Source organism: Streptomyces sp. NPDC088197, assembly GCF_044741185.1.
Taxonomy (GTDB): Bacteria; Actinomycetota; Actinomycetes; order Streptomycetales; family Streptomycetaceae; genus Actinacidiphila.
The window spans coordinates 114,105-170,342 of sequence record NZ_JBIUSD010000002.1; the positions used below are offsets into that span (position 1 = coordinate 114,105).

Consider the following 56,238-nt stretch of genomic DNA (forward strand, 5'->3'; position numbering starts at 1 on the left):
CAGCACCGCCGCGCGGTGGGCTTCGGCGTCTGCGGGCCTGGGCTCTCGAATGGAAACGCGCATGCGCCCATCATCGCCTCCCGTACGGCGTGCGCGCCTCCGGGATGCGCACGCCGCCGGGTCCCGTCGCCGGGCTCAGCCCATGAACTTCTTGAACTCGTCGGGCAGTTCGAAGTTCTCGCCGCCCGGGGGCAGACCGAACGGGCTGTCGCCCTCCTGCCCCTGGCCCTGCTGCTCGCGGCGGGCGGCGGCGGCCGCGGCCTCCGCCTTGCGCTTCATCGGGTTGCCCGACTGCCGCTTGCCCTTGGCCTGCTTCTGCTGCTTCTTCTGCCGGCCCGGACCGCCGCCCATGCCCGGCATCCCCGGCATTCCGGGCATGCCGCCGCCCTGGGCCATCCGCGACATCATCTTGCGCGCCTCGAAGAACCGCTCCACCAGGCCCTTGACCGCGCTGACCTCGACGCCGGAGCCCTTGGCGATACGGGCGCGGCGCGAGCCGTTGATGATGTGCGGGTCCTGCCGCTCGCCGGGCGTCATCGACTTGATGATCGCGGCGGTGCGGTCGACGTCCTTCTCGTCCAGATTGTTGATCTGGTCCTTGATCTGGCCCATGCCCGGCAGCATGCCGAGCAGCTTGGAGATGGAGCCCATCTTGCGGACCTGCTCCATCTGGGCCAGGAAGTCGTCGAGCGTGAAGTCCTTGCCGCCCTTGCTGCTCTGCAGCTTGGCGGCCATCTTCTCGGCCTCGGCCTGGCTGAAGGTCTGCTCGGCCTTCTCAATCAGCGACAGCATGTCGCCCATGCCCAGGATCCGGGAGGCCATCCGGTCCGGGTGGAACGCGTCGAAGTCGTCCAGCTTCTCGCCGTTCGACGCGAACATGATCTGCTTGCCGGTAACGTGCGCGATCGACAGCGCGGCGCCGCCTCGGGCGTCGCCGTCCAGCTTGGACAGCACCACGCCGTCGAAGCCGACGCCGTCGCGGAACGCCTCCGCGGTGTTGACCGCGTCCTGGCCGATCATCGCGTCGACGACGAAGAGGATCTCGTCGGGGCGTACGGCGTCGCGGATGTCCGCGGCCTGCCGCATCAGCTCCTCGTCGACACCGAGGCGGCCCGCGGTGTCGATCACGACGATGTCGTACTGCTGGGTCTTCGCGAACTCGATGGAGTCCCCGGCGACCTTGACGGGGTCGCCCACCCCGTTGCCCGGCTCGGGCGCGTAGACGGCGACGCCCGCGCGCTCGGCGACGACGCTGAGCTGGTTGACGGCGTTGGGGCGCTGGAGGTCGCAGGCGACCAGCAGCGGGGTGTGTCCCTGGCCCTGGAGCCACTTGCCGAGCTTTCCTGCGAGCGTCGTCTTACCGGCGCCCTGGAGGCCCGCGAGCATGATCACGGTCGGCGGCTGCTTGGCGAACCTCAGGCGGCGGGTCTCGCCGCCGAGGATGCCGACCAGTTCCTCGTTGACGATCTTGACGATCTGCTGCGCGGGATTGAGCGCCTTGGAGACCTCCGCGCCCAGGGCGCGCTCCTTGACGTTCGCGATGAAGGAGCGCACCGCGGGGAGGGCGACGTCGGCTTCGAGCAGCGCGATCCGGATCTCGCGCGCGGTGGCATCGATATCCGCCTCGGACAGACGGCCTTTGCCCCGGAGGTTTTTGAAGGTTGCTGCAAGGCGGTCGGAGAGGGTATCGAACACGTCGGTCGTGGATCCTCGCGTCGGGGGTGGGCGGTGGTCGTCCTCAAGGGTACTTGGCCGACCCCCGTTCGGTTCGCCCCGGATTCATTGTCGCCGCCGCGACCGCGATTCATCGCCGCCGCCGCGACCGCCCCCTCACCGCAGCGCCTTCTCGACCTGGCGGGCCACCTCGGCCGCGCGGGAGGGCGGCAGCGGCTCGCCGTCCTTGCCGACGACGTAGAAGGCGTCGACCGCGTTGGCGCCCAGGGTGGAGATGCGCGCGGAGCGGACGGTGACGGCGGTGGCGGTCAGGGCCAGGCCGATGCGGTGCAGCAGGCCGGGGGCGTCGTGGGCGCGGACTTCGAGGACCGTGGCGGTCTGCGAGGTGCCGCCGGGGGCGACGCTGACGCGGGGCGGCGGCGGGGTGATGCCGCGCCGCCGCGGATAGGCGGCCTCCCGCTCGGCGAGCCTGGCCTCGATGTCCAGGGTGCCCTCGACGGCGCGGGCGAGGTCGGCGCGGAGCCTGGCGGCCTCGGGCAGCGCGCCGTACTCGGCGGAGACCCGCCAGGTCAGCAGCGCGATCGGGCCCTCGCCGAGGGGGTCGACGGCGCGCAGGTCGGCGGCCCTGACGGTGAGCCGGTGCAGGGCGAGGACGCCCGCGGCCTGGGCGACCAGGCCGGGCCGGTCGGGGACGGCGAGGACGAGTTCCACGCCCAGCGCCTCGTCCTGGGCGTCGCCCTCGGCCTCGGGCTCGGTGTGGGCGTGCAGCGCCAGCACCGGGCCGCCGGTGCGGGCGGCCTCGATGACCAGGCGTTCCTCCTCGGCGGTGGGCTCGCGGTCGGCGACCTGCGGCAGCGCTCCGCTGTCGAGCGCCCCGGCGACCCGGTCGACCAGGTCGGCCAGGAGCGAGGCCCGCCAGGTGCTCCAGGCGGCGGGCCCGGTGGCCAGCGCGTCGGCCTCGGTGAGGGCGGCGAGCAGTTCCAGCGTGGAGGTGTCCCGTACGGTCTCGGCGACCGACCGGATGGTCTCGGGGTCGTCGAGGTCGCGGCGGGTCGCGGTGTCGATGAGCAGCAGGTGGTGGCGGACCAGCAGGGCGAGGGTGTCGACGTCGGCCTCGTGGAAGCCGATCCGGGTGGCGACGTCGCGGGCGATGACCTCGCCCGCCTCGCTGTGGTCGCCGGGCCAGCCCTTGCCGATGTCGTGCAGCAGCGCGGCGGTCAGCAGCAGGTCGGGGCGGCCGACGCGGCGGGTCAGCTCGGCGGCCTGCACGGCAGTCTCCACCAGGTGCCGGTCGACGGTGAAGCGGTGCACGGCGTTGCGCTGCGGGCGGCAGCGGACCCGCTCCCAGTCGGGCAGGAGCCGGGTGATCAGCCCTTCGGCCTCCAGCGCCTCCCAGACCTGGACGGTGGACTCACCGGCGCCCAGCAGCGTCACGAGCTGTTCGCGGGCCTCCCCCGGCCACGGCACGGGCAGCGGCTTGGCCGACGCGGCGAGCCTGCGGACGGCGTGCAGCGACAGCGGCAGCCCGGCCTGGGCCGCGGCCGCCGCGGCGCGCAGCGCCAGGACGGGGTCGCGGTCGGGTCTGGCGGCCAGCGCCAGCACGGCCTCGCCCTCCTGCTCCACGACGCCGTCGGCCAGCGGTACGCGCTCGGGGGTGTGGACGGCGGCGGGGGTCGTACGGCCGCGGCCGAGCAGTCCGCGGCGGCGGGGGCGCTGCTGGCGTGAGCGCAGGACGCGGCCGACCTCGCGCCAGGTGACGTCGGAGGCGTACGCGATCCGCCGGGCGGCCTCGTAGACCTGGCGCAGCAGCGCGTCGGCGTCGAGCAGGCCGAGCGCGTCGGCGACCTGGTCCTGCTCCTGGAGGGCGAGCCGGTCGGTGGCGCGGCCGGTGGCCAGGTGCAGGGCGTCGCGGGCGTCCAGCAGGGTGGTGCGGGCCTCTTCGAGGCCCTCGCGGGGCGCGTCGGCGAGCCAGGAGGCGGCGACGGCCCGCAGGGCGGTGGCGTCGCGCAGGCCGCCGCGGGCCTCCTTGAGGTCGGGTTCCAGCAGGTAGGACAGCTCGCCCTGGCGTTCGGCGCGCTCCTGGCACATCTCGTGCAGCGCGGGCAGCCGCTTGGGTGCCTGATTGCGCCAGTCGGCCAGGACGCTGCTGCGCAGGGCCGCGGTGAGCGCGGAGTCGCCCGCGATGTGCCGGGCGTCGAGCAGGCCGAGCTGGACCTTGAGGTCCTCCCCCGCGGTCTGCCGGGCCTCCGCCGGGGTGCGTACCGAGTGGTCCAGGGCCAGGCCGAGGTCCCAGACCGGGTACCAGATGCGGTCGGCGAGGGCCGCGACGGTCTTCTGCGAGTCGTGCAGCAGCACCAGGTCGAGGTCGCTGCGCGGTGACAGCTCGCCGCGCCCGTAGCCGCCGACGGCCAGCAGGGCGAAGCCCGTGGTGCCGGTGGCCGCCGCGGCCTCGGTGGCGAGCTGCGCGAGCCACTGGTCGGTGAGGGCGGCCAGGGCCGCACGGCGCGGCGGCCCGGACCGCGCCTCCTCGTTGAGGAGACGCAGCCGGGCCGCCGCGTAACTGCTGTCCTGCGCTTCGACGCTGTCGGTCACTCGTTCTCCACGCTGGGGGCCAATGGTGTGGTCCTGATGCCCCTCCCGGCGAACACCGCCGGTCACGGCACTAAAGCGCGTCGGGGCCGCGCTCGCCGGTGCGGACCCTGACGGCCGTGTCGACCGGCAGACTCCACACCTTGCCGTCACCGATCTTGCCGGTTCTGGCCGCTTTCACGATCACTTCGATGAGCTGTTCGGCGTCCGCGTCCTCCGCCAGTACCTCTATGCGGATCTTCGGCACCAGGTCGACGGTGTACTCCGCGCCCCGGTAGACCTCGGTGTGTCCACGCTGCCGACCGTAGCCGCTGGCCTCGGTGACCGTGAGGCCGTGGACGCCGAACGCCTGGAGTGCTTCCTTGATCTCGTCGAGCCGGTGGGGCTTCACGACGGCGGTGATGAGCTTCACGCGTCCACCTTCTTGTTGGAGGCGTCCGCCTCGCTGTTCGCACCGGGCACGGGGACGGAGGACCGGCCGCCGACACCCGCGAAGTCGTACGCGGTCTCGGCGTGCAGGACCTGGTCGACGCCGGTGACCTCTTCGTCGTCGGTGACCCGGAAGCCCATGGTGACATCGATGAGCTTGGCGAGGATCGCGGCGCACACCAGGGAGTAGCCGAGGACCGCGCCGACGCCGATGAACTGGAGGCCGAGCTGGTGCCAGCCGCCCCCGTAGAAGACGCCCTTGGCGGTCTGGCCGACGCCGCCGGTGGCGAAGAAGCCGATGAGCAGGGAGCCGACGATGCCGCCGACCATGTGAACGCCGACGACGTCGAGCGAGTCGTCGTAGTTGAAGCGGTACTTCAGGCCAACGGCCGCGGCGCAGGCGACACCGGCGATCAGACCGACGGCGATGGCGCCGAGCGGGGAAACCGAGCCGCAGGCCGGGGTGATGGCGACCAGACCGGAGACCGCGCCGGACGCGGCGCCCAGGGTGGTGAAGGAGCCGTGCCTGATCCGCTCGTAGATCAGCCAGCCGAGCATCGCGGCGGCGGTGGCGACCTGGGTGTTGGTGAAGGCCACGGCGGCGACGCCGTCGGAGCCGAGCCAGGAGCCCGCGTTGAAGCCGAACCAGCCGAACCACAGCAGGCCGCAGCCGAGCATGACCAGCGGGAGGCTGTGCGGGCGCATCGGGTCCTTCTTGAACCCGTTGCGCTTGCCGATCACGAGGATGACTCCGAGGGCCGCGGCGCCGGCGTTGATGTGCACCGCGGTACCACCGGCGAAGTCGATGACACCCTTCTTGAACAGCCAGCCGTCGGAGGCCCACACCCAGTGCGCGACCGGGAAGTAGACGACCGTGGCCCACAGGGTGATGAACAGCGCCCAGGCGGTGAACTTGACGCGGTCGGCGAGGGCGCCGCTGATCAGCGCCGGGGTGATGATCGCGAACATGAGCTGGAAGACGGCGAAGACATAGACCGGGATGCCGTATCCGGGCCAGAGCTCCGAGATACCGATACCGCGCATGCCCAGCCAGTCGGTGCCGCCCATGAAGCCGCTACCGCTGTCGAAGGCGAAACTGAATCCGTACAGCGTCCAGAGAATGGTGATGATGCCCAGACTGATAAAACTCATCATCAACATGTTCAGGGCGCTCTTGACGCGCACCATGCCGCCGTAGAAGAAGGCGAGACCTGGGGTCATCACCATCACTAGGGCGGCGCTGATCAGCATGAACGCCGTACTTCCGGTATCGAGCTTGGGCGCATCCGCGGCCAGCGTGATGATGGCTGGTGCCATCGGCGTCTCCTCGTCATCCGAACGGCCCGTGCGGGCGGTGCAAGGGTTGGGCCGGTTTTCGCCAAGAGATTCGCTCAGGCGGGTTTCCGACGATGCCGCACGGTGTTTCGGCGCCGTGACGAAGAAGTCGCGCGTGTTACGTGAAGGTGAACCGGCCGTACGTGACCGGAAGGCTGTATACGCGTGTGACGTGGGATGGGATACGAAGCGGATACGGACCGGCCACGAGTCGGGGAAGCCGGTCGGATACCCGTCGGTATACGGGACGGCCGGGACAGGCGTGACAGTAATGCCGCGTTACGCGGAGGGCCGAGCCTCAGCGGACGCCTCGACGTTCACGCGGGCGCGTTGACGTGTACGGACGCGGCGACGTTCACGCGGACGCGGCGACTTCCGGGAGTTCCGCCGAGAGCCGGTCGGAGAGCGCGACGACCTCGGCGACATCGCCGTAGTCGCGTACCGCGGACTGGGTGGTCTTGCGGATACGGGTGTTGACGCGCTCGGAGCGGACCCGCTTGGCGACGGTGATGGCGTGCTCGGTGAAGTGCGCGGCCTGCTCGGGGTTCTGTTGGAGCAGGTGCACGGTGGCCATGCCCACCAGATTGAGCGCGTACGCGCGTTGGTGCACCGGGTCGTCGCTGAACAGCTCGACGGCGCGCTCCATGACGGGGTGCGCGAGGGAGGCGTACGTGGGGCTGCGGCCCGCGATGTAGGCGAGGTCGCGGTAGGAGTGCGCGTTCTCCGCGTTCAGTTCGGCCTCGTTGAAGAAGCTGATCCAGGACGGGTCCTCGGCCGGGCGGGAGTCGCTCCAGGTGTCCTCGGCCATCCGGACGGCGCGGTGGCACTTGTTGACCTGGCCCATGTTGGCGTACGCGCGGGCCTCCAGCGAGTGCAGCATCGCCTGGGTGGTGGCGGTGGCCGAATCCCGACTGCCGTACTGCGCGAGGTGGATGAGCTCCAGGGCGTCGTCCGGCCGGTCCAGGTGGATCATCTGACGGCTCATCGAGGACAGGATGAAGGCGCCGAGCGGCCGGTCGCCCGCTTCCTTGGCCGCGTGCAGCGCGAGGACCAGGTACTTCTGGGCGGTGGGCTGGAGTCCGACGTCGTAGCTCATCCATCCGGCGAGCGCGGCGAGGTCGGCGGTGATCCGGTACAGCCTGCGGGCCACGGCCTCGGGCTGCGGTTCCTGGAGCAGGTCGGTGACCTCGTGGAGCTGGCCGACGACGGCTTTGCGGCGCAGGCCGCCACCGCACTGATTGTCCCACTCGCGGAACATCACGGTGGTGGACTCCAGGAGCTGCAACTCCTGTTCCGACAGCCTTGAGGGGCGTCCCGCGGTGTCGCGGGGCGCGGTGAGCAGCGGTCCGTCGGCCCCCGATGGGCCCTGCGGGCCGCCCGCGGCGGAGCCGGTGGGCACCAGCCAGCGCTGCATGGGCTCGATGAGCGCGGGGCCCGCGGACAGCGCGAGCGAGGCGCCGAGGAAGCCGCGGCGGCCGAGCATCAGGTCGCTGCGGGAGAACTCGTTGATCAACTGGACGGTCTGCGGGCCCGCCCACGGCAGGTCGACGTCGCCGCCCGCGGCGGGCTGGTGCGCGGAGCGCAGTCCCAGGTCCTCGACGGGCACCACGCAGCCGAAGCGCTCGGAGAACAGCTCGGACAGGATGCGCGGGATGGGCTCGCGGGGCTGCTCGCCGTCGAGCCAGCGGCGCACGCGTGAGGTGTCGGTGCTGACGTGGTGGGCGCCCAACTGGCGTGCCCTGCGGTTCACCTGACGGGCCAGCTCGCCCTTGGACCAGCCGCTGCGCACGAACCAGGAGGTCAACTGCGCGTTGGGCTGCTTCTCTTGTGTGCCGCCCACGGTCAAGCCCCCATCCGAACTAGCTCAACCCTTTGGATACCAGGGCTGGTTGAGTCCTGTCGACACCGCACGCACCGCCGTAGGCATGCCTGCGGCACAACCGAGCAGGCGTGCGGACGGCCCTCGTCGGCCTACGAACCGAAAGTAATCCTACGATCACCCGTCCGCGACCGTTGTTGCGGAAACGCCACCATTCGCCACCCCTTCGAATGAACTCGACTATGGCGACAGGCGATTCACTTGACACATGCCGGTCGGACGAGGTCAGGCGGGTGCGTAACCATCGGGCGCGGCGATCCGTTGGAGGTGTCATGGTGTTCACGATCGGCAGCATGCGGGAGATCCGGCAGCAGCGGACCGGAGGGCGGTCCGGGGTTCGGCCCGGCGCGCGCCGGCGAACGCGCGCCGCCGTGTGCACCACTGTCGCGGAGTACACGGGGTTGTGCGGCTGGGCCGTGGTGCCCGGCGCGCGGGCCGCGCGCGGCGGCGGTTCGTGCTCGTGCGGCGCGGACGACTGCAAGGAGCCGGGCGCGCATCCGCTGCCCTTCGCCGACGAGATCCCTGCGGGCACCACGCTTGAGCGGGCCGCCCATGCCTGGTCACAGGTGCCGGGGGCCGCGGTGCTGCTGCCCGCGGGGCGGACCTTCGACGTGCTCGACGTGGCCGAGGCGTCCGGGCGCCGGGCGCTGGTACGGCTGGAGCGGATGGGACTGCGGCTCGGTCCGGTCCTGCTGACGCCGACGGGGCGCGCGCAGTTCTTCGTCGCGCCGGGCGCCGCCGCCGAGCTGCCGCACCTGCTCTACCGGATGGGCTGGGACGACGCGCGCCTCGACCTGCGCTGCCTGGGCCCCGGCGACCACGTGACGGCTCCCCCGTCCGACCTCGGCGGCCACGGCCCGGTCCGCTGGCTGCGCGAGCCGGTCCTCGACTCGGCCGCCCAGCCCCCCGAGGCCCGCCTCCTGCTCGGCACTCTGGCGTACGTCAGCCACCGCGACAGCGCCTTCGCCTGAGCCCTGCCGTCCCGCTCGGCGCTTGCCGCTCGCTCCTCACCGCCTGCCGCCCGCCGCCTGCCGTACACAACCAGGTACGAGTAAGGGACGCCCACCTGGGTGAGCGCCCCTTACCGCAGCCGTACGACGGGCCCTAGTCCCCGATGAGCGCGTCCACGAAGGCGCCCGGCTCGAACGGGGCAAGGTCGTCGGCGCCCTCGCCGAGGCCGATGAGCTTGACCGGGACGCCCAGCTCGCGCTGGACGGCGACGACGATGCCGCCCTTGGCGGTGCCGTCGAGCTTGGTGAGGACGATGCCGGTGATGTCGACGACCTCGGCGAAGACGCGGGCCTGGACGAGGCCGTTCTGGCCGGTGGTGGCGTCGAGGACGAGCAGCACCTCGTCGACCGGGCCGTGCTTCTCCACGACGCGCTTGACCTTGCCCAGCTCGTCCATCAGGCCGGTCTTGGTGTGCAGGCGGCCCGCGGTGTCGATGAGCACCGCGTCGGCGCCCTCGGCGATGCCTTCCTTGACCGCGTCGAAGGCGATGGAGGCGGGGTCGCCGCCCTCGGGGCCGCGTACCGTACGCGCCCCGACGCGCTCGCCCCAGGTCTGGAGCTGGTCGGCGGCGGCGGCGCGGAAGGTGTCGGCCGCGCCGAGCACGACGCTGTGGCCGTCGGCGACCAGCACGCGGGCGAGCTTGCCCGTGGTGGTGGTCTTGCCGGTGCCGTTGACGCCGACGACCATCAGGACGGCCGGGGACGTCTCGTGGCTCTCGGTGTGCAGGGTGCGGTCCAGTTCCGGGTCGAGGAGCGTGATCAGCTCTTCGCGGAGCAGCCCGCGCAGCTCGTCCGGGGTTCGGGTGCCCAGCACCCGCACGCGGGTGCGCAGCCGCTCCACCAGTTCCTGGGTGGGCGCGACGCCGACGTCCGCGGTGAGCAGGATCTCCTCGATCTCCTCCCACGTGTCCTCGTCGAGGCGTTCACGGGAGAGCAGCGTGAGCAGGCCCTTGCCCAGCGAGTTCTGCGAGCGCGACAGACGTGAGCGCAGCCGGACGAGGCGTCCCGCCGTGGGCTCCGGCTGTTCGAGCACCGGCGCCTGGGGGACCTGCACCTCCTCCACCGCGTCGGGCGCGGCGGTCGCGCCGGGCAGGGCGACCTCTTCGATGGTCCTGCGGGGCTCCTCCCGCGGGGCCTCGGCCTCGTCACCGACGTGCGGTTCCGCGGGAGGCGCGGTGACGGACGGGCTGCTCGGCGGCGTCGGCGGGAGCTGCCGCTTCTTGCGGCGGCTGCCGACGACCAGTCCACCGGCGCCGAGGATCACGACCAGGGCGATGACTACGGCAAGGACGACGATTTCCATGGTTTCTTTCGGAGCCTTTCACCAGGTCAGGGCGTGTGCATGCTAGCCCACCGACGCTCGGGACCACCGAGGCGTCACGGCTCGGTCAGGCACACGCGCACGTCAACCGTACGGGAAACCCCTCGCCCGCCCAGGATCCGCGCCCGTATCCGCGCCGCGCGGGCGGCGCGCGGGCGGCGAGCGAGCGGCGGACCGCGGCCTTCCCGGCCCGCCCCAGCCGTCCCCGGACCGTCGCGACCCTGTGAATCTGACGCCGCGTCAGCTAATCTCCGGTCGCCCGCATCCGGCGAAGGGGGCCGTCCGCCATGACCGTGACCGTCGTGCGCATGAATCTGATCGATCCGGGGGCCGAGCCGAAGGCACTCGGCGCACGGTACCGGGCTGCCCTGGAGATGGCCAGGTACGCCGACGAGCACGGCGTCACCACCGTGCAGACCGAGGAGCACCACGGCGCGGAGAACAACTGGCTCTCGGCGCCGCTGGCCTTCGCGGGAGCGGTGCTCGGCGCCACCAGCCGGATCTCGGTGACGGTGTCCGCGCTGATCGGGCCGCTGCACGACCCGCTGCGGCTGGCGGAGGACCTGGCCGTACTGGACCTGGTCAGCGGCGGGCGGCTGGTCACGGTGGCCGGGATCGGCTACCGCCCGGAGGAGTACGCGGCCTTCGGCCAGGACTGGCACCGGCGCGGCGCCCTCCAGGACGAGGTGCTCGACACGCTGATCGCGGCCTGGACGGGCGAGCCCTTCGACTACCGCGGCCGGACCGTACGCGTCACGCCCCGTCCGTACTCCCGGCCGCATCCGCCGCTGCTGATCGGCGGCAGCTCACGGGCCGCGGCCCGCAGGGCGGCCCGGCTCGGCCTGCCGTTCTTCCCCAGCGCGCACCTGCCGGAGCTGGCGGCGTACTACGAGGAGCGGCTGGCCGCGTACGGCACGGAGGGCTGGTGCCTGATGCCCCCTGCCGACGTGCCGCTGCTGCACATCGCGGAGGACCCGGACCGGGCCTGGGCCGAGTACGGCGGGCACCTGCTGCACGAGGCGCGTACCTACGCGTCCTGGCAGTCGGGCGACATCCACTCGGCGGTCCGCTCGGCCGCGTCGGGCGTGGCGGAACTGCGCGCGGAGGGCGTCTACCGGATCGTCACACCGGCGCAGTGCGTCGCCCTCGCCGAGGCGGGCGGTGACCAGGCGAGCCTGGTGCTGCACCCGCTGTGCGGGGGCATGCCCGTCGACGAGGGCTGGCGGAGCCTGCGGCTGCTCGCGGAGCAGGTGCTCCCCAAGCTCGCCGCGTAGCCTCCGGGGCCCGCGGCCCAACACCCGGCACTCGGCACTCGGCACTCGGCACTCGGCACTCGGCGAGCTTGGCGCCCGGCTATCCCATCTCCTCCAGCGTCTTGCCCTTCGTCTCCTTCACGAACACCAGCACGAACGGGATGGAGAGCGTCGCGAAGCACGCGTAGATGACGTACGTGCCCGACAGATTCCAGTCCGCCAGGCTCGGGAAGCTCGCGGTGATGGCCCAGTTGGCGATCCACTGCGCGGAGGCGGCGACGCCGAGCGCCGCGGCCCGGATCTTGTTGGGGAACATCTCGCCGAGGAAGACCCAGACGATGACGCCCCACGACAGGGCGAAGAAGAGCACGAAGCAGTGGGCGGCGATCAGGGCGACCGTGCCCTCGGTGTTCGGCAGGGTGGCACCGGACTTGGACGAGAAGGCCCACGCCTCCAGGGCGAGCGCGACGGCCATGCCGGTGGAGCCGATCAGCGCCAGCGGCTTGCGGCCGATCCGGTCCACGAAGATCATCGCGATCACCGTGCCGATGATGTTCACGATCGACGTGGTGAAGGAGTAGAAGAACGAGCTGCTGGGGTTGATGCCGACCGACTGCCAGAGCGTGGACGAGTAGTAGAAGGCCACGTTGATGCCGACGAGCTGCTGGAAGACCGACAGGCCGATACCGATCCAGACGATCGGCAGGAAACCGCCGCGGGAGCCGAGCAGGTCCTTGAAGGTCGACTTGTGCTCGCGCCGCATGGCGGTCTCGATCTCGGCGACACGGGCGTCCAGGTCGGTGTCCGAGCCCTCGACATCGGCGAGTACGGCCTTGGCGTCCTGCTCGCGCCCCACGGAGATCAGGAAGCGCGGCGATTCGGGGATCGCGAACGACAGCAGCCCGTAGACCACCGCGGGGATGACCATCACACCGAGCATGACCTGCCACGCCTCCAGGCCGACGATGTGGCCGCGCTGGTCGCCGTGGGCGCCCTTGAGGATGGCGTAGTTGACGAGCTGTGAGACCGCGATGCCGAGCACGATGGCGGCCTGCTGGAACGAGGCGAGCCTGCCGCGGTAGGCGGGCGGCGAGACCTCGGCGATGTAGGCCGGGCCGATGACCGAGGCCATGCCGATCGCGAAGCCGCCGATGATCCGCCACAGGGCCAGGTCCCACAGCGCGAAGGGCAGTGCCGAGCCGACGGCGCTGACGGTGAACATCACCGCGGCGATCTGCATGCAGCGGATACGGCCGATCCGGTCGGCGATCCGGCCCGCGGTCGCGGCGCCGATGGCACAGCCGATCAGGGCGATGGCGATGACCTGGGCGAGCGTGCCGGAGCCGATGTTGTACTTGTCACGGATGGCCTCGACGGCGCCGTTGATGACGGAGCTGTCGTAGCCGAAGAGAAAGCCGCCCATGGCGGCGGCGGCCGTGATGAAGATGATGTGGCCGATGTGCTCCGGCAGCGGGTTGTGATCTGCCGAGGCGGAGGCTCGTGCGGTGCTGGTCAAGATGGCTCCTCGGGCTCGGCGGTGAGCCCTCACATGAGGGTCTGGATCTTCGAGTGTCAGCCGACGCGTCGGTCACCACCACTCGGGAACCGGGCCTGACCCGGAGCCCTACGCGGCCGGCTGCTTGCCGTTCCGCAGCCGTTGGCTGATCACCTTGGAGACACCGTCGCCCTGCATCGATACGCCGTACAGGGCATCGGCGACCTCCATCGTCCGCTTCTGGTGCGTGATCACGATGAGCTGCGAGCTCTCCTGAAGCTCCTCCATGATCCGGATGAGCCGCTGGAGATTGGTGTCGTCCAGCGCGGCCTCGACCTCGTCCATCACATAGAACGGACTCGGCCGTGCCTTGAAGATCGACACCAGCATCGCCACCGCGGTCAGCGAGCGCTCACCGCCCGACAGGAGCGACAACCGCTTGACCTTCTTCCCGGGCGGACGCGCCTCAACCTCCACACCTGTGGTCAGCATGTTGTCCGGGTCGGTGAGCAGCAGCCGACCCTCCCCACCTGGGAAAAGCCGCGAGAAGACGCCCTCGAACTCGCGGGCGGTGTCATGGAAGGCGGCGGTGAAGACCTGCTCCACCCGCTCGTCCACGTCCTTGATCACCTGGAGCAGGTCGGCCCGCGTCCTGCGCAGGTCCTCCAGCTGCTCGGTGAGGAATTTGTGCCGCTCCTCCAGCGCCGCGAACTCCTCAAGCGCCAGCGGGTTGACCTTGCCGAGCTGCGCGTACGCCTTCTCCGCCGCCTTCAGCCGCTTCTCCTGCTCGGGGCGGTGGTACGGGCGCGGCTGGTTGCGCGGGTCCTCCGGGTCCTCGGGCAGGATCTCGCCCTCGGCGGGCGGCGACGGCGGCACGAGCTGGTCGGGGCCGTACTCCGCGACGAGCCCCGCGGACTCCATGCCGTGCTCCTCCAGCGCCTTGGCCTCCAGCTGCTCGATCCGCATGCGCTTCTCCGCGCCCAGCACCTCGCCCTTGTGGACGTCGCCGGTCAGCCGGTCCAGCTCGCTCTTCAGGTCCCGGCCGCGCCGCCGCTCCTGGCCCAGCTCCGCCTCGCGCTCCGCCCTCGCCTGCTCGGCGGCGGCCCGCTCCTCCTCGGCGCGGCCCAGCGAGATCTGGACGCAGTCCAGCAGCGCCCGGGCGCCCTCCACCACGGCCGCCGCGACGGACGCCTCGTAGGCGAGCCGGGCCCTGCGCTGCTGGGCGCGGGCCCGGGTCTCGCGCTCGGCGCGCGCCGCCCGGTCCAGGCCGTCGGCCCGGCCCGCCAGGCCCTTGACCCGCTCCTCGTGCGTACGGACCTGGAGCCGCGCCTCCATCTCGGTCTGCCGGGCGTTCGCGCCGTCGGCGGACAGCCGGTCCCGTACGGAGGTGTCCGGCTCCTCCTCGCCGGGCTCCTCCTCGGCCTCGCTCAGCCGGTACGACAGCTCCTCGAACTCCTCGCGGGCCGCCGCCAGCGCCTCCTCGGAGCGGCCCACGGCCGCGGCGGCCCGGTCCGCCTCCCCCGCCGCCGCCCTGGCCTGGCCGCCGAACCGGCCCAGCTGCTGCGCGACCGACGACTTCTCCTTCTCCGCCGCGCGGCGCAGCTGCGTCAGCGCCTCGACCTCGCGCGTCGCCACCGCCCGGCGCTCCTTGGCGTCCTGCTGCTCGGCCGCCAGCGCCGCACAGCGCGCGTCGAGCTGTTCCAGCTCGGCCGTCGCCTCGTCCACCTGCGCCTGCACTTCCAGCAGGCTGGGCGCCTTCGCCGAGCCGCCCTGCGCGAGATGCGCGGACAGCACATCGCCCTCCGCGGTCACCGCGGTCAGCTCGGGACGCCGTCCGACCAGCGCCTCGGCCTCCTCCAGCGACTCCACGACGACGATCCCGTCCAGCAGCCGCCGCACCGCGGGCAGCAGCTCCCCGTCCGCGGCGACCAGTTCCACGGCCCACCGCGCCTGCCCGGGCAGCCCTGCGGCCTCCGGCCTCGGACCCGGCACACCGGCGCCCGCCGTCGCCGCCGGAAGGCGACCCCCGTCACCGGACCCGGCGGAGCCGCCGCCCGCCTGCCCCGGCAGCGCGGCACGCCGCCCGCCCGCTTCGGCCGCGTCCGGCCCCGGGTCGCCGGAAACGCCCGCGTCTGCCGGGCCCGACCCGCCGGACCCCGCGCCGCCCCCGGAAACGCCCCCGCTCGCGAGGCCCTGACCGTCCCCGTCGGCCGCGTCGCGGGCGGCCTCCGTCGGCGGGCGGTGGTCGCGGGCGACGACGGGCTCGGCGGCCGGGGCCGCGAGGAGGAGGGCCGCGCGGCCCGCGTCCTCTTTGCGGAGCAGGCGCAGCGCGTCCGCGGCGGCGGAGGGGCCGGTGACCGCGACGGCGTCGGCGGCGGCGCCGAGCGCGGCGGCGAGCGGGATCTCGTAGCCGGGGGTGACGCGGAGCAGCGCGGCGGCCGAGCCCAGGATGCCGGGCAGGGCGTCGCGCCCCTCGCCCGCGCTGAGCAGCGCGCCGGTGCCGTCCTTGCGGCGGAGCGACGGCGCGAGCGCGTCCCGGCGGGCGGCGACGGCGGCCCGGCGGCGCTCCGCCGCAGTGGCGGCCTCGCGCGCGGCGCTGAACGCCTCCTCCGCCGCGGCCTGTTCGCGGCGCGCGGCCTGGAACCGCTCCTCCAGCTCCGAGTCGTCGGCGTCCAGGCCGTCGACCTGCGCGCGCAGTTCCTCGTACTCGCCCTGCGCGGACTCCGCCCGGTCGCGGGCCTCGTCGCGGGCGGCGGCGAGGCGGCCGATCTCGGCCTCGGCGGAGGCGGCCTTGGAGCGGGCGGCGTTGACCTGGGCGTGCAGCCGGGCCAGGCCCTCACGGCGGTCGGCGATGGCGCGGGCGGCGGTCCTGAGCCGGGCCTCCTCCTCGGCGAGCCGGCGCTCCAGCTCGGCGCGGTGGTCGACGGTGTCGTCCAGGGCGCGCTGGGCCGCGTCCAGCGCCTCGGACAGCTCGGCCTCCTGCTCGCGGATGCGGGCGGCCTCGCGTTCCATGTCCTCCGGGTCCCGGCCGCGCCGCTCCTCGGCGGGCTGGGACGTGGCGTGCCGGTGCCGCTGCTCGGCGAGGCCGATCGTGCCGCGTACGCGTTCGGCGAGCTGGGACAGCGCGTACCAGGTGGCCTGCGCGTCGGTCAGCCGCGGCGACAGGGCGCGTACCTGCTCCTCCAGGCGGGCCTCGCGCTGGACGGCGGCGGCCAGTTCCGTCTCGACGGCGTCGCGGCGCTCCTTGAGCGCGGCCTCGTCGGCGACCTCGGCGCTCAGCGCCTCCCGCAGCGTGACCAGGTCGTCGGCGAGCAGCCGCAGCCGGGCGTCGCGCAGGTCGGCCTGGATGACGGCGGCGCGGCGGGCGACCTGGGCCTGGCGGCCGAGCGGTTTGAGCTGGCGGCGCAGCTCACCGGTGAGGTCCGTCACACGGGCGAGATTGGCCTGCATCGCGTCCAGTTTCCGCAGCGCCTTCTCCTTGCGCTTGCGGTGCTTGAGCACACCCGCGGCCTCCTCGATGAAGGCGCGGCGGCCCATCGGGTCGGCGTGCAGTACGGAGTCGAGCTGGCCCTGGCCGACGATGACGTGCATCTCGCGGCCGATACCGGAGTCGGAGAGAAGTTCCTGGATGTCCAGCAGGCGGCAGGTGTCGCCGTTGAGCTGGTACTCGCTGCCGCCGTTGCGGAACATGATCCGCGTGATGGTGACCTCGGCGTACTCGATCGGCAGGACGCCGTCGCTGTTGTCGATGGTCAGGGACACCTCGGCGCGGCCCAGCGGGGGGCGGCCCGTGGTGCCGGCGAAGATGACGTCCTCCATCTTGCCGCCGCGCAGCGACTTGGCCCCCTGCTCGCCCATGACCCAGGACAGCGCGTCCACCACATTGGACTTGCCGGACCCGTTGGGGCCGACGACGCAGGTGATTCCGGGTTCGAAGCGCAGGGTCGTCGCCGAGGCGAACGACTTGAAACCGCGCAGCGTGAGGCTCTTGAGATGCACGCCGGTCGACTCTACTAGCCGTCCTCGGTTTCACCGAGGAAGGCGCAGGGCACATCATGCGTTAAGAAGCGACGTCCAGGCGGGGAGCGGGTGGGGAGCAGGGCGAGGGGACAGCGCGCGGAATGACGAAAGGGACGCCGAAGCGTCCCTCGCGGATTCTGCAGATTCTCAGGCGGTGTCCGGGGACACCTGTCCGGGCCGGGGACCGGTTCAGGCGAGCACGGGCTCCGCGCGAGATACGTCGATGCTGCTGAGCAGCGACTCTTCGTGCGATGCGACAGTCAGAGCGTCGTTCTCGGCCTGCATCCGGACAAGCTCGGATTCCAGATCCTGAACGCGCTGCTGGAGCCTTCGCATCTCGGCGAGAAGTCGCGGGTCGGGACCGCCGACGTAACCGAGAAGCGCCTTTGCCATGATGGATGGTCCTCCACGCTGAGTGACCGACCGAATGCGGTTTGGGTCGTGGGTGAGGGTTGCTCGCCCGCGCAGGGTGAGTGCCGTGACCGCCGCTGAACAATCCTGGAGCCACGATGCGCGGGGCTTCCAGAGTCTCACCAAATAACGGGACGGTCAACACGATCACAGCCCAGTCGTCGGGTCCGCCTCAGAAAACACGGCGCTGACGGCGCCGCGGGCTGCCCGCGTGGCATAGGGATCATGCTCGATGGGGGCAGCCTGACACGGCGATCGTCGTATGGCAACCAAATTGCTCAGCGGATCTCGAAACCTTCGTATCCGCCCCGCGGCCGGCCCCAGATCTCGGTCACTCCGTCGACCCGTCCGGGCGTGTCCCCGCGGCGCAGCCACTCCAGCAACCGCTCGCACTGTTCGCGCGTGCCCTCGGCCACGACCTGGACCCGGCCGTCGCCCAGATTGCCCGCGTAGCCGACGAGGCCGCCCAGTTCCAGGGCGGTGGCCCGGGTCCACCACCGGAAGCCGACGCCCTGGACGCGGCCGCGCACCCACGCGGTGAGCCGGACATCTTCGTTCATGTCCGCACGCTATCCCGCCAGTTGGATCAGCAGCACATCGGCGGGCGGCGTCATTCGCTACAGTCACCCGACAACGGGGTCACCCGTTCGGGTTAATCCGCCGAATCGGGCCGCCAGAACCGAGCCGACCAGAGGAGCGCGAAGGATGGGCCGTCACAGCCGTCATGCGCAACCGGCAGCGCCGGAGACGGGACCCCGCTCGCACCGCGGGCGCCGTAAGCACCACCCGGTCCGTACCGGACTGCTCGCCACGTCGGCCGCGATGGCCGTGGGCGCGGTCGCCGCGTCCTCCGGGATGCTCAGCGGCCTCACCGCCGGTCTCGACTACCGCCAGGGCGACGCGGGCCACACGCAGGCCGACGGCCCGGCGGACCCGTCCCGCGACGGCAGCGACATGCCCTCGCCGCTGGGCGACAGCACGGCGCCGACCCCCGGGCAGACCACCGGCTCCCCCGGCACCCCGTCCTCCGGTACGCCGTCGAAGCCGGGCACGATGCGGTCGAACACGGCGACGCCGTCCCGTACGGCCACCAGCCCGGCCGCCGCCCCCACGCCGACCCGTACGACGGCCGCGCCCACCACCCCGGTGCCGACCACCACCGCGGCCCGCACCCAGCCGCCCACGACCGCCGCCCCGGCCTCCGCCGACGCCGTCACGGCGGCCCGCGCGGCGATCCTCTCCCTGGTCAACACCCAGCGGGCGAGCGCGGGCTGCTCGCCGCTCACCGCCAGTTCCTCCCTCGACGGCCTCGCGCAGGCGTTCAGCGAGGACATGGCCGCCCGCGGCTTCTTCGACCACACCGACCCCGACGGCAAGACCCCGTGGGACCGCGCCAAGGCGCTGGGCATCACCAACCTCGGCGGCGAGAACATCGCCCGCGGCCAGGCCACCGCCCAGGCCGTCATGGACGCCTGGATGAACAGCCCCGGCCACCGCGCCAACATCCTCAACTGCGACTACAAGACCCTCGGCGTCGGCATTCACTACGGCAGCGGCGGCCCCTGGTGGACCCAGGACTTCGGCTTCTGAGGCCGCTGGAGCCGTCGCGGCCTGTGGAGCCGTGGGAGCCGCTGGAGCCGCTGGAGCCGGAGCCGCCCTGGCCAGGGCGCTAACCGGCGGATCGCGCACCCCTGAGGTGAGCGCTGTGCGGGGGTACGCTGGCCGTATGACAGACAGCGACCGGACGGCGGAGTGCGCCGGGGCCACCGTGAAGGACGACGGCAGGCTCGCCTTCGACGTCTTCGCGCGCTCCTGCCCGTCGCGCGGGACGCTGGAGCACGTCACCGGACGGTGGGGCGGCCTGACGCTGGGCGCGCTCTACGAGGACACGCTGCGGTTCAACGCGCTGCGCCGCCGCGTGGACGGGGTCAGCGAGAAGATGCTGTCGCAGACGCTGCACGCGCTGGAGCGCGACGGCCTGGTCGTCAGGGACGCGCGGCCGACGAATCCGCCGCACGTCGAATACCGGCTCACCCCGCTCGGCCGGGACACCGCCGCGCGCCTGCTGTCACTGATCGCGCTGGTCGAGGGCCGGATGCCGGAGGTACTGGCCGCGCGCGAGCGCTACGACGCGGAGCGCGGCACCGGCTGACAGCGCGGGCAGAAGTAGCTCGACCTGTTCATCCACGGCCGGCGCCTGATCGGTGTGCCGCAGCGGCGGCACGGCTCGTCCTCACGGCCGTACGCGTCCAGCGACCGGTCGAAGTAGCCCGATTCACCGTTCACATTGACGTACAGGCTGTCGAAGCTGGTGCCGCCCGCGGCGAGCGCGTCGCCCATCACCTCGCGGATGTGCGTGACCAGCTCCGCCGTACGCGGCCTGGTCATCGACGCCGTCGGCCGCTCGTAGTGCAACCGCGTGCGCCACAGCGCCTCGTCGGCGTAGATGTTGCCGACCCCGCTGATCAGCGACTGGTCGAGCAACGCCCGCTTGATCGTGGTGCGCTTGCGGCGCAGCGCCGTGTGGAAGGCGTCCTCGTCGAAGGCGTCGTCCAGCGGGTCGCGCGCGATGTGCGCCAGGACCGCCGGGAGGCCGTCCGCCGCGCCCGGCACCGCCTCGTGCACGGACAGCCCGCCGAAGGTGCGCTGGTCGACGAAGCGCAGTTCGGTGCCGAGGGTGTCCTGGAAACGGATACGGATCCGCAGGTGGGTCTCGGCCGCCGCGGTTTCCGGCTGCACCAGGAGCTGACCGCTCATCCCCAGGTGGGCCATGAGCGACAGGTCCTCGGTGACCGGCAGCCACAGATACTTGCCCCTGCGGTGCGCCTCGCCCATCGCCGCGCCCTTGAGCCGCGCCGCGAAGTCCTCGGGCCCGGCCACGTGCCGCCGTACGGCCCGCGGATGGAAAACGGTGGCCGTCTCGACGGTGCGGCCCGAGACCCAGCGCGAGAGTCCGCGCCGGACGACCTCCACCTCCGGCAGCTCCGGCATGACATCCCCTCATGGTCCACGCGGGTGCGTGTGCCCCTGCCACGGGCGCGGGGAACCGCGCGACAGGCCCCCCACGGCCGGTGGTCGGGAGACGACCGGCCTGCCCCGCCGGGGCCGGTGGTGACCTGCGGCCGCGTCGCGGCCGATCGCGCGGTTCCCCGCGCCCCTTCGGGGCTCAGCTCGCCGCTGAGGCGGCGGCTTCGCGGATGGAGCGCCAGGCGGACTCCGCCGCCTGCTGCTCGGCTTCCTTCTTGCTGCGGCCGGTGCCGGTGCCGTACTCGACGCCACTGACGCGGGCGGCAGCCGTGAAGGTCTTCTCGTGGTCGGGTCCTGATTCGGTGACCACGTACTCGGGAACGCCGAGCCCTTCGGCTGCGGTGAGTTCCTGGAGGCTGGTCTTCCAGTCCAGTCCCGCACCGAGGTTGGAGGACTGCTCGATGAGCGGGTCGAAGAGCCGGTGCACCAGCTCGGAGGCCGCTTCGAGCCCCTGGTCGAGATAGACCGCGCCGATGACGGCTTCCAGGGTGTCCGCGAGGATGGATGCCTTGTCCCGGCCGCCGGTGCCCTCTTCGCCCCGGCCCAGGCGGATGAACGCGCCGAGGTCGAGCCCGCGGCTCACGCCCGCCAGGGCACGCGAGTTGACCACCGCGGCCCGCAGCTTGGCCAGTTGGCCCTCGGGCAGGTCGGGGTGGGTGCGGTAGAGGGTGTCGGTGACCACCAGGCCGAGCACGGAGTCCCCGAGGAACTCCAGCCGCTCGTTGGTGGGCAGCCCGCCGTTCTCGTACGCGTACGAGCGGTGGGTCAGCGCACGCACCAGAAGGGCGGGCTCGAGGGTGTACCCGAGCCGCCCTTCCAGAAGCGTGGGGGACGAGGCTTTGTCCGCCGTGGCCGACTGTGGCGCTGAGGCGTCTGACATGGAGCCTGTCACCTGCCGATCAGACGTCGATGACCTGACGGCGGTTGTACGTGCCGCAGCTCGGGCACGCGATGTGCTGGAGCTTCGGCTCGTGGCAGCGCTCGCACGCCACCAGGCTCACGGGCGCAGCCTTCCACTGCGAACGGCGGTGGCGCGTGTTGCTGCGCGACATCTTCCGCTTCGGAACAGCCACGGCTACTTCTCCTGGTTCTCGTCGGCACCATGGTCGGTACCGAAACTCTGGTTGAGATCCTTCAAGGCCGCCCACCGGATGTCGGTGACCTCGTGGTGGTGGTCCGGGTCGTCCGCGAGGCGAACTCCGCATTCGGAGCACAGCCCTTCGCAGTCCTCCCGGCACACCGGCTGCAACGGCAGTGCGAGCACCACCGCGTCGCGCAGTACGGGTTCGAGGTCGAAGAGATCGTCCTCGAGTTCCAGCGCGTCCTCGTCCTCGGCGTCGTCACCGGCTTCGTCCTTGCGGGCGGTCCTGGTGTCGGCGTCGGGGTAGGAGAACATCTCCTGGAATTCCGCGTCCAGCTCACGCTCGACGGGCTCCAGACACCTTACGCACTCCCCCGTGACCGGCGCATGGGCGGTGCCGGTGACCAGCACACCCTCCATGACCGACTCCAGGCGGAGCTCCAGCTCGACCGTGGCGCCCTCCGGCACCCCGATGACATCGACGAGGCCGAGGTCCTTGGGGGCCGGCACCGAGCGGGAGACCTTCCTCATCGCACCAGGACGCCGACCCAGCTCGTGTGTGTCGAACACAAGTGGGTTGCGGTGGTCGAGGCGGGTGTTCAGGGCTTCCTGCTTTCATCGGTACGGCCTGCCCCGCGGCCCTCGCGGGCGACCCTTGCGGGCGGGCAGGCCAAAGCGCCGGGAATTCACACGGCTGGAAGTGACAGGATACTGGACCACCCCGCCCGCACCCAAACGGAGCCTGTCCGGGGCCGCCGGCAGGCTCCCGCGGGCGTCCTCAGCGGCCCTGCTCCAGCTCTCTCAGCCGGTTGAGGTCGATCAGTCCGGTGTCGAAGAAGCTGGTCTCGTCCAGCGCCGCGGGCTGCTGCCCCTGCGGCTGCTGCTGCGGATAGCCCTGCTGCTGGTACGGGATCTGCTGGTCGTACTGCTGCTGGTCGTAGCCGTAGCCGGCCGCGTCCTGCTGGTACGCGGGCTGCTGCTGGCCGTACGGGTCCTGGGCCTGGGTGCCGTAGTCGACGTAGGCGCCGGAGTCGGCGGCGGCCTGCTGGTACTCGGGCCGGTAGCCGCCGTCGCCCTGGTAACCGCCCTGCTGGTACGCGGTGTCCTGCTGCGAATAGCCGTAGCCGGGAGCCGCCGCGGCGGCGGCCTGCTGCGGGGCCGGGTCGTAGCCGTACTGCGCCAGGTCGGCCTGTTCGGGGGCGGTGGGCGCGGCCAGGCCCGCCATGTAGTCGGCGTCGCTCTGCCGCTGCCCGCCGTGCTCGCCGTCGCCGTCCGCGGCGTCCTGCGCGGCCATCTGCGCGGCGAGGTCGTCGATCGGATTGTGGCCGGTGAGCTTCAGGCGCCCGCGGCCGACGGCCTCCAGGGTCTTGCTCAGGACGGCCTCGAAGGCGCCCAGCTTGGCGTCCACGTACTCGTCGGCGCGGCGGCGCAGGGTCTCCGGGTCGGCGCTGCGCTCGGGGGCGTCCGCGTCCTCCTCGGCCTGGTCGTAACCCTGGTCGTAGCCGTTGGGGTCGTGGCCGAGCAGCTTCTCCCGGCCGCGGTCGACCGAGCCGATGGTCTTGGTGAGGACCACTTCGAAGTTGGCGAGCTTGCTGTCGACGTAGTCGTCGGCCTCGGCGCGGATCTCGGCGGCCTCGCGGCGCGCCTCGGCGACGATCCGCTCCGCCTCGTCCTGCGACTGGCGGGCCACCTGGGTGTCGGAGACCAGCGATCCGCGTTCGGCGTGGGCCGATTCGATGATCCGCTGGGCTTCGGCTCGGGCCTCCCCGACCATCGTCTCCCGGTCGCCGAGCAGTGCCTGCGCCTGGGAGAGGGAGTCGGGAAGCGCGGCGGCGACCTCGTCGAGCATGGCGAGCAGCTCGGCACGGTTCACCACGCAGGAGGCCGACATCGGCATCGACCGGGCGTTAGCCACGGTGGCCGCGATCTCATCGAGCTTCTTCTGGACGTCCACGGGGGAGAGCCTAGCGCTGTCGGAGTTTGGGCTTGAGCGCGTCGAGGACGACGGACGGCACCAAGTGGGAGATGTCGCCGCCCCATTGGGCGACTTCCTTGACCAGACTCGAGGACAGGAAGCTGTAGGCGGGGTTGGTGGGGACGAAGAGGGTCTCGACACCGGTGAGGCCGATGTTCATCTGGGCCATCTGCAACTCGTAGTCGAAGTCGCTGACCGCGCGCAGGCCCTTCACGATGGCCGGGATCTCGCGCTGCTTGCAGAAGTCCACCAGCAGGCCGTGGAACGACTCGACCTTGACGTTGCCCAGGTCGCCCGTGACCTCCTCGATCAGCGCGATGCGCTCCTCGATGGTGAACAGGCCCTGCTTGGACTGGTTGATCATCACGGCGACGTACACGGTGTCGTACAGCCGTGAGGCGCGGGCGATGATGTCGAGGTGTCCGTTGGTGATGGGGTCGAAGGACCCCGGACAGACGGCGCGGCGCAAGAGTGGTTCCTCGCTCTCCGTACGGCGGGTGCTACGGCTCATGGTGCGGGTTCATGTCGACTCCGCGGGCTCATGACCCGGCGGTGACCCGGGCGGCGCGACCGTACCAAAGCGTCGCTTCGCCGTACCGCCGGGACCGCAGGCCCGTGAAACCCGGGGGCCAGCCGAATTCGCCGCCCCGGGTCCTGCGCTCCACGGTGACCAGCGCTTCCTCCGTCAGCCAGTCATTGGCCAGGAGTGTGAGCAGGATCTCCCGCAGTTCGCCGTCCTCGACGTCGTACGGCGGGTCGAGGAAGACCACGTCGTACGGCCGCGGCGCCGGTCCCGCGACGATCTTCTCCGCGCGTCCCGAGCGCACCTCGGCGCCGGGCAGTTTCAGCGCCGCCACGTTCTCCCTGATCACCCGCGCCGCCCGCGGCTCGGCCTCGGCCAGCAGGACGTGTTCGGCGCCGCGCGAGAGCGCTTCGAGGCCGACCGCGCCGGAGCCCGCGTAGAGGTCGAGCACCCTGGCCCCCTCCAGCGTGCCGCGCAGCGACTGAAGGGTGGAGAACAGCCCCTCCTTGGCGCGGTCGGACGTCGGCCTGGTGCCGTCGCCCGGCGGTACGGCGAGGCGCCGCCCCCCGGCGGCGCCGGCGATCACGCGGGTCATGGAACTCACTTCCGGTGCGGGGACCTGGTCCGACGCGCCCCACGATACGGGCCCGGGCCCGGCTACCCCTTTTCCAGATACTCCTCGCGGTCCGCGTCCAGCAGGCTGTCCAGGGCGCTGCGGAGGTCGGGGTGCGCGGTGAGTTCGGGATCGGCGGTCACGACCGCGGTGGCCTCCTCGCGGGCGGCCTCGATGACGTCGCGGTCGTCCATGACGGTGAGCACCCGCAGCGAGGAGCGGCTGCCGGACTGGGCCTGGCCGAGGACGTCGCCCTCGCGGCGCTGCTGGAGGTCGATCTCGGAGAGTTCGAAGCCGTCCAGCGTCCCGGCCACCGCGTCCAGGCGCATGCGGGCCGGGGTCGCCTCGGGCGCCTCGGAGACCAGCAGGCACAGGCCGGGCGCGGAGCCGCGGCCGACCCGGCCGCGCAGCTGGTGGAGTTGCGAGACGCCGAAGCGGTCGGCGTCCATGATCACCATGGCGGTGGCGTTCGGCACGTTCACCCCGACCTCGATGACCGTGGTGGCGACCAGGACGTCCACCTCGCCCGCGGTGAAGCGGCGCATCACGTCGTCCTTGGCGTCCGGCTGCATCCGGCCGTGCAGCACCTCGACGCGCAGCCCGCGCAGGGCCCCCTGGGCGATCTGCTCGGCGACGTCCAGCACCGCCAGCGGCGGCCTGCGCTCGTCGTCGTCGGGCCCCGGCTCCTTGTCCTTCTTGGCCGCCTTGGCCTTGCCGCTCCCCTTGCCCTCCTCCTCGTCGCCGATCCGCGGGCACACGACGTACGCCTGGTGGCCGCCCTCGACCTCCTCCCGTACCCGCTCCCAGGCCCGGCTGAGGAAGTGCGGCTTCTCGGCCGCCGGTACGACATGGGTGGCGATCGGCGAGCGCCCGGCGGGCAGTTGGTCCAGTACGGACGTCTCCAGGTCGCCGAAGACCGTCATGGCGACGGTCCGCGGGATCGGGGTGGCCGTCATCACCAGCAGGTGCGGCGGCTGGGCGGCCTTGGCGCGCAGCGCGTCCCGCTGCTCCACGCCGAAGCGGTGCTGTTCGTCGACCACGACCAGGCCCAGGTCGTGGAACTTCACCTTGTCCTCGATCAGCGCGTGCGTGCCGATCACGATCCCGGCCTCGCCCGTCACCAGGTCGAGCAGCGCCTGCCGCCGCGCGGGCGTCCCCATGGAACCGGTCAGCAGCACGACCTTCGTCCCGAGGTCCGAGCCGCCCAGCATGCCGGAGGACTCGGCCAGTTCGCCCATCATCTCGGTGACGGAGCGGTGGTGCTGCTGGGCCAGCACCTCGGTCGGCGCGAGCATCGCCGCCTGGCCGCCCGCGTCCACCACCCCGAGCATCGCCCGCAGCGCCACCATCGTCTTGCCCGAGCCGACCTCGCCCTGGAGCAGCCGGTGCATCGGGTGCTCGGCCGCCAGGTCCTCGAAGATCTCGCCCGACACCCTCCGCTGGCCGTCGGTCAGCGTGAACGGCAGCTTCGCGTCGAACGCCGTCAGCAGTCCGTCCCGGCCCGGCCGGCGCGGCACCGCGGGCAGCGCGGAGTCCGCCGCCCTGCGGCGGGCCAGCGCCACCTGGAGCACGAACGCCTCGTCCCACTTCAGCCGGTCCCTGGCCGCCGCGATGTCCGCCTTCGTCCGCGGGCGGTGAATCCGCTCCAGCGCCTCCGGCAGCGGCGCGAGCCCGCGCGCCTCGCGCAGCGCCGCGGGCAGCGGCTCCCCCACGCCCTCCCAGCCGATCGCCGTCAGCGAGTTGAGCGCGGTGTCCACCGCCTGCCCGATCCGCCACGAGGTGATCTGCTTGCACGCCGGATACAGCGGGATCAGCCGGTTCGCGAACGCGTCCAGCGCGTCCTTCTCCGCCCCCTCGTCCGCGTCCAGCAACTGGTAGTCCGGGTGGGCCAGTTGGCGCGTCCGGTTGAAGACCGAGACCTTCCCCGAGAACATCCCGCGCCGCCCCGGGATCAGCCGGTGGGCGTGCGCGTGCGCCGCCTTGCTGAAGAACACCAGGGTCAGCGAACCGCTGCCGTCGGTCACCACGACTTCGAGCCGCACCCCGGACCCGCGGCCGTACGTCCGCTTGTCCGCCTTCGCGATCTGCGCCACCACCGTGACGTACTCGTCCACCGGCAGATCCGCCAGCCGCGTCAGCTCCCCGCGCTCGGCGTACCGGCGCGGATAGTGATGCAGCAGGTCACCGGCGGTGTGCAGCCCGAGGTGGTCGGCGAGCACCTTCGCGGTACGGTCACCGACGATTTTCCGCAGCGGATCGTCCATGGGGTTCGACATCGGGATCTATCTTGGCGCACCCCACCGACAAATCCCCCTCGGGCAGGTCCGCGCGGCGGTCCGCGGGAGGGGCGGGTTACTCGACGCCCACCAGCAGGGGGCAGGTGCCCTGGCCGCCCTCGTAGGTCACGGTGTCCACCGCCAGGTGGGCCTCGCGGACGTGGGACTCGATGTGGGCGGTGAGGTCGGCGGGGGCGTCGGGTCCCGGGATGAGGGTGACGAGTTCGCCGCCGGCGGCGAGCATGCGGTCCAGGACGGCGGTGGCGGTACCGGCGAGCGTGGTGCCGATGACGGAGACGTCGCCGTCGATGAGGCCGAGGATGTCGCCGGCCTGGCAGATGCCGGCCGAGGTCCAGGAGCGGTGCTCGGCGACGGCGAGTTCGGCGTAGCGGGTGGCTCCGGCGGCGGAGGTCATGGCGACGACGTCCTCGTCGAAGCGCCGGGAGGGCTCGTGGACGGCGAGGGCGGCCAGGCCCTGGACGGCGGAGCGGGTGGGGATGAGGGCGACCCGGACGCCGTCGGCGCGGGCCTGTTCCGCGGCGGCGCCCGCCGCGTGCCGCAGGTCGCGGTCGTTGGGCAGCAGGACGACCTCAAGGGCGTGGGCGCGGCGGATGGCGGCGGCGATCTCGCCGCTGGCGGGCTGTTCGCCGGGGCGGACGGCGACGACGGTGGCCCCGGCGCGGGCGCACAGTTCCGACAGGCCGTCGCCGCGGACGACGGCGACGACGGCGCGGTGCGCGGGTTCGGTGCGCGGCCTGGTCTGGTCGGCGAAGTGGGTGACGCGGATGCGGTACGGGCGGCCGGCCTCGATGCCCGCCTCGATGGCGGCGCCGACGTCGTCCACGTGGACGTGCACGTGGAAGAGCCCGTCGCCGCCGACGACGACGAGGGAGTCGCCGAGCGCGTCGAGCCGGGCCCGCAGGAGGGTGACGGCGGAGTCGGCGGCCTCCAGCAGGAAGATCACCTCGAAGGCGGGGCCGTCGGGGACCGCGTCGTCGGGGCACAGGTCCTCGTCCTCGACCGGGACGGTGTGCCCGGCGCGGAAGTCCGTTCCGGCCAGGGGCTGTTCGGGGGCGTCGCCGGTCACGGCGTCGGCCAGCGCGCCGAGCACGGCGACCAGGCCGAGGCCGCCCGCGTCGACCACTCCCGCGCGGCGCAGCACGCCGAGCTGTCCCGGGGTGGCGGCCAGCGCGGCGCGCGCTCCGGCGTACGCGGCCCGTACGACCTCGTCGACGCCGCCCGTGGCGGCCTCCGCGGCGTCGGCCGCGCCGACGGCCACCGTGAGCATCGTGCCCTCGACCGGCCGGGCGACCGCGTCGTACGCCGATTCCGCGGCGATCCGCAGGGCCCGCCGCAGTTCGGCGGCCCCGATCCGTTCAGGGGCGTCGGCGGGCGAGGCGACCGCCTCGTTCATGCCGCGCAGGAGCTGGGCGAGGATCGTGCCGGAATTGCCGCGGGCGCCGATGAGGGCGCCGTGCGACATGGCGCGGAGCACGTCGGGGAGGGTCGGCCGGGTCGCGGGGGCGGCGGCCGTCGCGTGCGCGTCGAAGACCGCTTCCACGGCCTGCGCGGCGGACTCGAACGTCAGGTACAGATTGGTGCCGGTGTCCCCGTCCGCGACGGGATAGACGTTGATCGCGTCGATCTCCTCGCGGGCCCTGCCCAGTGCCTGGAGCGAGAGGCGGCACCAGGCGAGCACCGCGGAAGCGTCGAGCGAGGGCGGCAACAGGTCCTCCTGCGGAACACCGGGATATCGGGAACTGCCAGGTGAGCCTAGGCCCTTTCGGGGCGGTCGGGAGCGGGCCGGGCGGCGACGGGGCCGCCCGTGACCGCGCGGAAACGGCCTGGTGGTGACCCCGGTCACGGGGGCGGGCGTCCGGATCTGGGCACCCGCGGACCATGGTAGTTTCGTTGTACGGGAGCGGTCGTTGTATGCTGCTCCGGTTGCCTGGGGCTCTCTCAGGCTTTTCATCGTAAGTGCATCTGAAGTCTTTGGAGTGACCCGTGGCTGCCAACTGCGACGTCTGCGGCAAGGGGCCGGGCTTCGGCAACAGCATCTCCCACTCGCACCGCCGTACCCCGCGTCGTTGGAACCCCAACATCCAGCGCGTGCGTGCAGTGGTCGGGCGGACGCCGAAGCGCCTCAATGTCTGCACCTCGTGCATCAAGGCCGGTAAGGTCTCGCGCTGACGCGTCGTCGTACATCACGTCGTAGCAGCGCAGCCTTAGCGGCTACTCGAATGCCGGTCCACCTCAGGGTGGGCCGGTTTTCTTGCGTTGTACGGGTGCCCGTGCGGCTCGGGTGACGGCTCAGCGCGTGCGCCAGCCGTGGTCGACGGGGCCGGTCCCGGCGCCGAGCGGGAAGCCCGCCGCGATGGCGCCGGTCACGTACGTCTTCGCCCGTCCGACGGCGTCCGGCACGTCGCGGCCGAGGGCGAGGTGGCAGGCGATCGCGCTGGCCAGGGTGCAGCCGGTCCCGTGGGTGTGCCGGTTGTCGAGCCGCGGGGCGCGGTACCAGTGCTCGGCGGCGCCGTCGGTGAGCAGGTCGACGGCCTCGGCCGAGCGGCTGTCGGCGAGGTGGCCGCCCTTGACCAGGACCCAGCGCGGCCCGTGGGCGAGTACGGCGTCGGCGGCGGCCCGCATGCCGGCCTCGTCGTGCACGGTACGACCGGTGAGCTGGGTGACCTCGTCCAGGTTGGGGGTGGCGACGGTGGCGAGCGGCAGCAGCCGGGTGCGTACGGTCTCGACGGCTTCCTCGGCGAGCAGCGCGTCGCCGTGCTTGGAGATCCCGACCGGGTCGACGACGACGGGGACGCGGCCGTCCAGAGCGGCGAGGAGACCGGCGACGGTCTCGGTGAGGGCTGCCGAGGAGAGCATGCCGGTCTTGACCGCCGCCACCCCGATGTCGCCGACGACGGCGTGGAACTGGGCGCGTACGGCCGCCTCCGGCAGGTCCCAGACGCCGTGCACGCCCAGCGAATTCTGCGCGGTGACGGCGGTGAGCACGCTCATGCCGTGCACGCCGAGGGCGAGCATCGTCTTGAGGTCGGCCTGGACGCCCGCGCCGCCGCCGGAGTCGGATCCGGCGACGGTGAGCACCCGGGCGGGGGCCGCCCGCACAGGCGCGGGGCGCGGGAGGCCGGGGTCTGGGACGGCGGGGCGCGGAAGGCCGGGGTTCGGGACGGCGGGGTTCGGGAGGCCGGGGTTCGGGAGGGTCACTCCTCGTCCCCGAAGTGGTCCCAGCCGCCCGCCTTGTCCCAGGGCGCGCCGTCCACGGTGACCTGCGGGGTGCGGCCCGCGGGGGCGCTGACGGCGCCGATGACCCGCCAGCGGGCGGGCAGCTTCACATCGCGGGGGAAGGCGGCGACGATCGCGTGGTCCTCGCCGCCGGTGAGCACCCAGTGCAGCGGGTCGACGCCCACGGCCTGCCCGATGTCGGACATCTGGGCGGGTACGTCGATGTCCGCGGAGCGCAGGTCGATGTCGACGCCGCTGGCGGCGGCGATGTGGCCGAGGTCGGCGACCAGGCCGTCGCTGACGTCGGTCATGGCGGTGGCGCCGAGTTCGGCCGCCGCGGGGCCCGCGTGGTACGGCGGTTCCGGGCGGCGGTGGGCCTCCACGAAGGCGCGCGGGGAGCGGAAGCCGCGGGAGAGCACGGCGAGTCCGGCGGCGGACCAGCCGAGCCAGCCGGTGACGGCGACGATGTCGCCCGCGCGGGCACCCGATCGGGTGATGGCCTCGCGGCTGCGGAGGTCGCCGAGCGCGGTGACGGCCACCGTGATGGTGTCGCCGCGTACGACGTCGCCGCCGACCACGGCCGCTCCCGCGACCTGGCACTCGTCGCGGATGCCGTCCATGAGTTCGACGGCCCAGGTGGCGGGGAGTTCGGCGGGGACGACGAGGCCGAGCAGCACGGCGGTGGGGAAGGCGCCCATGGCGGCGATGTCGGCGAGGTTCTGCGCGGCGGCCTTGCGGCCCACGTCGTAGGCGGTGGACCAGTCGCGGCGGAAGTGGCGGCCCTCGATGAGGACGTCCGTGGTGGCGACCACCCGGCGGTCGGGCGCGGCGACCACGGCCGCGTCGTCACCCGGTCCGATTTTCACCGCGGGTGTGGTGGTGAGCCGGGAGGTCAACTCCCTGATGAGCCCGAACTCGCCCAACTCGCCCACAGTCCCCTTCATCCCAACGTCCCCTCGAGTCGCGGCCTGAGCCGGTTCTGCTGCGTGTTTCCCGTCAATACGGGCGTGAGACCCGTCAATACGGGGGTCAGGTACCGCGCGGGTCTCCCCGCTGTGCGCGACGACGCGATAACGTGGCGTCCCCCTTCCCACATGATCCTCGAAGCCGCCCTGGAGGTTCCGTGGTACAGGCGTACATCCTGATCCAGACCGAGGTCGGCAAAGCCTCGGCAGTAGCGGAGGTGATCTCCAAGATCGAAGGAGTCATTCAGGCCGAGGACGTCACCGGTCCTTATGACGTCATCGTCAGGGCCCAAGCAGACACGGTCGATGATCTCGGCCGCATGGTGGTCGCCAAAGTCCAGCAGGCGGACGGCATCACTCGAACGTTGACCTGCCCCGTCGTCCATATCTAGCCCCCACTATGCTCACCGGTGATGCTGTATCGCCGAGTTGTACTGACCGCCGTGTCCGCCGTCGCGTGCCTTTCTGCGGCGGCGGTCTACGCGTTCACGTCCGGTACGGACGAAGCGATCGCCGTACCGGTTCCTGACGCACGTGTCGCCGGATACTGTCACGCGCTGTACGGCGATCTGCCCGCGAAGGTCGACGGTCTCTCCCGGCATGATCTCAAGCCGGAATCGGAGCTGACAGCCGGGTGGGGCAATCCGCCGATCGTGTTGCGCTGCGGTGTCCCGCGGCCCGCCGCCGACGCGGACCCCTCCACTTACGGCGCCCAGGTGGACGGCGTCTCCTGGTCGGTGGAGCAGGGAGCCGACGGTGGGGTGCTGATGACGACAACGCTGCGCAAGGCGTATGTCGAGGTGGCTCTGCCGAAGCGTTTCGCCCATGACATCAGTCCGCTGACGGATCTCGCGGACGCGATCAAGCGCACGATCCCCGAGGGGGTCTGACCCCCTCGGGGTTCGGCTGTCCGTCCGAAGGCCGCGCGCAGGCGCGGCCCCGGCGGGCTAGCGCAGGCCGGTCGAGCGGCGCAGCGCCGCCTGGATGAGCAGGTCGACCAGTTGCCGGTAGTCGACGCCCGTCTCCTGCCACATCCGCGGGTACATCGAGATCGGGGTGAAGCCCGGCATCGTGTTGATCTCGTTGATGACGAACTCCCCGCTGTCCAGCAGGAAGAAGTCGGCGCGGACCAGGCCCTCGCAGGACGCGGCCTCGAACGCCTCGACGGCGAGCCGCCGTACCTCGGCGGTCTGCTCCTCGGTGAGCGGCGCAGGAACGATTCCCTCGGCGGAGTCGATGTACTTCGCCTCGAAGTCGTAGAACGCGTGGCTGGTGACCGGCGGGATCTCGGCCGGTACGGAGGCGCGCGGGCCGTCCTCGAACTCCAGGACGCCGCATTCGATCTCGCGTCCGCGCAGCAGCGCCTCGACGATGACCTTGGGGTCGTGCCGCCTGGCCTCGGTGATGGCCGCGTCGAGCCCTTCCGGGCCCTCGACCTTGGTGATGCCGAAGGACGATCCGGCGCGGGCGGGCTTCACGAACAGCGGCCAGCCGTGCTCGGCGGCGAAGTCGGTGACCTTGCGGCGTACGGCGTCGCTGTCGCGTTCCCATTCGCGGGGGCGGATGACGGTGTAGGGGCCGACGGCCAGGCCGAAGGAGGTGAAGACGCGCTTCATGTACTCCTTGTCCATGCCGACGGCGGAGGCGAGCACGCCCGCGCCGACGTACGGGACGCCGGAGAGTTCGAGCAGGCCCTGGAGGGTGCCGTCCTCGCCGTACGGGCCGTGCAGCATGGGGAAGACGACGTCGACCTCGCCGAGCGCCTTCGGGACGGCGCCCGCTTCGGTGTAGACGACCTCGCGGTTGGCCGGGTCGACCGGGAGCATGACGGCGCCCTCGTGGTCGGTGACCTGTTCGACGGTCGGCATCCGGCGGTCGGCGATGGCCATCCGCTCGGGGGCGTCCGCGGTCAGTGCCCAGCGGCCCTCGGTGGTGATGCCGATGGGCAGGACGTCGTACTTGTCGCGGTCGATGGCGCTGAGCACGCTGGCCGCGGTGACCACCGAGACGCCGTGCTCGGAGCTGCGTCCGCCGAAGACGACCGCGACCCGCGGCTTGCGCGGGTAGTTCTCGCTCGCGTGGCCTACCACGCGCCGGTCCGCGTACGGGTCCGCGGGCCGGTCCGGGCCGGATTCGCGCCGGTCAGGGCTCTGGGAGCTGTCGTGGGATGCAAGGTTGCTCATGTCGCGATGACCCTACCGTTCCGGCTTGGCGGAGCGTGACATCAACTCCTGTACGGCCACGACGGGCGGTTTCCCGTTGTGCACGATGTCGACCACAGTGTCCGTCAGCGGCATGTCGACGCCGTGCCTGCGGGCCAGATCGGCCACGGACTCGCAGGACTTGACGCCCTCGGCCGTCTGGCTGGTGACGGCGATGGTCTCGGCCAGGGTCATGCCGCGGCCGAGGTTCATGCCGAAGGTGTGGTTGCGCGACAGCGGTGAGGAGCAGGTGGCGACCAGGTCGCCCATGCCCGCGAGGCCGGCGAAGGTGTGCGCGTCGGCGCCCATCACCATGCCGAGCCTGGTGGTCTCGGCCAGGCCGCGGGTGATCAGGGACGCCTTGGTGTTGTCGCCCAGGCCCATGCCGTCGGCGATGCCGACCGCGAGGCCGATGACGTTCTTGACGGCGCCGCCCAGTTCGACGCCGACGACGTCGGTGTTGGTGTACGGGCGGAAGTAGCCGGTGTGGCAGGCGGCCTGGAAGCGGCGGGCGACGGCTTCGTCGCGGCTGGCGACGACGGCGGCGGCGGGCTGCCTGGCGGCGATCTCCGGGGCGAGGTTGGGGCCCGACAGGACGGCGACGCGGTCGGGTCCTGCCTTGGCGACCTCCTCGATCACCTCGCTCATCAGCTTGGCGGTGCCCAGTTCGACGCCCTTCATCAGGCTGACCAGGACCGCGTCGGGGCGCAGCAGCGGTGCCCAGTCGGCGAGGTTGGCGCGCAGCGTCTGGGACGGGACGCACAGGACGACGAATTCGGCGTCGGCGGCGGCTTCCGCGGGGTCCGCGGTGGCGGTGACGGCGGCGGGCAGTTCGAGGTCGGGGAGGTATTCGGGGTTCCTGCGGTCGGCGTTGATCGCCGCGGTCAGCTCGGGGCGGCGGCCCCAGAGCGCCACCTCGCACCCGGCGTCGGCGAGGACCATCGAGAAGGCGGTGCCCCAGGAGCCGGTGCCGTAGACGGCGCAGCGGACCGTCATGCGCCCTCCCGTGCCTTGCGCGGGTCGTAGAGACCGGCGGGCGCGGGTTCCTGGCGTACCTCGGCGAGGAGCGCGGTGACCGCGAGCATGATGGTCTCGGTGACGGCGCGCAGCACGTCGGGGGTGGGGTCCTGGCCGTAGAACGCGGTCAGGTCGACGGGTTCGCCCGCGAGCACCCGCAGCGTCTTGCGCGGCAGCAGGCGTACGCGCTTGCTCTTGGCGTACGGCGGCACGGCCTCGTTGGCGCCCCACTGGGCGACGGGGATCACGGGCGCCTTGGTGAGCAGCGCGACGCGGGCGACGCCGGTCTTGGAGACCATCGGCCACATGTCGGGGTCACGGGTGAGGGTGCCTTCGGGGTAGAAGGCGACGCACTCGCCGGAGTTGATGGCGTCGACGGCGGCGCGGAAGGCGTTCGCGGCGTCGGTGGTCTCGCGGAAGACGGGGATCTGGCCGGTGCCGCGCAGCATCGTGCCGACGAAGAAGGGCTTGAAGAGCCCCGCCTTGGCCAGGAAGCGGGGGACGCGGCCGGTGTTGTACTGGAAATGCGCGTACGACAGCGGGTCCAGGTACGAGTTGTGGTTCACCGCCGTGATGAAACCGCCGTCGGCCGGAATGTGCTCCATTCCGTGCCAGTCCCGCTTGAACAGCACAATGAGCGGCGGTTTCGCGATGACGGCCGCCAGGCGGTACCAGAAACCGATTCTGCGGCGGGACACCAGGACTCCTCTTCGTTGCTGTGACGCCGCGCTCGTAGAGGCTCGCGCAGCACCACCCGTGCGGCAGCCGCACAAGTCTGCGGCTATGGACACGTTAACGCCAGGGCCCGGCGGCCCGTGGGGCGCCTGGGGAAGGCCGCACAATGGTGCGGTGGCGATAGATGTGACCTGGAAGTGGTCCCTTGTCGTGCCGCTGAAGCCGCTGGCCGTGGCCAAGAGCCGGTTGGCCACGGCGGCCGGTGCGGTACGGCCCGCGCTGGCCCTGGCGTTCGCGCTGGACACGGTCGCGGCGGCGCTGGCCTGCGCCGAGGTGGCCGACGTGACCGTGGTCACGGACGACGAGCGGGCCGGGGCGGAGCTGGCCGCCCTGGGTGCCTTCGTGGTGCCCGACGCCCCGGCGGCGGGGCTGAACGCCGCGCTGCGGTACGGGGCGGACCGGGTGCGGGCCCGCGATCCGTACGCGGCGGTCGCGGCGCTGAACGGCGATCTCCCGGCCTTGCGGCCCGCTGAGCTGGCGTGGGTGCTCCGGGAGGCCGCGGGCGGCCAGGAGCGGGCTTTTCTGGCCGACGCGGCCGGTGTGGGGACAACCTTGCTCGCCGCTCCGCGCGGTTCGGCCCTCTCCCCCGCCTTCGGCGGCGCCTCCCGCGCCCGCCACCTGGCCACCGGGGCCCGCGAGATCGCCCTGCGACGGGTGCCGTCGGTGCGGCAGGACGTGGACACCGGCGACGACCTGCGCGCGGCCCTGGCCCTGGGCGTCGGCGAGCGTACGGCGCTGGCCGCCGCCGGGCTGCTGATCGCGGACTGAACCACCGGCCGGGCCGGGCACCCGTGCCGTGACCGGCGGTCTCCCCGGGGCCGGGCACTAGGCTGCGGCCCATGCAGGCAACCGCGTTCACCTACGACCCCGAGACCCGCGGCGGCAGCGTGCTCCTCGACGACGGGACGCCGCTGCCCTTCGACGCCGCCGCCTTCGACGCGGGCGGCCTGCGCCTCCTGCGCCCCGGCCAGCGCGTCCGCATCCGCACCGACGGCTCCGCCGACACCCGCCGGGTGGTCTTCATCACCCTCCAGACCTTCCCGGACCCTGCGGGACCGAAGGTGTAGCGAAGGGGCTCCCTGACGCAGGGCGGTTCGCCGGTAGCCGGCGAGCCAAAGGCGGGTCCAAGCCGCCCATGGGGGCACCCCCGGACGGAGTCCGGGGGAGAGAAGGCGGCCAAAAAAAACGAGCGCGGGCCGGGCTCCCCTGGGGGAACCCGGCCCGTCGCGGTCCGTGGGACGGACTACTACCTGGTGGCGCTCCGCTTGGCGGCGGTCTTGCGGGCGGTCGCGCGCTTGGCCGGGGCCTTCTTCGCGGCGACCTTCTTGGCCGGGGCCTTCTTGGCCGCCGCCTTCTTGGCGGTGGTCTTCTTCGCCGTGGCCTTCTTGGCGGTGGTCTTCTTGGCCGCCGTGGTCTTGGCCGCGGCGGTCTTCTTGGCGGCGGAGGCCTTCTTCGCGACCGTCTTCTTGGCCGCGGTGACCTTCTTGGCCGCCGCCTTCTTGGTGGTGGTCCTCGTGGTGGTGGAAGCGCCGCCGCTGAGGCTGCCCTTGGGCGCCTTCTTCACCGCGACGTCGTTCTTCGGGAGCTTCTTGGTGCCGCTGACCAGGTCCTTGAAGCCCTGACCCGCGCGGAACCGCGGCACCGAGGTCTTCTTGACCCGGACCCGCTCCCCGGTCTGGGGATTGCGGGCGTAACGGGCCGGACGCTCCACCTTCTCGAACGAACCGAAACCGGTGACCGAGACCCGGTCGCCCGAGACCGTCGCACGGACGATCGCGTCGAGAACCGCGTCAACCGCGTCCGCGGCGGCCTGGCGGCCGCCTACCTTGTCGGCAATCGCTTCTACGAGCTGCGCCTTGTTCACGTCTTCCCCTTCGGAAACTTGCCCGGCGAATGAGTGCGGGCTTTTTCGCACGCTAGGCGGATATATACCGCAAATCAAATACGAAACGGGCGAATCACCCTTGTGCCGCAACGAACTCGGTGCTCTACGGGATCAGCGATCCGGGATTCCGAGGTCGTCCAACTCAGCCGTTAACACGTCCAGGCGCCGTGCCGCGTCGGCGAGATCGTGCTTCGCCACAGCGGTCACCGCGAGCAGCCGGCGACTCAACTCCCGCCGTGTCCCATCAGGGACTTCGGGATTCGCGACGCGCAGATGCGCCTGCTTCAGACGCGCGGCGAGAACCCCGTAGAGCTGGAGTTGGCCGTCGCGTTCCATGCGTCGATTGTGCCATCTGCGGCGAGTTGTCGGGAGCGACAGGGCCAACCGGGTGTTCCGGGCCGTTTTCCGGACACTCCTGGACCGCCCGGACGGACCCTCCTGGGCCGCCCCCACGGGCACTTCGGGACCGGCCCAGACATCGCCCGGACACGCAGAAGCGCCCTCTGCGGACGGGCAGAGGGCGCTTCTTGGGGCCGAACAGGGCCGAACGGGTCGGTCAGACCTGCACGGTGCTCGGCTTGAAGGACGGGCGGCCGGCTTCGAACGCCGAGATGTCGGCCTCGTTGGCGAGGGTCAGGCTGATGTCGTCCAGCCCTTCCAGCAGCCGCCAGCGGGCGTTGTCGTCCAGCTCGAACGCCTCGGTCAGCGACACACCGGGGCCCTCGGCGCGCACCTCGCGGGCCACCAGGTCGACGGTGATCTCAGCCTGCGGGTCGGCCTCGACCAGCTTCCAGAGCGATTCCACCGTCTCCTGCGGCAATACGACCGTGAGCAGGCCGTTCTTCAGCGAATTGCCGCGGAAGATGTCCGCGAAGCGGGACGAGATCACGGTCTTGAAGCCGTAGTTCTGCAGGGCCCAGACCGCGTGTTCGCGCGACGAACCGGTGCCGAAGTCGGGTCCGGCGACGAGCACGGTGGCGCCCTGCCGCTCGGGGGCGTTGAGGACGAAGTTCTCGTCCTTGCGCCAGGCTTCGAACAGGCCGTCCTCGAATCCGTTGCGCGTGACCTTCTTCAGCCAGTGCGCGGGGATGATCTGGTCGGTGTCCACATTGCCGCGGCGCAGCGGTACGGCCCGGCCGGTGTGCGTGGTGAAGGCTTCCATGGGGGCTCAGACCTCCGTCAGGACAGGGGCGTCGGACAGGTCGGCGGGCGAGGCGAGGTGGCCGAGCACCGCGGTGGCGGCGGCCACCTGCGGCGAGACCAGGTGCGTACGGCCGCCCTTGCCCTGCCGTCCCTCGAAGTTGCGGTTCGAGGTGGACGCGGAGCGCTCGCCGGGGGCGAGTTGGTCCGGGTTCATACCCAGGCACATCGAGCAACCCGCGTGCCGCCATTCGGCGCCGGCGGCGGTGAACACCTTGTCCAGGCCCTCCTCGACGGCCTGCAACGCGACCCGTACGGAGCCCGGCACGACCAGCATGCGGACGCCGTCGGCCACCTTGCGGCCCTCGACGACCGACGCGGCGGCCCGCAGGTCCTCGATCCGGCCGTTGGTGCAGGAGCCGACGAAGACGGTGTCCACGGCGACCTCGCGCAGCGGCTGGCCCGCGGACAGGCCCATGTACTCCAGCGCCTTCTCGGCGGAGAGCCGGTCGCCGGGGTCGGCGAAGGACGCCGGGTCCGGCACGGCCGCGCTCAGCGGCGCGCCCTGGCCGGGGTTGGTGCCCCAGGTGACGAACGGCGCCAGGGTGGCGGCGTCGATCCGCACCTCGTGGTCGAAGACCGCGTCGTCGTCGGTGCGCAGCGTCTTCCAGTACGCCACCGCCGCGTCCCAGTCCGCGCCCTTGGGGGCGTGCACGCGCCCTTCCAGGTAGTCGAACGTGGTCTGGTCGGGGGCGATCATGCCGGCCCGCGCGCCCGCCTCGATCGACATGTTGCAGACGGTCATCCGCGATTCCATCGACAGCTTCTCGATGGCGGAGCCGCGGTATTCGATGACATAACCCTGGCCGCCGCCGGTGCCGATCTGCGTGATCACGGCGAGGATCAGGTCCTTGGCGGTGACGCCGGGGGGCAGTTCGCCGTCCACGGTGATCGCCATCGTCTTGAACGGCGCGAGCGGCAGCGTCTGGGTGGCCAGCACGTGCTCGACCTGGGAGGTGCCGATGCCGAACGCCAGCGCGCCGAAGGCCCCGTGCGTGGAGGTGTGCGAGTCGCCGCAGACCACGGTGGTGCCCGGCTGGGTCAGCCCGAGCTGCGGGCCCACCACGTGGACGACGCCCTGCTCGACGTCGCCCAGCGGGTGCAGCCGTACGCCGAACTCCGCGCAGTTCTTGCGCAGCGTTTCGAGCTGGGTGCGGGAGACCGGGTCCGCGATGGGCTTGTCGATGTCGAGGGTGGGGGTGTTGTGGTCCTCGGTGGCGATGGTGAGGTCGGTACGCCGCACCGGTCGGCCGTTCATCCGCAGCCCGTCGAACGCCTGGGGGCTGGTCACCTCGTGGAGCAGGTGAAGATCGATGAAGAGCAGATCGGGCTCGCCCTCGACGCGGCGGACGACATGGTCGTCCCAGACTTTTTCCGCGAGTGTCCTACCCATCGCTGTCCCTCCGGCCCGCACCCTCGCGGGCCAACTCGTGTGTGGTGCACGTGTATGCCGGACGCCGTCGGTTCCCCTGGTGTCTCCGCGGGAGCACGGCGGTCCTGCCCTGTGCCCCCAGCCTGACGGCTTCCCCGGAAAATTGAGCTTGCGTTTCACAGTGTGAGACGCGAATATCGTTGCATGGACAATTCTAGCGGCGTCGGCGTTCTCGACAAGGCGGCTCTGGTGCTCAGCGCACTGGAGTCGGGACCGGCCACCCTGGCCGGCCTCGTCGGCGCCACGGGCCTGGCCCGCCCCACCGCGCACCGCCTGGCGGTCGCGCTCGAACACCACCGCATGGTGGCCCGCGACATGCAGGGCCGTTTCATCCTGGGACCGCGGCTGTCGGAGCTGGCCGCCGCCGCGGGCGAGGACCGGCTGCTGGCGACGGCGGGCCCGGTCCTGACCCACCTGCGGGACGTCACGGGAGAAAGTGCCCAGCTCTACCGCCGTCAGGGCGACATGCGCATCTGCGTGGCCGCGGCGGAGCGCCTTTCCGGCCTGCGGGACACCGTGCCGGTCGGCTCCACGCTCCCGATGAAGGCCGGGTCCGCCGCGCAGGTCCTGATGGCCTGGGAGGAGCCCGAGCGGCTGCACCGCGGCCTCCAGGGCGCGCGCTTCACCGCCACCGCGCTGTCGGGCGTACGCCGCCGCGGCTGGTCGCAGTCGATCGGCGAGCGGGAGCCCGGTGTCGCCTCGGTGTCGGCGCCCGTCCGCGGCCCCTCCAACCGCGTGGTCGCCGCCGTCTCCGTCTCGGGACCGATCGAGCGGCTGACCCGGCACCCGGGGCGGATGCACGCGCAGGCCGTCATCGACGCCGCGGCCCGGCTGAGCGAGGCGCTGCGCCGCAGCGGCTGAACCGTCCTCGGCAGGGGCCGCCGGTGCGCGAACGCCCCTGCCCGGTACGGCGGTTGGACCGCGGGAGAGGACGACGGCCGGGAACGGCGGCCGGAAACGAAAAAGGCCCCCACCTGAGTGAGGACCTCGGCCGTACCGTTACTTCTCTGCTTGCGTACCCCCGACCGGATTCGAACCGGCGCTACCGCCTTGAGAGGGCGGCGTGCTAGGCCGCTACACAACGGGGGCCCTAGCGATCCTGCATCATGACCAACGGGTGCGACCCAGGTGATCACGCGGGAAGGATCTGTACCCCCGACCGGATTCGAACCGGCGCTACCGCCTTGAGAGGGCGGCGTGCTAGGCCGCTACACAACGGGGGCTCGCACTGCAATGCACTGAACTATGCGCTGGGGTACCAGGACTCGAACCTAGAACAACTGAACCAGAATCAGCCGTGTTGCCAATTACACCATACCCCATCAAAACGCAACCCCTTGCGGGATTGTGCTTGGATCACGCCCCCCTGCCGGACCTTTCGGCCCTCTCGGGCGGCGCAGGAAGAACATTACCCGATGCGGGACACCGCTCCAAAACGAGTATCGCCGCGCAGCAGGTCAGCAAGCTCGGCGAGACCGGTGATGCGGGTGAGGTCGGGACGGGAGCCGAGGTCGTGGCGGTCCAGCCAGATGCCGACCAGGCCCGCGTCGGCCGCGCCGCGGGCGTCGATGTCCGGCTCGTTGCCCACGTACGCGACCTCGTGCGGCTCCAGGGACAGCGCCTCGCAGGCCGCGTGGAAGGCCGCGGCGGCGGGCTTGGAGACCCCCAGCTCCGCGGCACACAGCAGCACCTCGAAGCGGTCCCGTACGCCCAGCGCGCGCAGCTTGCGGTCCTGTACGACGAAGGCGGAGTTGGACAGCACCGCGTGCCGGTAGTGGGGGGTGAGGCCGTCCAGGGCGGGTACGGCGTCGGGGAAGAGGGACCAGGCGGCCTCGTAGTGCGTGCGGTGGCGGTCGAACCACTCCTCGGCCTCCGCGTCCGTCAGCGGCAGCCCCAGGAAGTCGCGCACGCGGTCCCTGCGCTGCGCCTCGAAGTCGCACTCCCCCGCGGAGAACCGCGCCCAGTGGAGCTCGGTCAGCTCGGCCCAGCGCAGCACGGCGGCGTCCACGCTCCCGCAACCGTCCGGCAGTCCCTCGACGGCCAGATGGGCCCGCAGGCCGACCCGGTCGGCGCTCGCGTAGTCGAAGATCGTGTCGTCGATGTCCCAGAGAACCGCTCGTATCGGCATAACGCCCAGGGTACGAAGCGGGTCAGCTCCGCGCGACGACCTTGTTGGTCAGGGTGCCGATGCCCTCGACCGTCACGGAGACCTCGTCACCCGGCCGGATCGGGCCGACGCCCGCGGGGGTGCCGGTGAGCAGCACGTCACCGGGGAGCAGCGTCATCGCCTCGGTGATGTTGACGATCAGGTCCTCGATCGAGTTGATCATCTGCGCGGTGCGGCCCGCCTGGCGCAGCTCGCCGTTGACCGTCGCGGTGATGGCGAGGTCGGAGGGGTCGAGGTCGGTCTCGATCCAGGGGCCGAGCGGGCAGGAGGAGTCGAAGCCCTTGGCGCGCGCCCACTGCTTCTCGGTCCGCTGGGTGTCGCGGGCCGTCACGTCGTTGGCGCAGGTGTAGCCGAGGATGACGTCGCGGACCCGCTCGCGCGGCACCTCGCGGCACAACCGGCTGATGACGACGGCCAGTTCGGCCTCGTGGTGCACCTCCTGCGAGAAGGAGGGGTACACGATCGGGTCGCCGTGGCCGATCACGGAGGTGGAGGGCTTGAAGAAGGCCCAGGGCGCCGTCGGCACCTCGTGGCCCAACTCCTTCGCGTGGTCCGCGTAGTTGCGGCCGATGGCGACGACCTTGTTCGGCAGCACGGGCGGCAGCAGCCGCACCTTGTCGAGCGGGACCCGCGTACCGGACAGCTCGAAGTCCGCGAAGGGGATGCCCTTCATGATGTTGATGACGAGGCCGTCGTGGCCGGCTGTTCCGCCGTCGCCTTCGCCGCCGTCGGTGCCTTCGGCCGCTTCGACAGCCCCAAAGGCGACATTGCCGTCGATCGAGAACCTCGCGATACGCATGGGCCCAGCTTAGTGGCCGGGCCCATACGCGCCGATCAGGCGGTGGGCAGCTCGTGCACGACGGTGCGGCGCGGGTTCGCGGTGACCTGCGGCAGGGGCTCGGCGACGGCCTGCTCGGCGGTCGTGGCGGCTTCGGTGTCCGACGCGGCGGGGACCCCGAGTTCAGCGGCGTCCTTGAGGTGCGCGAGGGTGGTGCGGCGCGGGTTCGCGATCGGACGGAACAGCATGGTGGTCTTCATCGGCCGTGTGGACCTCGGTGACTCGGGGCGCCCGCAGGGCGCGGGTTGACAGAAAACCGCGATGTGTAAAGCACCAGGCTAGTGCGGCCCTTTCCCGGAACAACGTGGCCCAGACATGCACCAGGCTGTGATTTTGCTCACTAAGTGAGTCGCAAAGCAGGCATTGCGCGCATCCGACCGGCAGACTCAAACCGGTCAAGTCCCACACAGTCGTACGATTCAGCTGTCATCGACCCGGCTGGGACAGCGAGTGACTCGTGCGAACAGGGGGGTGCTAGGTCCGGAATCCCCCGCTTTCACCACATCAAATGTCAACACTCAGTGCTTGGCCCGACGCGACGAGTAACGGATTCCAACAGGTCGGCTACGGCCCTTGTTGGGAGATCCAGCACTGTGCTGGAATTCCCCGGACCGCCGCATCACATCGAGCCGGCGCGCAGGGGGCGCGTTCGAGCACCGAGCGGTGGTGAAGGGCATCAATCGGCCTCCTCGCAACCCGGGGCGGCCTGAGCCCCCATGACTCGACACCGTCCTGTCCGCTTCATCGCGGGGGACGCCTGGTCCAGAGGTTGCGACGCTAGTGCAGGGACGTTTCAAGAGGGACAGCGGCGCTGCGGGCGACCCGGAGCAGCAGCCCGGCGGGACCGGCAACGGCCCGACACCGCAGCAGGCGGGTGACTCGGCGAGCACTGCGCCGGGCACGACGGCTGCCACCGGACGACCGAGCACGCCCAGCGGCATCGAGGCGGGCAAGATCACCGGTCTCGCGGGCAAGCCGGGGCCCCGAATAGCCATGCGCAACTGGCGCATCAGCACCAGACTCGTCTCCCTGCTCGCCCTCCCGGTGGTCACGGCCACCGTCCTGGGCGGCATGCGCATCAACAGCTCGCTGGACAACATCAACCAGCTCGAGCACATGAAGACGCTGACCGACATCACCGAGCACGCGACGCAGCTCGCCGCCGCGCTCCAGGAGGAACGGGACAGCTCGGCCGGACCGCTGTCGTCCGGCGACAAGACCAACGACGCGGTGGAGGCCTCCCGGCAGGCCACCGACCGCGAGTACAAGCAGTATCTGAACGCCAGCGACAACGTCTCCGAGCGCGACCCGGTCTTCTCCGGCGTCCGCGCCACCCTGCTGGCGATCGGCACGCAGCTCGCCAACCTGGCGGAGATCCGCGACGAGGCGTACACCTCGACCTCCACCATCTCGCAGACGGTCTCGCAGTACGACGACCTGGTGCAGTCCCTGCTCTCGCTGTCCCAGGACATGGCGCAGGCGACCAACAACCCCGAGATGATCCAGAGCACCCGCGCGCTGGCCGCCTTCTCCTCCGCCAAGGAGTACGAGTCGATCCAGCGCGCGGTGATCAGCGCCGCGCTGGCCACCGGCGGCAAGCTGAACGCCAACGACTACCAGTCGGTGAAGTACGGCGCCGCGAACGAGGACACCGCGCTCACCCGGTTCCAGAAGATCTACGGACCCAAGAGCGCGGCGCTGCTGACCCCGATCGAGGGCGGCAACCTCACGATCAGCGCGCACGACACCACGCGCCAGCGCATCGCCGCCTCGCAGAACGCGATCACCAAGATCGACAGCTCGTACCTCGACTGGGACGACGCGGCCAAGACCAAGATCCAGGCGATGAGCCAGATCGAGCGGTCGCTGCTCAACGAGATGCAGCAGAAGGCCCTCAAGCTGCAGAGCGAGGCCAAGCAGTCCGCGCTGATCTCCGGCGCGATCATCCTGCTGGTCCTCGGCGTCGCCGTGGTCGGCGCCTTCATCGTGGCCCGCTCGATGATCCGGTCGCTGCGCAGGCTCCAGCAGACCGCCAACGACGTGGCCCAGAAGCGGCTGCCCGAGCTGGTCAAGCAGCTCTCCGAGACCGACCCGCAGGACGTCGACACCTCGGTCGAGTCGATCGGCATCAACAGCCGCGACGAGATCGGCCAGGTGGCGCGGGCCTTCGACGAGGTCCACAGCGAGGCCGTACGACTCGCCGCCGAGCAGGCCCTCCTGCGAGGGAACGTCAACGCGATGTTCACCAACCTCTCGCGCCGCAGCCAGGGCCTCATCCAGCGTCAGCTCTCGCTCATCTCCGAACTGGAGTCCCGCGAGGCCGACCCGGACCAGCTCTCCTCGCTCTTCAAGCTCGACCACCTCGCGACCCGCATGCGCCGTAACGGTGAGAATCTGCTGGTCCTCGCCGGTGAGGAGCCGGGCCGCCGGTGGACCCGCCCGGTCCCGCTGGTCGACGTGCTGCGCGCCGCCGCGTCCGAGGTGGAGCAGTACGAGCGGATCGAACTGACGTCGGTACCGTCGGCCGAGGTCACCGGCCGTATCGTCAACGACCTCGTCCACCTGCTCGCCGAGCTGCTGGAGAACGCGACGTCGTTCTCCTCGCCGCAGACCAAGGTGAAGGTCACCGGTCACTCGCTGCCGGACGGCCGGGTGCTGATCGAGATCCACGACACCGGTATCGGCCTGTCGCCCGAGGACCTCGCGGACATCAACGAGCGGCTGGCGAACCCGCCGACGGTGGACGTCTCCGTCTCCCGCCGCATGGGTCTGTTCGTGGTCGGCCGCCTGTCGCTGCGGCACGGCATCCGGATCCAGCTCCGCCCGTCCGACTCCGGCGGTACGACCGCGCTGGTCATGCTGCCCGTGGACGTCACGCAGGGCGGCCGTAACCCCAAGAACATCGGCCAGATGGGCGGCGGGCGCCCCGCGGGCGCTCCCCCGGCCGCCGCGGGCTCCGGCATCGCCGGCGCGTTCGGCAACTCGCCCAACTCCGCGCCGGTCAACCGGCCGCCGCAGCGCACCCCGGTCGCGGGCGGCCAGCAGCGTCCGGCGCTGAGCCCCGGAGCGGGCCGTCCCGGCGGTCCCCCGCAGCAGGGCGGCACGCCGCGCTGGGCGCAGGACCAGAACGGCGGCCAGCAGGGCTTCCCCGACGACCGCGGTCTCCAGGACACCCCGCGCGGCCACGAGGACGTCGAGGCGGCCTCCGCCTTCGACGCTCCCGGACAGGGCCCGCGCGGCGACTTCCAGCAGCCCGGTGGCGCCTTCGGCCGTCCCCCCGGCGGCGGTCAGGACTTCGGCCAGGGCGGTCAGGGCGGTCAGCAGGGCGGCCAGAACTTCAGCGGCCGGCAGGGCGGTCAGCAAGGCGGCCAGCAGAGCGGTCAGCAGCAGCCGGGCCAGTTCCCGCCGCCGCAGCCGCAGAGCACCGGCCCCTCCGGCTTCCGTTCCGACGTGTTCGGCGGTCGCTCGGGCCCCGCGCCGCGGCAGAACGGCCCCGCTGACACCGCGCAGTTCCCGCCGGTCCGCGACGACGACTTCGCACCGACCGGCCAGGGCAACCAGAGCCAGGGCGGCCAGGGTCAGGGCAACCAGGGCAACCAGGGCGGCGGTCGCGGCACCGGCGACACCGGGCAGTTCCCGGTGCAGGGCGGCCCCAACCCGGGCCTGCCGCAGCGCGGCGCCCGCAGCCCCGAAGAGACGTACAGCACGGGTCAGTTCGCGATGCCCGGCCAGCCGCAGGGCGGGCAGGGCCAGGGCGGTCCCGGCGACACGGCGCAGTTCCCGGCCGTGCAGGCCGACGGCACCGGCGAGTTCCGGATGCCCGGCCAGCAGCCGCAGGGCCGTCCGGGCCAGGGCGGTCAACAGGGACAGGGCGGTCAGCCCGGTCAGCAGCAGGGCTTCCCCGGCAACAACCAGTACCAGGGCCCGCCCCCCAGCGGCCCGCGCCCCGACGCCTTCCCCGGCCAGGGTCTGCCGCAGCGCGGCGGCCCCCAGCAGGGCAACGGCGGCCAGGGCTACGACCAGAACCAGCAGCAGTACCAGGACCCGTACGGGACCGGGCAGTTCCCCGTGCAGCCGCAGCAGCCGCAGCAGGGCAACACCGGTCAGTACCCGGTCCAGCAGCCGATGCAGAGCCCGCAGCAGCCCCAGGCGCCGCAGCCGCAGCCTCAGCAGCAGCCCCAGCAGCCCGCCGAGCCGATGGCGCTGCCCCCGGCCCCGACCCGCGGGGACGAGCCGACGCCGATCTTCTCGTCGATCGAGTCGGACTGGTTCCGCACCGGCCAGGCCGAGCGGATGCAGCAGATCCACGTGGAGCAGAGCGCGCGCGGCCAGGAGGCCCCGCCGGTCCGCCCGGTGGGCCGTACGGCTCCGCCCGCGGCCCCGCAGCGGTTCCGCCCGCAGCGCCCCGGCACGACGGCGCCCGGTGTCGCCAATGGCAACGGCAATGGAAACGGCAACGGCGGGAACGGCGGGAACGGCAACGGGAACGGCGTCCAGCGCCCCGGCGGCGGTCAGCAGCAGCCCGTACAGGCGCCGCCCGCCTCCGTGCCCGCTTCGGCGCAGTACCAGGGCCAGGCTCCCGCCGCTCCGGTGGCGCAGCCGCTGCCCAGGGAGACCCCGAACTGGCGGACCTCGCCCAACGACGCGCTGCGTCAGCGGGCCGAGCAGATCCGCGAACCTTCGGCCGGCGGGGTCACTCCGTCGGGGCTGCCGCGCCGGGTGCCGAGGGCCAACCTCGTCGCCGGTGGCGCGGCGCCGCAGCAAGCGCCGCAGGGCGGCCCGCAGATCTCGCGGGCGCCCGACGACGTACGCGGACGTCTGACCAACCTCCGCCGTGGTATCCAGCAGGGCCGCGAGGCCGGGGGCAACACCGACGGCCGTGGTTTCGGTACGAATCAGGAGCGTTAGTTGAGTGCGATGAGCCAGGCGGCACAGAACCTGAACTGGTTGATCACCAACTTCGTGGACAACACCCCCGGGGTGTCCCACACGGTGGTGGTCTCCGCCGACGGCCTGCTGCTCGCGATGTCCGACGGATTCCCCCGCGACCGCGCCGACCAGCTCGCCGCCGTCGCCTCCGGGCTGACCTCCCTCACGGCCGGGGCGTCCCGGATCTTCGAGGGCGGCGCGGTCAATCAGACCGTGGTGGAGATGGAGCGCGGCTTCCTCTTCATCATGTCGGTCTCCGAGGGTTCCTCCATCGCCGTGCTGGCGCACCCCGAGTGCGACATCGGCCTGGTCGGCTACGAAATGGCCCTGCTCGTCGACCGAGCGGGCACCGTCCTCACCCCGGATCTCCGTGCAGAGCTCCAGGGCAGCCTCATGCACTGAACCATCCGTCTCCCCCCATGTTTTTCCGTACTTCCCGCACCGCGACAGCACTGCCCGGACACGGAGGACCCTCATGACCCCGCCACCCGCTTCGCCGGGCCCGTACGGCGCGTCCCACCACGCGCCGTACGGGGTGGAAGGCGATCAGCCGCTGGTTCGGCCGTACGCCATGACAGGTGGCCGCACTCGGCCCCGCTACCAGCTCGCCATCGAGGCGCTGGTCAGCACGACCGCCGACCCGGGGCAGTACGCGGGGCTGCTGCCGGAACACCAGCGGATCTGCCATCTCACGCGCGAGATCAAGTCGGTCGCGGAGATCTCCGCTCTGCTCGCCATCCCGCTCGGTGTGGCCAGGATTCTTGTGGCCGACCTCGCCGAGGCCGGCATGGTCGCCATCCATCAGCCGGGCAGCGGCGAGGCGGGCGGCCAGCCTGATGTGACACTGCTTGAGAGGGTGCTCAGTGGACTTCGGAAGCTCTAGGCCGCAGCCGCAGCCGGCGTACGGCGCGCAGCAATCGGTGCGGTCCACCACGTCTGCGAAGATCGTGGTGGCGGGTGGCTTCGGTGTCGGCAAGACCACGTTCGTGGGTGCCGTGTCGGAGATCAACCCGCTGCGCACCGAGGCCGTGATGACCTCGGCCTCGGCCGGGATCGACGACCTGAGCCACGTCCAGGACAAGACCACCACCACGGTGGCCATGGACTTCGGCCGTATCACCCTGGACGACGACCTGATCCTGTACCTGTTCGGGACGCCCGGCCAGGACCGTTTCTGGTTCATGTGGGACGACCTGGTGCGCGGTGCGATCGGCGCCGTGGTGCTGGTGGACACCCGCAGGCTCGCGGACTGTTTCCCGGCCGTCGACTACTTCGAGAACAGCGGCCTGCCGTTCGTCATCGCCCTCAACGGCTTCGACGGACACCAGCCGTACCGTCCGGAGGAGGTGCGCGAGGCCCTCCAGATCGGGCCCGAGGCACCGATCATCACGACCGACGCCCGCCATCGCGGCGAGGCGAAGAGCGCGCTGATCACGCTGGTCGAGCACGCGCTGCTTGCCCGGCTGAAGTAGCGGGCAGGCTCGGAAGAAGGCTCAACAGACAGGCGCCAGCGGCGAGTTGCTGGTGAAAACAAGCCACGGGGACCGGCTGTGTCAGGAGACACGGCCGGTCCCCGTCTTCATAACATTTCGAGAGAGTTTCGGCGGGCGTCGAACACGGCTCGCGCTCAGCCGGTGTCGCAGCGCGTACATCTGTCATATGGTTTGACGGGGGATTTTACTTATGCCCGTTTTATCTTCGCCGTTACTGTGCCGCGTCCCATATGCCGGACGTTTGGCTGGGGCCTACATGACGTGCTGGAATTCGCAGAACCCGAGAGTAGTAACGGCCTTCGTTCGTGCCGTCGCCGAGAGGTTGTTGGTCCAGTGAGGAACACGAGGCGAGCAGAAGCGGGCCCTGCTCAGGGTCCGCGGGGGAACTTCACGCCGCCCCAACGTCCCGGGGGCGCACCCGCCATCTCGGCTCCCGAGCCGCCGGACGACCCGGGCACCCGGCTGAGCATGCGCAACTGGCGGGTCGCGACCCGCCTCAACGTCATCCTGCTGATCCCGGTCCTGGTCGCCCTCGTCTTCGGCGGCTTCCGGGTCAAGAGCTCGGTCGACACCTGGAGCCAGGCCGACGACGCCGTACGTACCGCGAATCTGGTACGCGCCGCCACGACCTACAGTCACGCACTGATCAACGAACGTGATGTCACCGCGGTTCCGCTGCTGGCGGGAAAACGTGACGATCCGGCGGTCTCCACCGCCCGCGCCGCCACCGACGAGGCGGCCCGCGAATTCGACGCCGCCGCGGCCAAGATGCCGAATGAGGCCGGGCTCAAGCGCCGGATGGCCAACTTCAGGACCGTCGAGCCGCAGCTCGCCACGCTCCGCAAGGTCGCGTACACCCGTCAGCTCTCCGGGGTGCAGACCGAGGAGTTCTACGTCAAGATCCAGCACCCGCTGTTGGAACTGGACAATGAGCTGGGGTACGGCACCAGCAATGTCACCGCCTACGGCCGCACCCTCTACGCGGTGTCACTGGCCAAGGCCGCCGAGTCCCTGACCAGGTCGATCGGCACGCACATCCTGGTGCAGAAGCCGGTCTCCGACAAGGAGCTGGCCCTCCAGAAGACCGCGCTGGGCTCGTACCAGTACCTCCAGGGCATCTCGGTCGCGGAGTACAACGGCAGCGGTACGGCCGCGGACGTGCAGCGGCTTAAGGACGCGCAGGCCGCCGCGGAGAAGAAGGGCACCGATCTGATCGGCGAGGCGCAGCGCAAGGCGGAGGCCGCGCACACGGCGTTCGTCGTACCGCCGGACCTGCCGAAGATGGTCACCGAGATCGCCACGCCGGGGAAGACCGTCGCGCAGCTGCGCGCCGAGGGCATCACGCCCGAGTCGTACTTCGCCGCCTCCACGCTCTCCTTCGACGCTTACCACACGGTCGAGAACTCGCTGGCCGACCAGGCCGCCGCCGACGCCTCGACGATCGCGTCGAACGCCAAGCGGGACGCGATCGTGAACTCCGCGATCGTGATCGTGGCGCTGATCCTGGCCTTCATCGTGGCGGGCATGATGGCCCGCTCGATGAGCCGGGCGATGCGGCGGCTGCGCGGCGCGGCCTTCGAGATCGCCGAGACGCGGCTGCCGTCGATGGTCGACCAGCTCTCGCGGACCGACCCGGGCCGGGTGGACACCACCGTGGCGCCGATCCCGATCAACAGCCAGGACGAGATCGGCGAGGTCGCGCGCGCCTTCGACCAGGTGCACCGCGAGGCCGTGCGGCTCGCCGCGGAGCAGGCGCTGCTGCGGGGCAACGTCAACGCGATCTTCACCAACCTCTCGCAGCGCAACCAGGGCCTCATCCAGCGCCAGCTCACCCTGATCACCGAGCTGGAGAACAACGAGGCCGACCCCGACCAGCTCGAGCACCTCTTCCAGATGGACCACCTCGCCACCCGCATGCGCCGCAACGGCGAGAATCTGCTGGTCCTCGCGGGTGAGGAGCCGGGCCGGCAGTGGAATCAGCCGATTCCGCTGGTCGACGTGCTCCGCGCCGCCGCGTCCGAGGTGGAGGCGTACGACCGTATAGAGCTGGTCGGCATCCCGGAGACGGACATCCACGGCAGCGCCGTGACCGACCTGGTGCACCTGCTGGCCGAGCTGCTGGAGAACGCGACGACGTTCTCCTCGCCGCAGACCAAGGTGCGGGTGACCGCGACCCGGCTGCCGGACGGCCGGGTGATGGTGGAGATCCACGACAAGGGCATCGGCCTGACCGCCGAGGACTTCGCCGACATCAACCACAAGCTGGCCGACCCGCCGACGGTCGATGTCGAGATCGCCAAGCGGATGGGCCTGTTCGTGGTCGGGCGGCTGTCCGACCGGCACGGCATCCGGGTGCAGCTCAGGCCGTCGGGCGAGCAGGCGGGTACGACCTCGCTGGTGATGCTGCCCGAGCCGATCACCCACGGCGGTGGCGGCGAGGCCCTGCTGCCGGAGGACGACGAGCGCGACTTCACCGTCTCGCGGATCGTGCCCGAGCAGTCGGTGCAGGACGTCGGCCACATGCCGACCGCGGCCGAGCTGGGCTTCGACGACTCGCGTTACGAGACCGCCGACGGTACGGCGGCGCCGACGCTCGACCCGGTGGGCCGGTCGCTGGTCCGCGAGGAGCGCCGCGCCCAGCTCGAAGCGGCCACGTCGGACCGCCAGGGCGACGAGCCCGGCTTCCCGGAGCAGAACGGTTTCCCCGGACAGGGCGGCTACCCGGAGCAGGCGGAGCAGAACGGCTACCCGGAGCAGGGCCGGCAGGCGCAGCCCGCGTACGACCCGAGCTTCGACCCCGGCTATCAGCAGCAGACCTACGAGCAGGGCTTCCAGTCCGGTTACGAGCAGCAGGGCTACCAGCGGAACGGTTTCCCCGAGAGCGCGCGGGCCTTCGAGGACGGCGCGGTGCCGGGGTACGGGCAGGGCGCTCAGCAGGGCTATGACCAGGGCGTCCCGCAGGGCTTCGACCAGGGATTCGACCAGCCCTACGACCCCGCGTACGGCCAGAGCTTCCAGCCGGAGTTCACCGGTTACCAGGCCCCGTCGCAGGAGTGGCCGGTTCCGGAGCCCCCGCAGGAGCCCGAGCCGCGGGCGGACGTAACGGAATCCGCTCCGCCGCTCCCCCAGCGGCCGTCCGAGAGCGTAGGCTCCCCTTCGCTGACGGACGCGGGTTTGCCGCGCCGTGACCGCCAGCGGCCGGAACCACCTCAGGAACAGCCTGCCCAGGAGGCTCCAGAGCCCCGGCAGCACCGGGAACCGGAGCCGACGACCGAATGGCGGTCGACGAATGACGAGAACTGGCACCGGGCCGAGCAGGTCCGCGAGCCCAAGGCGGGCGGGGTCACCCCCTCGGGCCTGCCCCGACGGGTGCCCAAGGCCAATCTGGTCCCGGGTACCGCGGCGCAGACCCCGCAGGGCGGCCCACAGGTCTCCCGCGCCCCCGAGGACGTACGCGGCAGGTTGAGTAACCTGCGGCGTGGCGTCCAGAAGGGACGCACTGCTGGAACTGATACGAACGGACAGGCCACCGAGCACCCATTCGGCGGCCCCCAGAACCAGGAGCGCTAGTTGAGTCCGATGAGCCAGGCGGCACAGAACCTGAACTGGTTGATCACCAACTTCGTGGACAACACCCCCGGGGTGTCCCACACGGTGGTGGTCTCCGCCGACGGCCTGCTGCTCGCGATGTCCGACGGATTCCCCCGCGACCGCGCCGACCAGCTCGCCGCCGTCGCCTCCGGGCTGACGTCGCTCACCGCCGGAGCCTCCCGCATCTTCGAGGGCGGCTCCGTCAACCAGACCGTGGTGGAGATGGAGCGCGGCTTCCTCTTCATCATGTCCGTCTCCGACGGATCCTCGCTGGCCGTATTGGCGCACCCCGAGTGCGACATCGGCCTGGTCGGCTACGAAATGGCCCTGCTCGTCGACCGAGCGGGCACCGTCCTCACCCCGGACCTGCGGGCCGAGCTTCAGGGCAGCCTGCTCAACTAGCTCGAACAGCGTCAACAAAGCGAAGGGCAGCGGTCGTCCGAGTACCAGCCGGGTACTCGGACGGGGGATCGCAGCCGTATCAGGAGGAGGACTCGTGAGCACGTCCCCCGGTGGAGACCCGTACGGCAGCCAGCATCAGCCGCCCCTCAACCCCTACAACTTCCCCTCGGCGCCCTCTCCGGAGCCCGAGCCGCAGTACCGGCAACCGCGTATCCAGCCCTACGCGCCGCCGCAGGGCCCCCGCCACGGCGGCGGCAGCGGCGGTCACGGGGGCGGCGGCAGTTACGGGAACGGCGGTGGGAGCGGCGGCGCGAGCAAGCGGCCCCCCGCCCCTTCCGGGCTCGTCCGCCCTTACGCGATGACCGGCGGCCGTACCAGGCCGCGTTACCAGCTCGCCATAGAGGCGCTGGTCAGTACCACCGCCGACCCCGAGCGACTGCGTGGGCAGTTGCCGGAACACCAGCGGATCTGCCTGCTCTGCCGGGAGATCAAGTCGATCGCGGAGATCTCCGCTCTGCTGACGATTCCGCTCGGTGTGGTCCGGATTCTCGTGGCCGACCTGGCTGAGGCCGGACTGGTCCAGATCCACCAGCCCGGCGGCGACGAGTCCTCGGGCGGACAGCCAGCCGTGACATTGCTTGAAAGGGTGCTCAGTGGACTTCGGAAGCTCTAGCGGGGGCTCCAGCGGGGGCGATACGGTCCGCCGGTCGACCACGTCTGCGAAGATCGTGGTGGCCGGCGGGTTCGGCGTGGGCAAGACCACGTTCGTCGGGGCCGTGTCGGAGATCAATCCGTTGCGCACCGAAGCAGTGATGACGTCCGCGTCGGCCGGGATCGACGATCTGACGCACGCGCCGGACAAGACCACGACGACCGTGGCGATGGACTTCGGCCGCATCACGCTCGACGAGGATCTGATCCTCTATCTGTTCGGGACGCCGGGGCAGGACCGTTTCTGGTTCATGTGGGACGACCTGGTGCGCGGAGCGATCGGCGCGATCGTGCTGGTCGACACGCGGCGCCTGGCGGACTGCTTCCCGGCCGTCGACTACTTCGAGAACAGCGGCCTGCCGTTCGTCATCGCCCTCAACGGCTTCGACGGACACCAGCCGTACGGTCCCGAGGAGGTCCGTGAGGCCCTCCAGATCGGGCCCGAGGCCCCCATCATCACGACGGACGCGCGCAATCGCGGCGATGCCAAGAGCGCGCTCATCACGCTGGTCGAGCACGCCCTGATGGCGCGGCTGCGGTAGGCGCCGGGTCCCCTCTCCCGTAACGGCTTCGGGCCCCACCGCGAAAGCGGTGGGGCCCGAAGCCGTCGTGGGTCGCGCCGGGCGGCCCGTGGAAGGTGCGGCTCAGCCCTGCCAGGAGTGCGGGGCGCGGAAGCCGGGGGTGCGCTCCAGGCGGCGCCAGCCGGCCGTGGAGCGGCGCTTGGGGGTGTCGGCGGCCTCGGGGGCGTCACCGGCGGCGGCACGCGCCAGCAGGATGGCGGTGAGCGCGGCCAGCTCCTCAGGAGCGGCGTGCCCCTTCTCGACGCGCACGAGGGAATCGGCGGGAGTGCTCAAGGTGGTCTCCATGACTACTGGGGCGGGTTGCCGTGCTTGCGCGACGGCAGGTCCGCGTGCTTGGTGCGGAGCATCGCCAGCGAGCTGATCAGCACCGCGCGGGTGTCCGCGGGGTCGATCACGTCGTCGACGAGGCCGCGCTCGGCCGCGTAGTACGGGTGCATCAGCTCGGACTTGTACTCCTTGACCATGCGCGTCCGCATCGCCTCGGGGTCGTCGGCCTCCGCGATCTGGCGGCGGAAGATGACGTTGGCGGCGCCTTCCGCTCCCATCACCGCGATCTCGTTGGTGGGCCAGGCGTAGGTCAGGTCGGCGCCGATGGACTGCGAGTCCATGACGATGTACGCGCCGCCGTACGCCTTGCGCAGGATGATCGAGATGCGCGGCACGGTGGCGTTGCAGTACGCGTACAGCAGCTTCGCGCCGTGCCGGATGATGCCGCCGTGCTCCTGGGAGACGCCGGGCAGGAAGCCCGGCACGTCCAGCAGCGTGACCAGCGGGATGTTGAAGGCGTCGCACATCTGGACGAAGCGGGCGGCCTTCTCGGACGCCTCGATGTCCAGCACACCGGCCAGCGACATCGGCTGGTTGGCGATGATGCCGACCACCTGGCCGTCGAGCCGGGACAGCGCGCAGATGATGTTGGTCGCCCAGCGCTCGTGGATCTCCAGGAACTCGCCCTCGTCGACGATCTCCTCGATGACCTTGCGCATGTCGTAGCCGCGGCTGCCGTCGGCCGGCACCAGGTCGAGCAGGACGTCGCCGCGCCGGTCGGCCGGGTCGTGGCTCTCGACGGCGGGCGGGTTCTCGCGGTTGTTCTGCGGGAGCAGCGAGAGCAGGTAGCGCACCTCTTCGAGGCAGGTCTGCTCGTCGTCGTACGCGAAGTGCGAGACGCCGGAGACCTCGGAGTGGACGTCGGCGCCGCCGAGTCCGTTCTGCGTGATCTTCTCGCCGGTCACGGCCTGGACGACGTCGGGACCGGTGATGAACATCTGCGAGGTCTCGCGGACCATGAACACGAAGTCCGTGAGCGCCGGGCTGTACGCCGCGCCGCCCGCGCACGGGCCGAGCATCACCGAGATCTGCGGGATCACGCCCGACGCCTTGGTGTTGCGCTGGAAGATGCCGCCGTATCCGGCGAGCGCCGAGACGCCCTCCTGGATGCGGGCCCCGGCACCGTCGTTGAGGGAGATCAGGGGCGCGCCGGCCGAGATGGCCATGTCCATGATCTTGTGGATCTTGGTGGCGTGCGCTTCGCCGAGCGCGCCGCCGAAGATCCGGAAGTCGTGGGCGTAGACGAAGACCGTACGGCCGTGGACGGTGCCCCAGCCGGTGATGACGCCGTCGGTGTAGGGCCGCTTGGCTTCGAGACCGAAGCCGACCGCACGGTGCCGCCGCAGCGGTTCCACCTCGCGGAAGCTGTCCTCGTCGAGCAGCAGATCGATCCGCTCGCGGGCGGTGAGCTTGCCCTTGGCCTTCTGGGCCTCGGTCGCCCGCTCGCTCGGCCCGCGACGGACCTGCTCGCGGATGGCGAGCAGATCGGCTACGCGACCGCGGGCGTCGTTCACGTCCGCAGGCACCTCTTGCGATGTGGTCATGCCTCGACAGTACGAGCGGGAACCGAATAACGGGCCATCTACTTCGTACAGTGTCCGTCCGCACTTCATGGT

Annotated in this window: 52 protein-coding genes and 3 tRNA genes (1 of these 55 cut by a window edge); 18 read left to right on the forward strand and 37 right to left on the reverse strand. The window is 71.5% G+C overall.

Features of this window, described 5'->3' with window-relative positions:
* The 6 genes from ACIOC1_RS05330 to ACIOC1_RS05355 all read right to left on the reverse strand — a co-directional run.
* Window positions 1-63, reverse strand: partial view of a GNAT family protein gene (locus ACIOC1_RS05330; protein ID WP_355346371.1) — the beginning only. The gene continues 462 nt to the left of window position 1, outside the view; only the first 63 of its 525 coding nucleotides appear in the window; its start codon is at window positions 61-63; the stop codon falls past the left edge of the window.
* Window positions 64-135: 72 nt separating this feature from the next.
* Entirely contained in the window at window positions 136-1,695 is a 1,560-nt protein-coding gene (gene ffh / locus ACIOC1_RS05335) for a signal recognition particle protein (RefSeq protein WP_391050350.1), read from the reverse strand.
* A gap of 135 nt (window positions 1,696-1,830) precedes the next feature.
* Window positions 1,831-4,266, reverse strand: a complete 2,436-nt coding sequence (locus tag ACIOC1_RS05340; protein ID WP_391050351.1) for a [protein-PII] uridylyltransferase — start codon at window positions 4,264-4,266, stop codon at window positions 1,831-1,833.
* A 70-nt stretch (window positions 4,267-4,336) separates the two neighbouring features.
* Window positions 4,337-4,675: a P-II family nitrogen regulator gene (locus tag ACIOC1_RS05345; RefSeq protein ID WP_355346362.1), complete on the reverse strand. Its 339-nt coding sequence runs from the start codon at window positions 4,673-4,675 to the stop codon at window positions 4,337-4,339.
* A complete protein-coding gene (locus ACIOC1_RS05350) occupies window positions 4,672-6,009 on the reverse strand; it encodes an ammonium transporter (RefSeq protein ID WP_401852131.1) in 1,338 nt (445 codons plus the stop codon). Before ACIOC1_RS05350 ends, ACIOC1_RS05345 begins: the two co-directional genes overlap by 4 nt.
* Window positions 6,010-6,382: 373 nt before the next feature.
* Window positions 6,383-7,867 carry a hypothetical protein gene (locus ACIOC1_RS05355; protein ID WP_355346356.1) on the reverse strand — a complete coding sequence of 495 codons (1,485 nt, stop codon included), beginning with the start codon at window positions 7,865-7,867 and terminating at the stop codon, window positions 6,383-6,385.
* A 311-nt stretch (window positions 7,868-8,178) separates the two neighbouring features.
* On the opposite strand from ACIOC1_RS05355, the gene ACIOC1_RS05360 reads away from it, so the two are divergent.
* Complete coding sequence (locus tag ACIOC1_RS05360) at window positions 8,179-8,877, forward strand: bifunctional DNA primase/polymerase (protein ID WP_391161457.1); 699 nt, start codon at window positions 8,179-8,181, stop codon at window positions 8,875-8,877.
* A 133-nt stretch (window positions 8,878-9,010) separates the two neighbouring features.
* Here ACIOC1_RS05360 and ftsY read toward each other — a convergent pair whose 3' ends face one another.
* A complete protein-coding gene (ftsY, locus tag ACIOC1_RS05365; RefSeq protein ID WP_391050355.1) occupies window positions 9,011-10,219 on the reverse strand; it encodes a signal recognition particle-docking protein FtsY in 1,209 nt (402 codons plus the stop codon).
* A 305-nt stretch (window positions 10,220-10,524) separates the two neighbouring features.
* On the opposite strand from ftsY, the gene ACIOC1_RS05370 reads away from it, so the two are divergent.
* Window positions 10,525-11,511, forward strand: coding sequence for an LLM class flavin-dependent oxidoreductase (locus ACIOC1_RS05370; RefSeq protein WP_188281234.1), 987 nt, complete (start codon window positions 10,525-10,527; stop codon window positions 11,509-11,511).
* 79 nt (window positions 11,512-11,590) lie between these two features.
* Here ACIOC1_RS05370 and ACIOC1_RS05375 read toward each other — a convergent pair whose 3' ends face one another.
* The 4 genes from ACIOC1_RS05375 to ACIOC1_RS05390 all read right to left on the reverse strand — a co-directional run bounded on the left by ACIOC1_RS05375 (window position 11,591) and on the right by ACIOC1_RS05390 (window position 17,976).
* A complete protein-coding gene (locus tag ACIOC1_RS05375; RefSeq protein WP_355346347.1) occupies window positions 11,591-13,006 on the reverse strand; it encodes a sugar porter family MFS transporter in 1,416 nt (471 codons plus the stop codon).
* Window positions 13,007-13,114: 108 nt separating this feature from the next.
* Entirely contained in the window at window positions 13,115-16,984 is a 3,870-nt protein-coding gene (locus tag ACIOC1_RS05380) for an AAA family ATPase (protein ID WP_401852136.1), read from the reverse strand.
* Window positions 16,985-17,194: 210 nt separating this feature from the next.
* Window positions 17,195-17,398 (reverse strand): hypothetical protein, encoded by a 204-nt coding sequence (locus ACIOC1_RS05385; protein ID WP_188281861.1) that lies wholly within the window; start codon window positions 17,396-17,398, stop codon window positions 17,195-17,197.
* Between the two features lie 296 nt (window positions 17,399-17,694).
* On the reverse strand, window positions 17,695-17,976 hold the full coding sequence (locus tag ACIOC1_RS05390; protein WP_355349478.1) for an acylphosphatase: 282 nt from the start codon (window positions 17,974-17,976) through the stop codon (window positions 17,695-17,697).
* Between the two features lie 145 nt (window positions 17,977-18,121).
* Between ACIOC1_RS05390 and ACIOC1_RS05395 the strand changes: the two genes are divergently transcribed.
* Both ACIOC1_RS05395 and ACIOC1_RS05400 read left to right on the forward strand, forming a co-directional pair.
* Window positions 18,122-19,006, forward strand: coding sequence for a CAP domain-containing protein (locus ACIOC1_RS05395; protein WP_391050357.1), 885 nt, complete (start codon window positions 18,122-18,124; stop codon window positions 19,004-19,006).
* Between the two features lie 136 nt (window positions 19,007-19,142).
* Entirely contained in the window at window positions 19,143-19,568 is a 426-nt protein-coding gene (locus ACIOC1_RS05400) for a winged helix-turn-helix transcriptional regulator (protein WP_391050358.1), read from the forward strand.
* On the opposite strand, the gene mutM is transcribed toward ACIOC1_RS05400, so the two are convergent.
* From mutM to ACIOC1_RS05445, 9 genes are all read right to left on the reverse strand, one after another.
* Window positions 19,541-20,407 carry a bifunctional DNA-formamidopyrimidine glycosylase/DNA-(apurinic or apyrimidinic site) lyase gene (gene mutM, locus ACIOC1_RS05405; protein WP_401852139.1) on the reverse strand — a complete coding sequence of 289 codons (867 nt, stop codon included), beginning with the start codon at window positions 20,405-20,407 and terminating at the stop codon, window positions 19,541-19,543. The two genes, ACIOC1_RS05400 and mutM, sit on opposite strands and share 28 nt — an antisense overlap.
* A 175-nt stretch (window positions 20,408-20,582) precedes the next feature.
* On the reverse strand, window positions 20,583-21,323 hold the full coding sequence (rnc, locus tag ACIOC1_RS05410) for a ribonuclease III (protein WP_188281856.1): 741 nt from the start codon (window positions 21,321-21,323) through the stop codon (window positions 20,583-20,585).
* Window positions 21,324-21,342: 19 nt separating this feature from the next.
* Window positions 21,343-21,516, reverse strand: a complete 174-nt coding sequence (gene rpmF, locus ACIOC1_RS05415; RefSeq protein WP_188281855.1) for a 50S ribosomal protein L32 — start codon at window positions 21,514-21,516, stop codon at window positions 21,343-21,345.
* 2 nt (window positions 21,517-21,518) lie between these two features.
* Window positions 21,519-22,127 (reverse strand): YceD family protein, encoded by a 609-nt coding sequence (locus tag ACIOC1_RS05420; RefSeq protein ID WP_355349491.1) that lies wholly within the window; start codon window positions 22,125-22,127, stop codon window positions 21,519-21,521.
* Between the two features lie 175 nt (window positions 22,128-22,302).
* Entirely contained in the window at window positions 22,303-23,478 is a 1,176-nt protein-coding gene (locus ACIOC1_RS05425) for a cell division initiation protein (RefSeq protein WP_391050359.1), read from the reverse strand.
* A 10-nt stretch (window positions 23,479-23,488) separates the two neighbouring features.
* On the reverse strand, window positions 23,489-23,968 hold the full coding sequence (coaD, locus tag ACIOC1_RS05430) for a pantetheine-phosphate adenylyltransferase (RefSeq protein WP_355349488.1): 480 nt from the start codon (window positions 23,966-23,968) through the stop codon (window positions 23,489-23,491).
* A gap of 70 nt (window positions 23,969-24,038) precedes the next feature.
* Entirely contained in the window at window positions 24,039-24,617 is a 579-nt protein-coding gene (gene rsmD / locus ACIOC1_RS05435; RefSeq protein WP_355349461.1) for a 16S rRNA (guanine(966)-N(2))-methyltransferase RsmD, read from the reverse strand.
* A 62-nt stretch (window positions 24,618-24,679) separates the two neighbouring features.
* A complete protein-coding gene (gene recG / locus ACIOC1_RS05440; RefSeq protein WP_391050360.1) occupies window positions 24,680-26,911 on the reverse strand; it encodes an ATP-dependent DNA helicase RecG in 2,232 nt (743 codons plus the stop codon).
* Between the two features lie 76 nt (window positions 26,912-26,987).
* On the reverse strand, window positions 26,988-28,637 hold the full coding sequence (locus ACIOC1_RS05445) for a DAK2 domain-containing protein (RefSeq protein ID WP_355349455.1): 1,650 nt from the start codon (window positions 28,635-28,637) through the stop codon (window positions 26,988-26,990).
* 278 nt (window positions 28,638-28,915) lie between these two features.
* On the opposite strand from ACIOC1_RS05445, the gene rpmB reads away from it, so the two are divergent.
* A complete protein-coding gene (gene rpmB / locus ACIOC1_RS05450; RefSeq protein ID WP_028426177.1) occupies window positions 28,916-29,101 on the forward strand; it encodes a 50S ribosomal protein L28 in 186 nt (61 codons plus the stop codon).
* Between the two features lie 120 nt (window positions 29,102-29,221).
* On the opposite strand, the gene thiD is transcribed toward rpmB, so the two are convergent.
* Window positions 29,222-30,010, reverse strand: coding sequence for a bifunctional hydroxymethylpyrimidine kinase/phosphomethylpyrimidine kinase (thiD, locus tag ACIOC1_RS05455; protein WP_355349485.1), 789 nt, complete (start codon window positions 30,008-30,010; stop codon window positions 29,222-29,224).
* A 116-nt stretch (window positions 30,011-30,126) separates the two neighbouring features.
* Entirely contained in the window at window positions 30,127-31,092 is a 966-nt protein-coding gene (locus ACIOC1_RS05460) for a thiamine-phosphate kinase (protein ID WP_401852144.1), read from the reverse strand.
* Window positions 31,093-31,271: 179 nt separating this feature from the next.
* Between ACIOC1_RS05460 and ACIOC1_RS05465 the strand changes: the two genes are divergently transcribed.
* Entirely contained in the window at window positions 31,272-31,505 is a 234-nt protein-coding gene (locus tag ACIOC1_RS05465; RefSeq protein ID WP_188284985.1) for an Lrp/AsnC family transcriptional regulator, read from the forward strand.
* Between the two features lie 51 nt (window positions 31,506-31,556).
* The gene (locus ACIOC1_RS05470; RefSeq protein WP_401852147.1) at window positions 31,557-32,003 is read left to right on the forward strand and encodes a DUF3515 domain-containing protein; all 447 of its coding nucleotides are present in this window, start codon (window positions 31,557-31,559) and stop codon (window positions 32,001-32,003) included.
* Between the two features lie 57 nt (window positions 32,004-32,060).
* On the opposite strand, the gene ACIOC1_RS05475 is transcribed toward ACIOC1_RS05470, so the two are convergent.
* Genes ACIOC1_RS05475 through ACIOC1_RS05485 form a run of 3 tightly spaced genes read right to left on the reverse strand, consistent with a single transcriptional unit; the run spans window position 32,061 to window position 35,029 of the window.
* Window positions 32,061-33,296, reverse strand: a complete 1,236-nt coding sequence (locus ACIOC1_RS05475) for a D-alanine--D-alanine ligase (RefSeq protein ID WP_391050363.1) — start codon at window positions 33,294-33,296, stop codon at window positions 32,061-32,063.
* Window positions 33,297-33,308: 12 nt separating this feature from the next.
* Window positions 33,309-34,310: an NAD(P)H-dependent glycerol-3-phosphate dehydrogenase gene (locus tag ACIOC1_RS05480; protein WP_401852150.1), complete on the reverse strand. Its 1,002-nt coding sequence runs from the start codon at window positions 34,308-34,310 to the stop codon at window positions 33,309-33,311.
* Window positions 34,307-35,029 (reverse strand): lysophospholipid acyltransferase family protein, encoded by a 723-nt coding sequence (locus ACIOC1_RS05485; RefSeq protein ID WP_355349439.1) that lies wholly within the window; start codon window positions 35,027-35,029, stop codon window positions 34,307-34,309. The genes ACIOC1_RS05480 and ACIOC1_RS05485 overlap by 4 nt, the downstream gene beginning before the upstream one ends.
* A 151-nt stretch (window positions 35,030-35,180) precedes the next feature.
* Here ACIOC1_RS05485 and cofC point away from each other — a divergent pair, with 151 nt between their 5' ends.
* Entirely contained in the window at window positions 35,181-35,834 is a 654-nt protein-coding gene (gene cofC, locus ACIOC1_RS05490; protein WP_355349436.1) for a 2-phospho-L-lactate guanylyltransferase, read from the forward strand.
* Between the two features lie 71 nt (window positions 35,835-35,905).
* Window positions 35,906-36,133, forward strand: a complete 228-nt coding sequence (locus tag ACIOC1_RS05495) for a hypothetical protein (RefSeq protein ID WP_401306150.1) — start codon at window positions 35,906-35,908, stop codon at window positions 36,131-36,133.
* A 179-nt stretch (window positions 36,134-36,312) separates the two neighbouring features.
* On the opposite strand, the gene ACIOC1_RS05500 is transcribed toward ACIOC1_RS05495, so the two are convergent.
* The 4 genes from ACIOC1_RS05500 to leuC all read right to left on the reverse strand — a co-directional run bounded on the left by ACIOC1_RS05500 (window position 36,313) and on the right by leuC (window position 39,544).
* Window positions 36,313-36,930, reverse strand: a complete 618-nt coding sequence (locus tag ACIOC1_RS05500) for an HU family DNA-binding protein (protein ID WP_355349430.1) — start codon at window positions 36,928-36,930, stop codon at window positions 36,313-36,315.
* 132 nt (window positions 36,931-37,062) lie between these two features.
* The gene (locus tag ACIOC1_RS05505) at window positions 37,063-37,287 is read right to left on the reverse strand and encodes a hypothetical protein (protein WP_188284977.1); all 225 of its coding nucleotides are present in this window, start codon (window positions 37,285-37,287) and stop codon (window positions 37,063-37,065) included.
* Window positions 37,288-37,507: 220 nt separating this feature from the next.
* The gene (leuD, locus tag ACIOC1_RS05510; protein ID WP_355349427.1) at window positions 37,508-38,113 is read right to left on the reverse strand and encodes a 3-isopropylmalate dehydratase small subunit; all 606 of its coding nucleotides are present in this window, start codon (window positions 38,111-38,113) and stop codon (window positions 37,508-37,510) included.
* A gap of 6 nt (window positions 38,114-38,119) precedes the next feature.
* Complete coding sequence (leuC, locus tag ACIOC1_RS05515; RefSeq protein WP_355349424.1) at window positions 38,120-39,544, reverse strand: 3-isopropylmalate dehydratase large subunit; 1,425 nt, start codon at window positions 39,542-39,544, stop codon at window positions 38,120-38,122.
* Window positions 39,545-39,727: 183 nt separating this feature from the next.
* Between leuC and ndgR the strand changes: the two genes are divergently transcribed.
* A complete protein-coding gene (gene ndgR / locus ACIOC1_RS05520) occupies window positions 39,728-40,444 on the forward strand; it encodes an IclR family transcriptional regulator NdgR (RefSeq protein ID WP_188284974.1) in 717 nt (238 codons plus the stop codon).
* Window positions 40,445-40,599: 155 nt separating this feature from the next.
* Here ndgR and ACIOC1_RS05525 read toward each other — a convergent pair.
* The 6 genes from ACIOC1_RS05525 to ACIOC1_RS05550 all read right to left on the reverse strand — a co-directional run bounded on the left by ACIOC1_RS05525 (window position 40,600) and on the right by ACIOC1_RS05550 (window position 42,788).
* A tRNA-Glu gene (locus tag ACIOC1_RS05525) sits at window positions 40,600-40,672 on the reverse strand.
* A 61-nt stretch (window positions 40,673-40,733) separates the two neighbouring features.
* A tRNA-Glu gene (locus ACIOC1_RS05530) sits at window positions 40,734-40,806 on the reverse strand.
* A gap of 27 nt (window positions 40,807-40,833) precedes the next feature.
* Window positions 40,834-40,905, reverse strand: a tRNA-Gln gene (locus ACIOC1_RS05535).
* An 86-nt stretch (window positions 40,906-40,991) separates the two neighbouring features.
* Complete coding sequence (locus ACIOC1_RS05540) at window positions 40,992-41,711, reverse strand: HAD family hydrolase (protein WP_401722926.1); 720 nt, start codon at window positions 41,709-41,711, stop codon at window positions 40,992-40,994.
* Between the two features lie 22 nt (window positions 41,712-41,733).
* Window positions 41,734-42,549: a fumarylacetoacetate hydrolase family protein gene (locus ACIOC1_RS05545; RefSeq protein WP_355349418.1), complete on the reverse strand. Its 816-nt coding sequence runs from the start codon at window positions 42,547-42,549 to the stop codon at window positions 41,734-41,736.
* Window positions 42,550-42,584: 35 nt separating this feature from the next.
* On the reverse strand, window positions 42,585-42,788 hold the full coding sequence (locus tag ACIOC1_RS05550) for a hypothetical protein (RefSeq protein WP_401852156.1): 204 nt from the start codon (window positions 42,786-42,788) through the stop codon (window positions 42,585-42,587).
* Between the two features lie 580 nt (window positions 42,789-43,368).
* Between ACIOC1_RS05550 and ACIOC1_RS05555 the strand changes: the two genes are divergently transcribed.
* The 8 genes from ACIOC1_RS05555 (at window position 43,369) to ACIOC1_RS05590 (ending at window position 54,256) form a co-directional block, all read left to right on the forward strand.
* A complete protein-coding gene (locus ACIOC1_RS05555; protein ID WP_401852158.1) occupies window positions 43,369-47,496 on the forward strand; it encodes a nitrate- and nitrite sensing domain-containing protein in 4,128 nt (1,375 codons plus the stop codon).
* A gap of 9 nt (window positions 47,497-47,505) precedes the next feature.
* Window positions 47,506-47,919 carry a roadblock/LC7 domain-containing protein gene (locus ACIOC1_RS05560; RefSeq protein WP_317452960.1) on the forward strand — a complete coding sequence of 138 codons (414 nt, stop codon included), beginning with the start codon at window positions 47,506-47,508 and terminating at the stop codon, window positions 47,917-47,919.
* 73 nt (window positions 47,920-47,992) lie between these two features.
* Entirely contained in the window at window positions 47,993-48,400 is a 408-nt protein-coding gene (locus ACIOC1_RS05565; protein WP_093717892.1) for a DUF742 domain-containing protein, read from the forward strand.
* Complete coding sequence (locus ACIOC1_RS05570) at window positions 48,381-48,989, forward strand: ATP/GTP-binding protein (RefSeq protein ID WP_391050368.1); 609 nt, start codon at window positions 48,381-48,383, stop codon at window positions 48,987-48,989. The genes ACIOC1_RS05565 and ACIOC1_RS05570 overlap by 20 nt, the downstream gene beginning before the upstream one ends.
* Before the next feature lie 489 nt (window positions 48,990-49,478).
* Complete coding sequence (locus ACIOC1_RS05575; protein ID WP_401852163.1) at window positions 49,479-52,580, forward strand: nitrate- and nitrite sensing domain-containing protein; 3,102 nt, start codon at window positions 49,479-49,481, stop codon at window positions 52,578-52,580.
* 9 nt (window positions 52,581-52,589) lie between these two features.
* A complete protein-coding gene (locus ACIOC1_RS05580; protein WP_033173109.1) occupies window positions 52,590-53,003 on the forward strand; it encodes a roadblock/LC7 domain-containing protein in 414 nt (137 codons plus the stop codon).
* Window positions 53,004-53,097: 94 nt separating this feature from the next.
* On the forward strand, window positions 53,098-53,676 hold the full coding sequence (locus ACIOC1_RS05585; RefSeq protein WP_391050370.1) for a DUF742 domain-containing protein: 579 nt from the start codon (window positions 53,098-53,100) through the stop codon (window positions 53,674-53,676).
* Window positions 53,657-54,256 carry an ATP/GTP-binding protein gene (locus tag ACIOC1_RS05590; RefSeq protein WP_355349403.1) on the forward strand — a complete coding sequence of 200 codons (600 nt, stop codon included), beginning with the start codon at window positions 53,657-53,659 and terminating at the stop codon, window positions 54,254-54,256. The genes ACIOC1_RS05585 and ACIOC1_RS05590 overlap by 20 nt, the downstream gene beginning before the upstream one ends.
* A gap of 102 nt (window positions 54,257-54,358) precedes the next feature.
* On the opposite strand, the gene ACIOC1_RS05595 is transcribed toward ACIOC1_RS05590, so the two are convergent.
* Window positions 54,359-54,568, reverse strand: coding sequence for an acyl-CoA carboxylase epsilon subunit (locus tag ACIOC1_RS05595; RefSeq protein WP_391050371.1), 210 nt, complete (start codon window positions 54,566-54,568; stop codon window positions 54,359-54,361).
* Window positions 54,569-54,582: 14 nt separating this feature from the next.
* Window positions 54,583-56,166, reverse strand: a complete 1,584-nt coding sequence (locus ACIOC1_RS05600) for an acyl-CoA carboxylase subunit beta (RefSeq protein WP_355349397.1) — start codon at window positions 56,164-56,166, stop codon at window positions 54,583-54,585.
* Window positions 56,167-56,238 lie beyond the last annotated feature (72 nt).

Excerpts from the sequence above, each read along its gene's own strand:
- ACIOC1_RS05350 (WP_401852131.1), bottom strand. The coding sequence starts at position 6,009 with ATGGCACCAGCCATCATCACGCTGGCCGCGGATGCGCCCAAGCTCGAT.
- ACIOC1_RS05360 (WP_391161457.1), top strand. The coding sequence starts at position 8,179 with ATGGTGTTCACGATCGGCAGCATGCGGGAGATCCGGCAGCAGCGGACC.
- ftsY (WP_391050355.1), bottom strand. The coding sequence starts at position 10,219 with ATGGAAATCGTCGTCCTTGCCGTAGTCATCGCCCTGGTCGTGATCCTC.
- ACIOC1_RS05370 (WP_188281234.1), top strand. The coding sequence starts at position 10,525 with ATGACCGTGACCGTCGTGCGCATGAATCTGATCGATCCGGGGGCCGAG.
- ACIOC1_RS05385 (WP_188281861.1), bottom strand. The coding sequence starts at position 17,398 with ATGGCAAAGGCGCTTCTCGGTTACGTCGGCGGTCCCGACCCGCGACTT.
- ACIOC1_RS05390 (WP_355349478.1), bottom strand. The coding sequence starts at position 17,976 with ATGAACGAAGATGTCCGGCTCACCGCGTGGGTGCGCGGCCGCGTCCAG.
- ACIOC1_RS05395 (WP_391050357.1), top strand. The coding sequence starts at position 18,122 with ATGGGCCGTCACAGCCGTCATGCGCAACCGGCAGCGCCGGAGACGGGA.
- ACIOC1_RS05400 (WP_391050358.1), top strand. The coding sequence starts at position 19,143 with ATGACAGACAGCGACCGGACGGCGGAGTGCGCCGGGGCCACCGTGAAG.
- mutM (WP_401852139.1), bottom strand. The coding sequence starts at position 20,407 with ATGCCGGAGCTGCCGGAGGTGGAGGTCGTCCGGCGCGGACTCTCGCGC.
- rnc (WP_188281856.1), bottom strand. The coding sequence starts at position 21,323 with ATGTCAGACGCCTCAGCGCCACAGTCGGCCACGGCGGACAAAGCCTCG.
- rsmD (WP_355349461.1), bottom strand. The coding sequence starts at position 24,617 with ATGACCCGCGTGATCGCCGGCGCCGCCGGGGGGCGGCGCCTCGCCGTA.
- recG (WP_391050360.1), bottom strand. The coding sequence starts at position 26,911 with ATGTCGAACCCCATGGACGATCCGCTGCGGAAAATCGTCGGTGACCGT.
- ACIOC1_RS05460 (WP_401852144.1), bottom strand. The coding sequence starts at position 31,092 with ATGAAGGGGACTGTGGGCGAGTTGGGCGAGTTCGGGCTCATCAGGGAG.
- ACIOC1_RS05475 (WP_391050363.1), bottom strand. The coding sequence starts at position 33,296 with ATGAGCAACCTTGCATCCCACGACAGCTCCCAGAGCCCTGACCGGCGC.
- ACIOC1_RS05480 (WP_401852150.1), bottom strand. The coding sequence starts at position 34,310 with ATGACGGTCCGCTGCGCCGTCTACGGCACCGGCTCCTGGGGCACCGCC.
- ACIOC1_RS05495 (WP_401306150.1), top strand. The coding sequence starts at position 35,906 with ATGCAGGCAACCGCGTTCACCTACGACCCCGAGACCCGCGGCGGCAGC.
- ACIOC1_RS05505 (WP_188284977.1), bottom strand. The coding sequence starts at position 37,287 with ATGGAACGCGACGGCCAACTCCAGCTCTACGGGGTTCTCGCCGCGCGT.
- leuD (WP_355349427.1), bottom strand. The coding sequence starts at position 38,113 with ATGGAAGCCTTCACCACGCACACCGGCCGGGCCGTACCGCTGCGCCGC.
- leuC (WP_355349424.1), bottom strand. The coding sequence starts at position 39,544 with ATGGGTAGGACACTCGCGGAAAAAGTCTGGGACGACCATGTCGTCCGC.
- ndgR (WP_188284974.1), top strand. The coding sequence starts at position 39,728 with ATGGACAATTCTAGCGGCGTCGGCGTTCTCGACAAGGCGGCTCTGGTG.
- ACIOC1_RS05540 (WP_401722926.1), bottom strand. The coding sequence starts at position 41,711 with ATGCCGATACGAGCGGTTCTCTGGGACATCGACGACACGATCTTCGAC.
- ACIOC1_RS05545 (WP_355349418.1), bottom strand. The coding sequence starts at position 42,549 with ATGCGTATCGCGAGGTTCTCGATCGACGGCAATGTCGCCTTTGGGGCT.
- ACIOC1_RS05550 (WP_401852156.1), bottom strand. The coding sequence starts at position 42,788 with ATGAAGACCACCATGCTGTTCCGTCCGATCGCGAACCCGCGCCGCACC.
- ACIOC1_RS05560 (WP_317452960.1), top strand. The coding sequence starts at position 47,506 with ATGAGCCAGGCGGCACAGAACCTGAACTGGTTGATCACCAACTTCGTG.
- ACIOC1_RS05565 (WP_093717892.1), top strand. The coding sequence starts at position 47,993 with ATGACCCCGCCACCCGCTTCGCCGGGCCCGTACGGCGCGTCCCACCAC.
- ACIOC1_RS05575 (WP_401852163.1), top strand. The coding sequence starts at position 49,479 with ATGCGCAACTGGCGGGTCGCGACCCGCCTCAACGTCATCCTGCTGATC.
- ACIOC1_RS05580 (WP_033173109.1), top strand. The coding sequence starts at position 52,590 with ATGAGCCAGGCGGCACAGAACCTGAACTGGTTGATCACCAACTTCGTG.
- ACIOC1_RS05600 (WP_355349397.1), bottom strand. The coding sequence starts at position 56,166 with ATGACCACATCGCAAGAGGTGCCTGCGGACGTGAACGACGCCCGCGGT.